The following is a 57,671-nucleotide window of genomic DNA, read 5'->3' on the forward strand; positions in this document are numbered from 1 at the left end:
CTGCAAATGCTAAACGCTATAAAAACCCAAAGGAAGTAAATGTTGATACTTGGAAGGCTCTATGTGAACTTTATGAGGGAGGGTCGGTAAAAGCAATAGGAGTGAGCAATTTTTTACCACATCACATAGAGGAATTAAAAGAAACAACGAAGATTCTGCCTATGGTCAATCAGATAGAACTGCATATAGGTTATATGCAGGAGGAAGTTGTGGAGTATAATAAGTCTAATGGAATAATAACAGAGGCTTACAGTCCTTTGGGGACAGGGGCATTGCTTGAAAATGAAGATTTGATAAGAATAGCCGATAAATATAAGATTACAGTGTCAAAACTTTGTCTTTCATTTTTAAGGCAGAAAGGCATAGTTGTACTTCCCAAAACAGTTTCTCCTGATAGAATGAGGGATAACCTAGGTTATATAAATATTGAAGAAGATGATGTTAAAATACTTTTTACAATGCCTTATATAGGTGGTCATGCACATAACCCTGATGAAGTTGAGTTTTAGTGAGAGCTATTATTGCAGAGGAGTATCAGATGCAAAAATAAGACAGTTCTGCCTTTCGGTTGCAGGAGTATCATTACGGCATTTGAAGAATTTAGTATATTTAAAATGCTGTTTTATATAAGCGAGTACAGAAAAGAGAGGATAGGCTGCATTACCGGAGATGGCTGTAATCACATTAACAACATAGATGCCGTTAGGATTAAGGCATTTTTTTATTAATGAAACAGCCTCAAAAGTCATAAGTCCTTCTGCAGGGGAGTCTGAAATATAGGCATCATTGAAGATGGCATCGTAGGTATTTGAGGTAGTGGAGATATATTCTCGTCCATCCATGATATAGATAGTGAGTCTTTTATTTTCGTACAGATTATAGTTGTCAAAAAGTTCATCTAAATAAAAGTATTTAAAAGCAAGCTCTACCATGGATCTATCTATTTCTACTACATCAAGAGTTTTTTCGGGAAAATGGCTGATAAAGTATTTTGGATAAGAAAAGCCGGCACCTCCTATGAGAAGGCATTTTTTAAGGCTGTTATTGATATGAAAGACATCATTGAAACCTATTGAATATCTGAACACAAGGTCATTACGATATTCTTTTTTATTATAAGTTGCAGATTCTCTAGCTCCATTTACAAGAAGAAGGCGGATAGATTCGCCTTCTTCTGTTTTATCTACAATTTCTAAATCATTATTTCCGTAACAGTTTGCAGAATATATTACTTTTCCATTATCAAATAAATGTTTGAAATTCATCATAATAACCACCGCCATAATTAGGAGAACCGGTTTTAATAGCTAAATAAAGTTCGGCATTAGTAGTATCTATGTATGGGAACACATAAAAAATACCTGCAATATTAAAGGTAAATATTGAAAGCAACCACCATGGTATGAAACTTAAATCCAGTATGAAAGTATTTAGTTTGTGTCCGTTCATCATTTCTCTGGATAGGGTTATGGCCTCGTCCGGCTGCATATTAGGATTATCTGCAAGTATATAAGGCACTAAGCGATATGAATACGACTTGATTATACCGGGGATGAACAAAAGCAATGACCAAAGGAAGAGGTAAATATCCTTTAAAAACATAGTTTTCATTATATTGGTATAGTTTGTCTTAAATGCATAAAGAAGAGGATTAAGTCCGGGTTTAGCATAATGGTTTTCTATAAAAAATCTTTGTACTCCAACTTTAATTGGATTTAAGACTAGTACAGAAATAATGATGCCTATAACTCCGGCAATTATAGAGAGCCCTACAACCATGTTGGCAAAGGAGAGGAGCTCTTTTGACAGATGGCCTGAGGTAAGCGAGGAACTGACTTCCTTACCGGCAGATGAAGAGCTGAAGGCTCCGGAGATAAAGGCAAAAATCAGTGATACAATTAGAACATTTACATAGTTCTTTTTAATAGCAGCCTTTGCATTGGTCTTAAGCATTGATCTTGTCCACATAGAATCCTCCTTAGAAAATTATAAGTACAATGATATAACAAATTGGTCAAATCTTCAAGAATTATTAGGATTATTTCTGAGATAATAAGGATTTTGAAGTATTTTTTTGTTTTGCGACAGAAATAATTATTGAGAAAAATTATCAATAAAGTAAATATGTAATAAAATGTATTAAAAGTACTGAAATTATACATAATTCACACGATTTTAATTGTTAATTATGAGAATAAAAATCATTAACGATATTGACTTTAACATAGTAAATTGATAGGATAAACAAGGTTATAATGAGAAAGAGAATCATTATATGTAATTAGATTAAATATGGCTATTAGGAGGAAAGATGAAAAAGTTCAAGAAAAATATAGCAACAGCTATGATAGCAGCAATGTCATTAAGTATATTACCTGCTCAGTGTTTTGGGGAAGTAACTCAGGCAGCAACTACAAAGAAGATAGTGGCAAAGAGGACTGAGGTTACGGTAAGCACTAATAAGGGGCTTAAGTCTGTATTGAAGAAGAAAAATGTATATAAGATAGTTTTAAATACAGTTTCAGCAAAGAATTTTAGAGTACCAAAAGGCAATTATAAGGATAAGATTCTTGTTATAAATTCATCAGATAAGTCAAAAGTATACATTCCAAAGGGAACAAAATTTAAGAAGATAATTTATTTAGGTGCAGTTAAAAATGCAAAACTCATAATAGATGAAACAGGAAATAAAATTGAGATAGTTTCAAAAACTACTCTCAGTATAAGTGGAAAAGCAGCTTATGCTGATCTCATATACAGACCGGGTTCAGAAACTGCGAAGGTTACATCTAAGATAGATTTGGTAGTTACTAATTCTACAAAGAAGACAGTAAAGCTAACTGTTATGGGAAAGAAGATAAGCGTAAAACCGGGTGAAACATATGCAAATTCTGATTTAGAAATTGAAGATGATGAGACAGCACAGGGTGCGGCTGTATTTAATAAGAATGATGGAGATACTTCTGAGAATGGTGAAAATGTAAAAAATAATGATACAGGAAATGTATCGTCAAATACAGAAAATACATCATCTAATAGTGGAAGTACATCCGGAGGTACAGGTTATGTAGGTGGTGGCTATTATGGTCTGCCTTATTCACCAAGTGGTTTATCTGAAGAAGAAAAGGCAGCAAAGAAAGCAGAGGAAGAGAGAAGAGCAGAAGAAGAGAGAAAGGCAGAAGAGGAAAGAAAAGCAGAGGAAGAGAGAAAGGCAGAAGAAGAAAGAGTGGCAAAGGCTGCAGCAGTTGAAGAGGCAGATAAAGCAACAGTTACTGCAGAAGATTATGCAGATGAGGCGGAAGATTACGCAGATGAGGCTGTTGAGACGGATAACATAACAGATATTGCAAAAATAAATGCAGAAAACGCTGAAAAAGCAGCAGAAAATGCAAGAAGAGCAGCTAATGAGGCGGCAGAGTTGGTTGAGGCAGCTAAAAATGCACTTGATTCATCTAAGGCAAAAGAGTTTTCAGAGCTTGCTAAGGCTAAGGCGGAAGTGGCAAAAGAGGAAATGAATAAGGCTAAGGCGGCTAGAGATGAGGCTAAAAAGGAAGAAAAAATTAAAAAAGAGGCTATAGCTAGGGCAAAAAAGGCAGCAGAATCAGCATCTTTACTTCTCTCGGCAGCAAAAGAGTACAAAGATAGTGCAAGAGAGATTGCAGATAAATATCCTACAGCTAAAGATTTAGCAGATAAAGCTGAAGAAGAATTTAATAAGGTTAATGAATTAGTAGAAAAAGCTAATGAGGCATTAAGTACAGCAACTAATGCAAGGAGTGTAGAGGCTGCTATTTTAGCTGCAGACCTTGCAAAAAGGAGTGAAGAGGCAGCTAGTGAGGCAACAAAATTAGTAGAGACATATATGGAAGATGCTTATTATATTGAGGCAGAAGAAATAGATGAAGAAGATGAGAAATATGTTAGAGAAAAAGAAGGAAAAAAAGTAGAAGAGGCAGTAGAAAAAGTAAAGAATGCATTAGAAACTGCAAAAGAATATGTAAACAAAGCAGAAGAGGCAGCTAAGGCAGCAGAAGAAGGCAAGGATGTGGCAGCAACAGAGGCAGCTGCAGCTAAAGAGGCTTATGAAACTGCAAAAGAGGCACTTAAGGAGATAGAATCTGCTTTTGAAGAAGTGAAAAAGGCATATGATACGGCACAAACTACTGAAAATGTATATGATTTATTCAAAGTTGTAAAAGATGTTGTGGCAGCAGCAAATAAGGCTGAAACAAAGGTTAAAGAAGTAAAAACTGCAATGGATACTGCATTAGCGAAGAAGGCTGAGGTAGATAAGCTAAGAAGAGCAGCAGCAAAAAAAGCAATTGGAGATGAGTTAGCTAAGCAGGAAAACGAAGTAAAAACTGTTATTAAAGATTTAGATAAGGCTGTAGCTAATGTGAAAAAGATAGCTGAAGTAATAACACAAGCAGAAGAATATGTAAAAGAAGTCGATACTGCAAAAAATAAGGTTGATGAGAAACAAAGAGAATTAGAAAATCTGCGTGATGAAATTATTAATAAGCTGTCAGACGAAAATCAGTTTGATGAAGAGGCATTGAAGACAGCAGCTAACGATTTTGCTAAGAAGGCAAATGAAGTTAAGGAGGCAGCAGAGGAGGTATTAGCTATAAGAGATAAGGCAAGGGCATTAGTTCCTGATGAATCAGGAAAGAAAATTCTTAACTTGCCAAACGATAATAAATATAGACCGACTGATAGTGGAAAGTATTTTGGCTTTGGATACTCTTTTTATGAAAATGGATATAGTGAATTAAATGATTGGATTTCAAGTATATCAGAAGTTTATGTTGATAATATACAGTATAAGAAAGCTAGTTTCAGTAAATTAAGTAAAGATCAGCTAGTATATTCTTTAATGTTTAATAAATTTAATGTAGCAAAGCCTATTGGTAAAAAGGATAAAATGAGATTAACTATTAAGTCAAATACATACAAAACCTATACCTTTATTTTTAATTGTACTCAAACTAGTACAGATATTTTAAGTGCAGAAGAAACATATAAGGGTTTGCTTGATTAACTTAATAAGTATGGTGAGTTACGGAGTCCCTGCCACGAGGGTGGCAGAGGCTCTGTTTTTATTATTATAGGTTTTATTCTGTTTAACGCATTAACTTTCTTACACAATGCTTTTTTAATTTAACCTAGACTATCCTCTAATGATATGCTATATTAGATTGTGCAAAATTAAATCTTATGGGAGCATATATGAAAAAATTATCAAAAAAAGAAAAAGAGAGGATAGATGAGATTATTCGCCGTCTTATAGAAAAATACGGAGGAGAGAGCCGTACCTATCTTGAGCATGAAAATGCATGGCAACTCTTGTTTGCAACCATTTTAAGCGCACAGTGTACAGATGCGAGAGTAAATATAGTAACTAGAGAGTTATTTAAAAAATATAAAACACTGGAAGATTTTGCCGGTGCAGACTTAAGGGAGATGGAGCAGGACATACACTCTACTGGCTTTTATCATAATAAGGCAAAAAATATAATAGCCTGTGCAAGAATGCTGCTTAGTGAGTATGGTGGAGAAGTACCTAAAGAACTTGAAAAGTTGATAGTACTTCCGGGAGTGGGTAGAAAGACGGCTAATGTGGTAAGAGGCAATATTTTCGATATACCGAGCATAGTAGTAGATACTCATGTTAAGCGAATATCTAAAAGACTTGGAATCACAACTACTGAAGACCCTGTAAAGGCAGAATTTGAGCTGATGGAAGTTTTACCTGAGAGTGCATGGATAATTTGGAATTTAGATGTAATAGCCCTTGGCAGGGAAATATGCACCTCACGCTCTCCAAAATGTGAGCGATGCTTTTTAGCAGATATATGTCCATCAAGCAAGTGATTTCCACAAATTTACTGTTCTGTATTGTAAAAAGCACATTAAATTCAGCAAAATCTACTATTGTATGTAGGTAAAGGTTGTTATAAAATTGTTAAACAGATGTGATTTGATTTATGATATTTTCCCTGCGAAGGTTATCAAAACAGCTGCAGGATTCAACCAAGTCGCTGATGCCTAATTCGTTGCCGTTATGACGGTATATTTTTGCAAGGTTTATAAAAATATCCTCTATATCACATTTACAGCTTACAGCATAAGAGAGAACCTGTTCAGCAGCGATAAGTTCGCCTACTTCAAAAAGCAGACTGCCCCATTTGGCAAGTAGCCTTGAGAGCTTGGAGAAGTTCTCATCATACTGTATTAGTATTTGAAGGTTGGCTGCACCGTATTGCATCTTGATATCAGTATTGCTAAGACCATTGAGATTTAAAATTTTTTTACTGCTTAAGGCTATAACACTCTTTTCACATGAGAGAATCTCGTTTTTTACAGAGCTGTCAATTATCTGCAAGGGATTGAAGGAAGAAATGCCTTGGTAAGTGCCGATAAAGGGAAGTTGGTCGATGTCTATAGTGATATAATCAAGGTTTGTAATATCGGCTTTTCTTGTAAAATTTGACTGTCTTTCTCTTTCAAAGAAGTCTGCATTTGCTTTGGATTCAATTTGTGTATTTTTGCTGGTTTCATATTTTATCCAAATGGCAAAGAGGATGACGAATATAAGAAAAATTGGCATGGTTACCTCCGTTTGTAAATATCTAATTTTTAATAAAAATTTTATATTTCATAATTTTGACACTTTATCATTATATCATATTATAATATAGTGGTCAAAATACTTTAATCAAATAATATCGGGAGAAGATTATGAATTTCAATAATAAGAAAAACCAAAAATTAGTTTCACGAATTATTATTATAATTGTTGTGGCATCAATGCTTATTCCTATGATTGCAAGTATGTTAGGAAATTGATAAGAGGTGGGAAATGAAGAGGAAGAAGTTATTAATAGCAGTCTATGTAACAGTTGCAGTTTTGATGATGGTTACTGTTGGACTGGGAATTACGGTTTCAGCACTTAGTGAAAAGCCTGATGGAGTAATCTGTGAGGGCATAAGTGTAAATGGTATTGATATGGGAGGCAAGACTAAGGAAGAGGCAAAAAATCTCCTGTCTGACTATATAAATAGGATTAAAGAAAAGGAATTTAGGGTGTCTGTAACTGAAAATGGAGAAATACAGGGTTCAGAGTCCTTATCTTTTGCCAATTTGGGATTGAAGGCTAAAAGTGAGAAGATTGTTGAAGAAATTTCGCTTATAGGTGAGACAGGAAACATAATCGAACGATACAAAGCTATTAAGACTGCTAAGACTAATAGACCGGAGTATAATCTTGAATTTAAATATGATAAAAAGAAATTGGATAAGTTTGTAAGCGATATTGCTCAAAAGTATGATATTGTAGCAGAAAATGCAAGCCTTACAAGGGAAAATGGAAAGTTTATAGTAAGTGGAGGGAAGACAGGAAGAAACCTTGATAAGAAGGCATCGTTAGCCCTTGCGAAAGAACGCTTTGAGGAATATATTAATTCACTTCCTGCATCGGTAGGAGATGAGATAGGAGTAGATTTCACACTTGTAAGCAAAAAGCCGAAGTATGACAAGGATGCTCTTTTAAAAGTAACTGATTTATTAGGAACTTATACAACAAGCTATGTGGCTAAAGGTGGCAGGGGACAGAATGTTGAAAATGGGTGCAGGCATATTAACGGCTCGGTAGTTATGCCGGGAGAAAGTCTTTCAGCAAACAAAAAGATGGAGCCTTATACTTACCAGAATGGATATGGGTTAGGTGGAGCCTATGTAAATGGTAAGGTAGTGGCAGACATAGGAGGTGGTATCTGTCAGGTATCATCAACACTTTATAATGCAATACTTTATTCTGAGCTTGATGTAGTAGAGCGCCAGAATCACTCTATGAGTGTAGGCTATGTTCCACTTGCAAGAGATGCTGCTATAGCAGGAACTTGGAAAGATTTTGTATTTAAGAATAATACAGAGTATCCTATTTATATAGAGGGGATTACAGGAAGTGGAAGAATTACATTCAATGTATATGGGCATGAGACAAGAGATGTGGCTCATAGGAAGGTGGATTTTAGTACTGTAGTGCTTTCAAGAGAAAATGGAAGTAGGGCACAGCTTTATAAGATGGTTTATGTAGATGGGGCTTTAAAAGAAAAGAGTGTAGTAAATACAAGTAACTATAAGCCACATGAAGGTGAAACTGCTGAGGCAAAGAAGAGAGCTGAGGAAGAGAAGAAAAAGAAGGAAGAGGAAGAAAAAAAGAAAAAAGAAGAAAAGAAAAATGCTAAAAACAAGAAGAAAAACAAGAAGAAAATAGAAAAGAAAAACAAAAAGGAGACTGGGACTCCTATACTAAGTGATGATGAAGATGAAGAAATAGATGATTCAGAAGAGGGAATAGAAGGATGATAGAAATTCCTGATTATATTTATTTAAGAAGTGTAATAAAGCAGTTATATTTAAAGGAGGAGAGTAGGCGTTTATTTCAAAAAAATGCCTACTCTGTCTCTATAACCGGAAAAGATGAGCCTGCCTATAGTGTAGAAGTAAGTGATTTTAAAAGCTATAAGGGAAAAGCAGTACTTAAAGAAACTGATTTTAACAGTATTTTAAGGAAATTACTCTGTGCAGGAGGAGGCCTTGATGAAATAAGGGCAGAGATAGTGTTTTCGGGTGGGTTTAATGAAACCTTGCTCAGAGAGTTTTCTGCATCCTTAAAGAAAACGGCAGATGCACTTGGTGCTGAAGTGAAGAGGGTTTCGGTGCATTTAAAAGAGGGCAGTGAGGAGGAAATGACAGTTCTCTTATCCGGAAAAGGGCTACTCAAAAAAATGTCTGATGCACCATGGCAGTGCCAAAAGATATTTGCAGGACAGGAGATAATCTTGACCGGAAGTCTTGGAAGGGCAGGAATGATAGAAATAGCAGACAAAAAAGGAGAACAGTTGAAGTCGTTTTTTCCTAAACATTATATGGAGAGAATAAAGAGTATGTCCGGTGACAGGCTACCATTTATAGAAATGGATGCTGTGCCATTTTATAGGGCAACTGCAATGCTTTCGCTTGAAGAGGGAGGTTTGCTTGCAGGGCTTTGGAATCTTGGAGAAAGAGATGGTGCAGGGCTTAGGGTGTATTCGGACAGGCTTTTCTTTGAGCAAGAAACGATAGAACTCTGTAATTATTTTGACATCAATCCTTTGGAACTAAATTCAAGAGGGGCATATCTTATTGCTACTGACAGAGGTGAAGAACTTACTTATGTATTAAGAAAGGCAGGGCTAAATGCTGTCTGCATAGGAAATGTTATAAAAGAAAAGAAGAGAGTTATAGTCTTTGAAGATGAGGAGAGATTTATAGAATCTCCAAAGTATAATTGTGCAAATAATTTGAATTAATTTGGATTAATTTGCACTTGTTGAAAAGAGGAACTTATAGTATTATAGTAGTATAATAGGCATTAAGAGGAAATGTATATGGAAAACAAAAAAATAAGACAAGATATACTAAAGGCTATTGAAAAGAATAGTAAATTGTCAGCAAGTGATTTGGGGGCTATGTTAGGTGTTTCTCCAGAGCAGGTAAGTGCTGAAATTAAGGCACTTGAGGCTGAAAGAATAATTTGTGGCTATCCTACATTTGTAGATTGGGATAAAATAGATGACACTGAAACAGTGACTGCTCTTATAGAGGTAAAGGTTGCACCTAAGAGGGATGAGGGCTTTGACTTTATGGCAAAGCGTATTTATAGATTTGAAGAGGTATCTTATGTTTATCTTATGTCGGCAGACTATGACCTTATGGTTATAGTTGAGGGAAAGAGCATGAGAGAGGTAGCTAAGTTTGTGCATAGCAAGCTATCTCCTCTTGAGTCGGTTATCAGTACAGAAACCCACTTTGTGTTAAAGAAGTACAAAGAGCATGGCATGAGCTATGTTGAAGAAGAAAAAGATGAAAGGGAGTTAATTACACCTTGAGGGAAATATTAAATAATGCGATACAGGAAATAAAGCCTTCCGGAATAAGAAAATTTTTTGATATAGTAAGTGAGATGAAAGATGCTATTTCCCTAGGAGTAGGTGAGCCTGATTTCCAAACGCCATGGCATATAAGGGAAGAGGGTATATATTCATTAGAAAGAGGTAAGACACATTATACCTCTAATACAGGACTTAAAGAACTGAAAGAAAGTATCGCAGAGTATGTAAAAAGAAAATATAATCTTGATTATGAGGCTAAAGACGAGATTATTGTGACTGTAGGAGGGAGTGAGGCGATAGACATAGCTCTAAGGACTATGCTTGATTCGGGAGATGAAGTACTTATACCGGAACCTTGTTATGTGTCGTATCTTCCTTGTACGCATCTTGCAGGAGGTAAGCCGGTTTCTATACCTCTTAAAGCTGAAAATGAGTTTAAGCTTACAAGGGAAGAACTCGAGGCTTATTATACGGATAAAACAAAGGTGTTGATAATGCCGTTTCCAAACAATCCGACCGGAGCTATTATGACTGAAGAAGAACTTCGTCCGATAGTGGATTTTGTTATAGAAAAAGATATATTTGTAATTTCTGATGAGATATATGCGGAGCTGACTTACAAAGGAAAACACGTGTCCATAGCTGCCTTTCCGGGAATGAAAGAGAGGACAGTTTATATAAACGGTTTTTCAAAGGCTTTTGCGATGACAGGTTGGCGTATGGGATATGCAGCAGGGTCTAAGAGAGTTATAAGCCAGATGTTAAAGATTCATCAGTTTGCGATTATGTGTGCACCTACCACAAGTCAGTATGCTGCCATTGAAGCCCTTAAAAATGGAGATGCTGATGTAGAAAATATGCGTGAGGCATATAACCAACGCAGAAGATTTCTTATGACGGAACTTAAGCGAATTGGTATTGACTGCTTTGAACCTTTTGGAGCATTTTATATCTTTCCTTGCATAAAAGGTTTTAACATGACAAGTGAGGAATTTGCTACAAAACTGTTAGAAGAAGAGAAGCTGGCGGTAGTTCCGGGAACAGCTTTTGGAGAATGTGGCGAGGGCTTTATCAGAATTTCGTATGCATACTCTATTGACAATTTAAGAGTTGCAATGTCAAGAATAGAAAGTTTTGCAAAGAGACATTTGAAAAAATAATATTGGAGGTAGTAATATGGCAGGACTCAGTGTTGAATACATCAATCCCTTTCTTGCGGCCGCTACGACTATACTTAAGCAGACTTGTATGATTGACACTGCTATTGGCAGGCCGGGGCTTAAGGATATGAAGTTTTCACATGATTCACTTATAATAATAATAGGCATTACAGGTGATGTAAGAGGACAGGTAATAATAGAATTTACCAACAATGTAGCCTGCGATATAGCAGGTAAGATGATGATGCAGGGGCCTCTGCCTGAGCTTGGAGAAATTGGACATAGTGCAATATGTGAGCTTGGAAATATGGTTCTTGGAAATGCGGCAACATTATTTTCAAGTCAGGGTATAGGGATAGATATTACCCCGCCTACGGTAGGAAGCGGAGATATGACTTTCAGCACTGCGTTTACTAAGAATTTATGCATACCACTCTCTTATGAAGAAAGTAAATGTATAAATTTTAACATAGCCATTACCAGTGATTGATTATGAATATAGTTTTACATGAGCCTGAGATACCTGCAAATACAGGCAATATAGGGCGTACTTGTGTGGCTACAGGAACTACACTTCATCTGATTAAGCCTCTTGGGTTTGATATATCGGATAAGCGGGTACGTAGGGCAGGAATGGACTACTGGAAAGACTTAGATTTATATGTATATGAAAATTTTAGTGAGTTTATAGCAAGAAATCCTAATGCAAGGATTTATATGGCTACTACCAAGGCTAAAAAAGCATATACAGAAGTGGAATATAATGAAGATGATTTCATAATGTTTGGTAAAGAGAGTGCAGGAATTCCGGAAGAGATTTTAATAAAATATGAAGATACTTCGGTAAGGATACCTATGATTGGAGAAATAAGGTCTTTAAATCTCTCTAATTCAGTTGCGATTATGCTATATGAGGCACTAAGGCAGCAGGATTTTGAGGGAATGAAACTGAAAGGAGATTTGCACAGGCTTAAGTGGAGTCATTAAGTTGGTTGTAAGACGATTGTCTTTCAATATAGTAACTATAGTTAATGTAATGATAGGAGGAAGTATGACTGCGAACAAAGATGTAAAGAATTTGGAAACTATGGGGATTGACCTTGAGACTTATTTTGAATTTAACGGCATACAGGTAAATTCGGATGAGATGATCAAGAGAACAAAGGAAGCCTACCTTGCAGGAGGTGGAAAGCTTGAAGATGTTAAGTCTGTAAAGGTTTACATCAATGCTAATGAACGCAGAGCTTATTATGTAATCAATGGGCAGGTAGAAAATAAGTTTATTGAGTTCTAGAGAGATTGTTTAACCTTAGGGAACTGCCTATTGGCAGTTCCCTTTTTTATGTTTAATGAGACTTTAGGTAGAGATTAGATATTTAAATGTGGCATATATTTGTTTGGGGAAATAATAATGTTAAAATAATTTAGTATAAAAAGGGAAATATATGAATAAAAAAGTATTACATACATTAGAGTTTGATAAGATTTTAACAAGGTTATCTGAACTTGCATCTTCTTATAAGGCAAAGGAGGCCATCCTTGGACTTACTCCTATGACTGATATAGAGGAGATAAATAAGGCACAGAAAGAAACAGCAGATGCACTTACAAGGGTGTATCAGTCGGGACATATTTCGTTTTCAGGACTTACCGAAATAGGAGATTCTTTGATAAGACTTGAAGTAGGCTCGACTCTTGGAATGGGGGAATTTATAAATATAAGCAAGACTCTTGATGTGGCTCTCAGGGTAAAAAATTTCGGGGCTAAAAGGGATAGTTCATTAGAGCCTGACAGCCTTTCTGAAAGACTGGACTTACTTGCTCCCCTTTCTCCATTTAATAATGAGTTAAAACGCTGTATTATTTCTGAAGAAGAGATGGCAGATGATGCAAGTCCAGGACTTAAGAGTGTAAGAAGAAAGATAGAGCTAACTAATGCTAAGATAAGGGAACAGTTAGATAGTCTTGTAAATAAAGCCTCAGAGCAGGGGCTTTTACAAAATAATAAGGTAACGATGAGGAATGGAAGGTACTGTTTGCCGGTGAAGAATGAGCATAGGAGCAAGATGGACGGACTAATCCATGATCAGTCTTCTACCGGTTCGACAGTATTTGTAGAGCCTGCAGTTGTAGTAAAGTATAATAATGAACTTAGTGAGCTTAGCATAGAAGAGGCAAAGGAGATAGAAAAGGTATTGTCTGCCCTTTCAAATGAGGCAGCAGGGCATTTGGAAGAGTTAAAATATAATATATTGGTACTTCCTGAACTTGACTTCATCTTTGCAAAAGCAGAGCTTGCTAAAGAAATGAGTGCAACTGAGCCTGTATTTAATCTTGACAGAAGAATAAATATAAAAAAGGGCAGACATCCTTTGATAGATAAGAAAAAGGTTGTACCAATAGATATTAATCTCGGTAAGGATTTTGAACTATTAGTAATTACAGGCCCAAATACAGGTGGTAAGACAGTTTCGCTAAAGACAGTAGGACTTATTACACTTATGGGACAGGCAGGACTTCATATACCGGCTTTCGATAAGTCTGAGCTTGGTATATTTGGTGAAATATATGCAGATATTGGAGATGAGCAGAGTATAGAGCAGAGTCTTTCTACATTTTCATCTCACATGGTAAATATTGTAAGTATTCTAAAAGAGGCCGACAGGGAGAGCCTTGTACTTTTTGATGAACTTGGAGCAGGTACAGACCCTACGGAAGGTGCTGCACTTGCAATGGCTATCCTTGCAAATCTTCAGGCAAGAGATGCAAGGGTTATGGCAACTACTCATTACAGTGAACTTAAGGTATATGCACTCACTACAAAGGGAGTTGTAAATGCAAGCCTTGAGTTTAATATAGAAACTCTTATGCCTACTTACAGAATTCTTATAGGAATACCGGGTAAGAGTAATGCCTTTGCTATTTCAAAAAAACTTGGACTATCGGATGAAATCATAGAAGATGCAACCAATAGAATAGATACAAATGATAAACGATTTGAAGATGTAATAGCAGAACTTAATAGAAGTAGGCAGTTTATAGAGGAAGAAGAGGAGAGGATAAAAAAGAGAAGAGCTGAGATAGAAAAAGAAAAGCAGTCTATTGAAACCGATGTAGAAAAACTTGCAGAAAAGAAAGAAAGCCTACTTGCAGATGCTAAGCGTGAGGCAAACAAGATACTCTCTGAGGCTAAGGAAATGGCTGATGCCTCCATTAAGAAGTATAACAAATGGGGGCTTGGCGGTGCTACGGCTAGGGAGATGGAGGAAGAGAGAACAAAACTTCGTGAAAAGATTAACGAAGTAACCAAGAGCAATGGCATAAGAGCAAAGGAAAGCCAGCGAAATAGGGTAGGCAATAAGCAGTTACATATAGGAGATATGGTGCTTGTACTTTCTATGGGAATAAAAGGAACTGTAAGTACATTGCCTGATGCAAAGGGCAATCTTACAGTCACAATGGGCATAATGAAGTCAAATGTAAATGTAAAAGATTTGGCTTTTGTAGAAGAGGATAATTCTGTAAAAATAATAAAAGATAAGTCTTCGTCCGGTAAGGGCAGTATAGGGATGAGCAAGAGTTTTAGTGTGAGTATAGAGAAGAATATTGTAGGACTTCGCTATGAAGATGCAAGGGCAGAACTCATAAAGTATATAGATGATGCCTACCTTGCACATCTTCCGCAGGTTAGGATAATTCATGGTAGAGGCACAGGGGCATTAAGGGGGCTTGTACATGACTACCTTAAGAAGTGTAGGTATGTAAAGAGTTTCAGAGATGGAGAGTATAATGAAGGTGGAACCGGAGCTACGGTGGTGATATTTAAATAGTAGGTAGATATCATACATTATTTACTTGACACTTTCCCGTATTATAGTAATATAGGTATAGTTAATTTTTTAACAAAATACTAAAACTAAAGAAGAGGATAGGAAAATGGGAGAAGTAAGTTTATTTAATACACCTGTACAGGTGGTAAAGAATTTAATTAAGGCAGGGGAAGATAAGGTGGCTATGCCATTTTATAAAATGTTAATACTCGGTATACTTGCAGGAATTTACATAGCCTGTGGAGCTGCGGCAAGTAGTGTGGCTATGCATAATATATCCAATGTAGGTATTGCAAGATTAGTAGCAGGCTGTGTGTTTCCAGTTGGCTTTATAACCATAGTTCTTATAGGTGGGGAGTTGTTCACAGGTGACTGCCTTATGGTTTTTGGAGCTATGCGTGGAAAATACAGGGTTTCTTCTATGATAAGGGTATTAGTTCTAGTTTTTGTATTTAACCTTATCGGTGGAATTTTAATGGCGATACTGGTTTATTTTAGTGGACAGTTTAATTTCACAGATGGACTTCTTGGGGCATTTACAATTAAAGTGGCTCTTAGCAAGGTAAGTCTTTCGTTTGAAACTGCTTTTGTATCAGGTATACTTTGTAATGTGTTCGTATGTATGGCTGTACTTATGGCTGGTTCAGCCAAGTCTACAGGATGTAAGGTATGGGCAAGTTTCTTTCCTATAATGGCTTTTGTAGTAAGCGGCTTTGAGCATTGTGTGGCAAATATGTATTATATACCGGCAGGAATCCTTGCAAGTGGAAATGAAAAATTTGTTGCTAAGGCAATTTCGGAGTATGGGATTACAGCAGAGCAGCTTTCAAAGCTTAATTGGGGCAGTTTTTTCACAGTGAATGAATTTCCTGTAACTCTTGGGAATATAGTTGGAGGCTCAATTATGATGGGAATTATGGTGTATTTGGCAAATAAGAAGGAGATAGGTTAAATGCACCTTAATAAGGGCTATAAGTATCTCTTATATATTGTACATAATTCTGACATAGTAATATACAAAAAGGAGAGAGATATGCCACAAATAAGACCAATTACAGATTTGAGAAATACTACAGAAATTTCAGAAATTTGTCATACAAAGAATGAACCACTTTTTATAACAAAGAATGGATATGGAGATTTAGTAGCTATGAGCATTGAAACATACGAAGAAATGTTGGAAACATCACAGATAGATAAGGCAATAAGTGAGGCTGAAAGAGAGTTTACTGAAGAGGGTGTTTTGATAGATGCAAGAGAAGTTTTCCGGTCATTAAGGAGAAAGGCAGTTTCTATGCCGAACTTTACAACAGACGGTTTAAGAATTAAAGAGCTTGAAATTGTGTAAGATTATATGGTAAAATTTAGTATTATCAGAAAAAAGGGGATGTATGGAAGAGATTATAAAGATAATAAACCTAAAAAAAACATTTAAACTATCAGCAAAACAAAAAAAGATTGAAAAGACTAAAGAAAATGTGAAGGTGGCAGTAAATGACATTTCCTTTGCTGTACAAAAAGGTGAGATATTTGGACTTTTAGGACCAAATGGTGCAGGTAAGACTACCACCCTTAGGATGCTTGCTACTCTTATTAAGCCGGACTCAGGAGATGCACTTTTAAATGGAGAAAGCATAGTTAAAAATCCTTTTGGAGTAAGGGAAAACATAGGATTTCTTACAAGTGAACTTAAGATAGAGGAATTTTTCACACCGAATTATTTGTTTGATTTTTTTTCAGACTTACATAAGGTTCCTGAAAATCTAAGGGAAGAGAGAAAGGCTAAACTTTTTAAAAGATTTGGCATAGATAAGTTTGCAGAGGTGAAGGTGGGAGACCTTTCAACCGGTATGAAACAGAAGATTTCACTGGTTATTTCAATAGCACATGACCCTGAAATAATAATTTTTGATGAGCCTACCAATGGACTCGATGTAATTACTGCAAAAACAGTAGTAGACTTCCTTGTAGAATTAAAGGATGAGGGAAAAACAATAATAATTTCATCACATATTTTCAGTTTAATAGAAAAAATCTGTGACAGGGCTGCAATAATAATCGGAGGACGGTTGGTAGCCTATGGCAGTGTAGAGGAAATAAAGGAAGGAAAGAGTTTAGAGGATAGATTTTTTGATATTTATTCGGAGGTGGCAGGAAGTGAAGAGTAATATTTATACAATCTTTAGAAAAGAGCTGGCAAGATTCTTCAAGGATAAGAGACTTGTTATAACAACCTTACTGCTACCGGGGCTTATGATATTTATAATGTATACCTTTATGGGAAATATGATTAGGCAGCAGTTTGGTGTGGCTGATAGTTATGTATCGGAAGTTTATATAAAAAATCTTCCAAGCTCTATAAATTCAAAGATAGATAAGGTAGGCATAAGCATAAAGACTGTTGATGGGGATTTGGAAATTGAAAAAAAATTGGTTTCAGAAAAAGAGATTGATTTGGTTATAGATTTTCCCAAAAACTTTGATAAGGAATTATCAGAGTACAAAACCGGTGAGGGAAGGGCACCACAGATAGCAATATTTTATAATTCTGCCAGACAGGAATCGGAATCTGCATATAGAATATTTAGGAGCATCTTAGATGAATATGAAACTGAACTTAGCAATAAATTTGATGTAAATACTGATGAGCAGATTAGCTATGACCTTGCAGCAAAAGAGGATATTACAGGAAAACTTTTCGGTAGTATGCTACCTATGCTGCTTATGATATTTATATGGTCAGGCTGTGTAGCAGTTGCGCCGGAATCCATAGCCGGAGAAAAAGAGAGGGGAACAATAGCAACACTCTTAGTAACACCAATGAGTAGACAGGCTCTCGCTCTTGGCAAAATATTTGCTCTTAGTATTATCGCCTTTCTTTCAGGAGTTTCAAGCTTTATAGGAACTTTTGCCTCCCTCCCTGCTATGTATGAAGGGATGAGTGAGGGAATAAATGCATCATTTTATAGTGCAAAGGATTTTGCATTTTTATTTATAATCATCATTTCAACAACCATACTCATGGTTGCATTTATATCAGTGCTTTCTGCATTTGCAAAAAGTGTAAAAGAAACAGCTACCATTATTTCTCCGTTTATGATAGTAATTATGGTAATGACATTTCTTCCTATGTTTGCAAAGGGAGAAGAGGTAACACCTATAACGATGTTTCTAATACCATTATACAACAGTGTACTTTGCATGAATGGAATATTTAAGTTTGCTTACTTGGGAGCTAATGTTGCTGTATCAGTAGCTGTAAATATTGTATTTACCGGAATTTTAGTTTTAGTACTTACAAAGATGTTTGATTCAGAAAAAATAATGTTTTCTAAGTAATATCTAATATATGAGAAGGAGATTAACTTTGTTGTCTATATGAAAGTTCACTTTCAATATAGGCAACATAAGCTAATCATTAAGTAAAGGTAATAGACGGAACAGGAAGTGGCAATTACGCTAAGGGACAGACAGTTAATATAACAGCAAATGAAAAGTCAGGCTATGCATTTACCGGCTGGACAGGTTCTGAAGGAGTTGTTTTTGCAAATGCTTTGGCAAAAGAAACAAGTTTTGTAATGCCTGCAAAGGTAGTTACAGTAAAAGCTAATTACAGAATGGATAGTAGTGGGAATTCTTCAGGGGGGAATTTTTATTTCCCTTTTCCAAGAAAGGTATTTTTAACATTTTGCATCCTAAAGTCAAGTTCGGCACTTTCGGTTGCACACTCGTTTAACTCACGAGAGAGCTCATCTAACATTTTAGGTGATATTCTTTTATTGTATCTTAGCTTATGTTCAAGGGAGGCCCAAAAGTCCATAGCTATGGTTCTAAACTGTACTTCTACCTTAACTAATTTTTTTTCATTTTCAAGAAAGATAGGTACTGCAACTATAAGGTGGAGGCTACGGTAGCCTGAGGGCTTAGGATTTTTAATATAGTCTTTCATTTTGATGAGGGTAATGTCATCTTGACGAAGGAAACAGTCTGCAAGTTTGTAAATATCATCAATAAAGGAGCAGATTACCCTTATACCTGCAATATCTTCAAGATGTTCTTCGATTGTATTTAAATCAAGTGGAAGGTCTTTTCTTATTATTTTACGGAGGATGCTTTCATTGCTCTTGATACGAGATTTTATGCTTTCTATGGGATTACCGTCATAAATAAGAGAAAATTCCTCGTTCAGTACTTTGAACTTAGTTTCTACTTCCATAATAGCGCAGCGGTAGTTTGCAAATAGACGTTCTATAGGGAGGGTATTTTTTTTGAAAAGTTCAATGATTTTTTCTTTGGTTTCAGCAGAAATGTCACTTAAATCAATGGTGCCGATACGATTTATAGCGTCTGCTATTTTTTCTTTTTCCCTATTACTAAAAATATTAATAATTTCATTATTTTCTTGTGAGTCGAAGTTATTATTCATACTAATCCCCCAAAATAAAGTAAATTCAGTTAACTATATAAGATATTATACATAAAAATAGTGAACAAATAATGAATAATAACCAACAAAATAATTAAAAAAATATTTTGAAATATGAAAGATGGTTGTTAAATTGAGGAAATTATTGTATTATACACATAAAAGAATTTTACGAGGATGATTTAATGATAAAGACTAGAGAGAAAATAAGGAATAGAGTTCAGAATGTTTTGTTATGTTTGCTCTTGCTTATTGTTCTGATAATGCTGTATGAGGTAGAAAAGTTCTCAAAAGCCGGAAGGCTTATAAGTTATACAGGTTTTGCCAGAGGTGGGGTTCAAAGATATGTGAAATTGGAGCTGTATGGAATCCATGATCAGGAGTTGGTTGATATGCAGAACAAAATCCTTGATGGACTTTGGAATGGAAGTGAAGAGCTTAATCTTCCTAAGATTACTGATAAGTCTTATAGGAAAAAGTTGAAAAAGCAGATTGAATATTGGGATAAGTTGTACGAAACAGTAGAAACAATGGAACATTCAGAGGGCAAAGAGAAAGAAAAATTAAGAGTAATAGCCCTTGCAAAAAGTGAGTATTATTTTAAAATAGCAAGCAATACAATAAACGCAGCTGAAAAATATGCTGAAAGTCTTGCAGATTATATGAGTATTTTTGAAATGGTGCTAGGGGCTATAGTTATATGTATTATAGCTTTAATGGTTACAGAATATGCAGATAAAAAAATCTTGGTAGAGCAGAATGTAAAACTAGGTAAAAAAGCTTATATAGACGCACATACAGGGTTACCGAATAAAAGTCGTTGTGAAGAGGTATTTAATAATAAGATTGTAACAGAAGAACTGTGTAGTGTGATGTTTGACCTAAATGGACTTAAGGCTACCAATGACAGACTTGGCCATATTGCCGGAGATGAGATTATAAAGGGATTTGCTGATATTTTAAAAAATTCTATGAGGGAACATGACTTTGTAGGAAGATATGGTGGAGATGAGTTTGTAGGAGTTATATATAATCCCGGAAGTGATGGTCTTAAAATGATATTTGAGAGAATAGAAGAAAATGTGAAAATATTTAATGAAGAGCATCCGAACCTCACTCTCAGTTATGCATATGGATACTCTTGTTCAAAGGGTAGGACAGACTGTACTATGAAGATGTTGCTCTCAGAGGCAGATGAAAATATGTATAAGAATAAGGCTGATATGAAAAAGAATAAGGGTGATTATGATATTATGATTTAGTAATGGGAGGAGAGGAGATGGCCGGATATATTTCGTTAAAAGATGTAGTAAAGACTTTTAAATCGGGAAGTAATGCAATAAATGCCTGTGATGGTGTAACTTTAGATATAGATAAGGGACAATTCGTAATCATAGTAGGTCCTTCAGGAGCAGGAAAGACAACAGTATTAAACATCCTTGGAGGAATGGATACACTTACTTCAGGCTCAGTAATGGTAGATGGTACTGAGATAAGCAAGCTTAAGCCAAAAGAACTTATTTCTTACAGGCGTGAAGATGTAGGTTTTGTATTCCAGTTTTATAATCTTATGGCTAACCTTACAGCACTTGAAAATGTAGAACTGGCACTGCAAATCTGCAAAGAGCCTATGGACGCTAAGTTGGTACTTGAAGAAGTAGGACTTTCACATAGAATGAACAATTTTCCTGCGGAACTTTCAGGGGGTGAGCAGCAGAGAGTGGCAATAGCAAGAGCATTAGCAAAAAATCCTAAGTTATTGCTCTGTGATGAACCGACAGGAGCACTTGATTATGTAACAGGAAAAGAAATACTTAAGCTCTTGCAAGACACCTGTAAAGAAAAGGGGATGACAGTTGTAGTAATTACTCACAATACGGCACTTACGCCTATGGCTGATAAGGTAATTCATATTAAAAATGGAAAGGCTTGCTCGGTAGAAATAAATGAAAATCCTATATCGGTTAGTGAGATAGAGTGGTAAGACAGCGAGGGTATGATGAAAAATAAACTAATAGTAGATTTTTTTAGGGAAATAGTGCGTAATTTTGGACGCTTTATTTCCATTTTCTTTATCGTGATGCTTGGAACAGCATTTTTTGCAGGACTTCGTTCCTCAGGAAGTGATATGAGGATATCAGCAGACAAGTTTTATGATGATACTAAGCTTATGGACTTTAAGATATTAAGCACCCTTGGTCTTACTGATGAAGATTTGGCTGATATAAAAATGATAAATGGCGTAGAAAGTGTAGAGGGAGGTCATACAAAAGAGGTAATCCTAAGTGCCGAAAAAAGAGAGGTAGTAATTAAACTTATAGGAATTACAAAGGGTATAAATGAGCCATATATTACAGCAGGAAGAATGCCTGAAAAAAGTGATGAATGTCTTGTAGATGAGGAAATATTATGGTTTACTGATTACAGGCTGGGAGACAAGATAATTCTTTCTACAGATGATGACTCTAACCTTTCCTCAGACCTTAAAAATGGGACTTATACGATAACCGGTTTTTGTAATCTGCCTTATTATCCGGAGAGAGGCAGCAGGGGGACAAGCTCAGTCGGAGACGGCTCTATTGATATATTTATAATGATACCTAAGGAGAATTTTAAGTCTGATATCTATACAGAAGTCTATGTGGCAGCAAGTAATATGAAAGCCTTAATGACTTATTCAAAGACTTATGAAGATAAGATTAAAGTTATTAAAGAGGATATTAAAGGGCTTGAAACTAAGATAAATGGTAGAAGATATGAAGAAGTAAAAACTGAGGCAGAGAATAAGCTTAAAGATGCAGAAAAGAAACTTAAAGATGGAGAGAAAAAGCTAAGTGATACTAAAAAGAAGATAGATAACTCAAAGAAAAAAATAAAAAAAGGTGAAAATAAGCTTACTAAAGAAGAGAAAAAAATAGTAGATGCAGAGAATGAGCTTGCTGATGGGAAAAATAAATTATTAGAGGCAAAAATAGAATTAAAAGATGGTGAAGAAAAGCTTGATTCTTCTGAAAAGCTCTTAGAAGATAAAGAAAAAGAGTTTAAAGAGGGAGAAGAAGAATATAACTTAGGACTTGCAAATCTAAATAAAGCAAGAGAAAAGCTGTATAAGGGAGAAAAAAAGTATAAAGAGGGACTGAATAAATATAAGGCAGGAAAGGCTGAATATGAAAAAAACTTTAAAGCTTATGAAGAAGGGTTAAACAGTTATGTAGAGGCTAAGGCAAAGCTTGATATGGCAGAACAGGCAGGAATGGCTCTACCAGAGGCTAAAGCTAAGCTTGAGGGAGAAAAAGCTGTGCTGGATGAGGCTAAGCTAAAACTTGATGAAACAAAACTTACCCTTGATGAGAATAAAGAAACTCTGGCTGCAAGCAAAACAAAGCTTGAAGAAGGAAAGGCAGAGCTTGAGGAAAATGAAAAAGCGCTTGAAGTTGCAAACAAAAAGCTTGAAAGTGGTAAAAAGGAAATTGAAGAGGGCAAGTCTACACTTGTAGAAAAAAAGGCTGAGCTTGAAGATGCCGGAAGAAAAATATGGGAGAATGAAGAGAAATTAACAGAGGCTTGGCAAGAGCTTTCAGATGGCAAGAAAGAGCTTGATAAAGCAAAGGAAAAGCTTGCAAAGAGCAAAGAAAAGCTAGAAAAAGCTGAGAAAAAATACAATAAAGAACTTCCAAAAGCAAATAAGAAACTTGAAAAAGGCAGAAAGAAACTAGCTAAAGCAAAAAGAGATGTGGCAGATATTAAAGAGCCGGACTTTTATGTGATTGATAGAAATATGATGGAAGGTTATGTAAGCTTTAAGCAGAATACTGAGAGGATGGATAGTCTTGGCAATGTATTCCCTGTTATATTCTTTTTGGTGGCAGCCCTTGTGAGCCTTACAGCAATGACGAGGATGGTTGACGAGAGTAGGATGAGTATGGGTATACTTAAGGCATTAGGTTACAGCAGCTTATCTATTTCTATGAAATATATATTCTATGCATTGTTGGCTACATTAGGTGGTGGAATTATTGGAGTCCTACTAGGAGAGAGGTTTCTTCCACTTTTAATAATAAAATCTTACGGAACTCTATTTACGGGAATGCCTTATTGTTTAACTCCGATTAATTATGAGCAGGCCTTATTTGGCTTGCTTGCAGCAGTATTAAGCACCGTTGTTGCTACATTATTTTCAGTTCTATCTCAATTACTGGAGAATCCGGCATCTCTTATGCGTCCTCTTCCACCAAGCTCCGGCAGAAGGGTGATTTTAGAGCATATAGATTTTATATGGAAGAGGCTTAACTTTACTAGAAAAGCGACAATAAGAAATCTTGCAAGGTACAAAAAAAGGCTGATTATGACAGTAGTAGGCATAGGAGGCTGTATGGGGCTTTTGCTTGTAGGCTTTGGACTTAAGGACTCAATTAATGAGATAGCAAAAAAACAGTATATTAAGATATTTACCTATGATGCCAATATTGCACTTAACTCAAAAGCGAAGACAGAGGAGAAGGAAGAACTTATAAATATAATTAATCAATACAATGGTATTGATAAGACTATTAAGATAAAATTTCAGGCAGTTGACCTTGTAAATGGAGATAAGATAAGGAATACCAACCTTTTTGTGCCTGAAGATGTACTGAAAATAAAAGACTTTTTGAATTTAAAAAATAGAACTACAGGAGTTGAGTTTGATTTTCCCTCAGGAGATGGAGCATGTATATCCGAAAAAACAGCAGTAATGCTGGGAGTTAATGAAGGCGATGTTATAAAAGTGCAGCAGGAAGGGAAAAAACAAGTATCAATAAAAATAGAGAAAATAGCAGAAAATTATGTGTTTCATTATCTTTTCCTTTCACCAAAACTTTATACAAAGCTATATGGAGAAGAGCCGGAATACAACACTATTAATCTGAAATATGATAGGACTGGGATTAATCAGCAAGAACTTGGAGCAAAACTGCTGTCATATTCAGGATGCTCAGGAGTTTATTTTGTGGATGAACTTGAAGAGAACATAGATAGAATGTTGAGAGTGCTGGATTTGGTTGTGTTGGTACTTATTGTGGCAGCAGGTCTACTGGCATTTGTAGTGCTTTATAATTTGAATAGTATTAATATACTTGAAAGAAAAAGGGAACTTGCCACTCTTAAGGTGCTTGGGTTTTATGATAATGAGGTTTCACAGTATGTGTATAGGGAAAACATTTTACTTACTTTTTTTGGAATAATGGTGGGGCTGATATTTGGCACAATACTTCACCGATATGTTATTGTGACAGTAGAGGTAGATATGATGATGTTTGGAAGGAATATAAGTATTTTCAGTTATATTATGAGCAGCCTTATTACAATTGGTTTCTCTGTATTGGTTAATTTAGCTATGTATTTTATTATTAAGAAAATAGACATGACAACTTCTCTTAAAAGTGTTGAGTAAAAAAGGGCTGCAAATCAGAGTTTATCTGATTATGCAGCCTTTTCACTTTACGTATCACTCCTTAAAATAAAGTTGCATATTGCGCTCCCATTTTATCATATTAATATGACTTAGGAAAGATAGAAAAAAATTTAACATTAGTCAACAATGCTTGACATAGTGATTAAAACCCATTATTCTTATAGTGATTATGAAAATAGAAATTATCGTAACCATAATGCCTTCACAGGAGGGAAATATGAACCGTAGTACAATTGACATGGAAGATGGTGGTATCTACAAAGTCATGCTTGAAAATATGGATGTAGGTGTTTATTTTGTAGATAAATCCAGACAGATTACATTTTGGAATAAAGGTGCAGAAACAATTAGCGGTTTTTCAAAAGAAGAGGTAGTAGGTAAATTTTGCCATCATGATATCTTAAGTCATGTTGATGAAAAAGGAAATAAAGTATGTGTAGTCGGCTGTCCGTTAAAGGATACAACTGAGGATGGAATCCCCAGGGAAACGGTAGTGTATCTTCATCATAAAGAAGGACACAGGGTAAGGGTAAAAGTAAAGTCCTTTCCTCTATATATAGATAATAAGCTTGTTGGGGCAGGAGAAGTCTTTGAGAAACTTATCGGTAATGAGATAAATAAAGAGTTTAGGGATAGCTGCACAGATATAAGCTGCTCTATAGAGGAATTAAAAATACTTGCTTTATATGATAAGCTTACGGAACTTCCTAACAGAAGATATTTAGAGTCAATCCTCGAATCAAGGTTTATGGAGTATAAACATTTACACCTTACCTTTGGAATACTTTTTATGGATATAGATAATTTTAGGAATTTTAATAATACTTATGGTCATGACATGGGTGATAAGGTATTGAAAGTGGTGGCAAATACTTTCATAAGTGCAATAAGAAAGACAGATTTTGTGGGAAGATGGGGAGGCGAGGAATTTATAGGAATTTTCCCTATGGTAAGTAAAATTGAACTGGAGGCTATAGCAGAAAAAATAAGAGTGCTTACAGAAAATTCAGCTCTTAGAGAGGATGATGGTGGTAGATATAGTATTACAGTTTCAATTGGTGGAACTATAATAAATGAGAAGGATGACATAGAGTCTCTTATAAAAAGGTCTGATGATAAGATGTACATAAGTAAGAAAATGGGCAAAAACAGGGTAACAATAGAATAATATGAAGTCCCATAGGCATATATATTGCTATGGGACTTCATATTATTTTGTTATCATACTTTCCTCGCTATACTTATATTTTTTTACAAATTTTCCTATAGCAAAAAAACGGTTGTTTGTCCAAGTTCCCTTATCACAGGTCATAAGAGATATGATAGGTTTTCCAATCTTATCAGCTGCAGTATTATCTAAAAGCTCAAGAGAAGTATTAGGTACAATTTTAGTTTCAATTACTTTGTATTCATAAATTTTATTTTTATCTGTAATTTTTATAATTGCGCCCTTTTTTATATCCATAAGAGAGCCGAAAAGAAGACTTTTATCACCATTGTTATGGCCGGCGAGAGTGTAGTTTCCTTTGCCCATTTTGTCATCAGGTTTCATTGTGCCTACACCTCTTAAGAGATTATAGTTGGTAGTACCCTTAAAAATACAGAGGTTCATGTCCAGAGAAGGTATTACAAGTTGGCCTATAAGAAGATTTTTGTCGATTGGGGCATGGTCAAGTAATGTACCTGTAGGAGATATTTCCTCTACCTGTTCAAAATCAAATATTTCTTCCGGTTGTTCCTTTTCTTCATTTTCTTTAAGTATTTCAGGAGGTATTTCCTCTATAATTTTTACAGCAGTTCTGACTTCATCTTTAATTTTAAACTTACTATAAGTAGGTAGGAGCATTAAGGTAATGCCGGAGAGTATAAGCAGGAGAAAAATAAATTTTTTTAAAATTTTCATACTAAAATCATCCTTTAACATGTTATAATTAAGAAAAAGGAATTAACCTTTTTATAAGTATAGCATAATTTTGTGATTTTGTCAGTTGTTTAATAAATGAAAGGATTTTTATGAAAAATAGGGCTATTACGTTGAAGGAAACAGTAGAAGAGCTTATGAGGCTTTCTCCAATTAAAATAATAATAAGTAATAATGTATCAAAAAGCTTAGTTGTGAAACGGATTCAGATAGAGAAGAAGGAGAGATATTATCAGGCGGCAAGCTATACTGCAACGCAGGTATTTCATAAAAATCTGGATGAAGAAGGGGTTAAAAGGCTTTGTCTTGATGAGCTTGGTGAGAACTTCTTACAGTTAAATGCTTGGACATTGTCAGAAGAAGTATCAATTAAGCTTACAAAGAAACGGAAGGTATTTTTTGATATAAAAAGAGCAGATAATAAGGCTTTGGCTGAAGAAGTAAGAAGTAATAACAGGAAGAAGAATTATATACTTGAAGAAGGAAGGGCTATTGAACCTTTGGTAGATATGGGAATTTTTACTGCTGAGGGCAAGGTGGTTAATGCTATGTATGATAAATACAAGCAGATAAACAGATTTATCGAAATTATAGATGATGAACTTAAAAAGAAAATAATTACGCATTTAAATATCATAGATTTTGGATGTGGAAAATCTTACCTTACTTTTATAGTTTATTATTATCTCACTCAGATTAAGAAAATAAAGGTCAATATGATAGGGCTTGACCTCAAAGAGGAGGTAATTAAAAAATGTAATGAGGCGGCAGAAAAATACGGATATGACACGCTTTCATTTGAATTAGGAGACATAAATGGATATTATGCTCCGTTTAAGGTTGACATGGTAATTACTTTGCATGCCTGTGATAGGGCTACGGACTTTGCGATACACAACGCAATTAATTGGGGAGCAACTTATATTTTTTCTGTACCCTGCTGTCAGCATGAGCTGAATAATCAAATAAGAAGTGATGAGTTTTCACTGATGACTAAGTATGGTATAATAAAAGAAAGGTTTTCTGCCCTAATAACGGATGCGGTGCGTGGTAATATGTTGGAATATATGGGATATAATGTCAATCTGTTAGAGTTTGTAGACCTTAGCCATACACCTAAGAATATACTTATAAGGGCGGTAAAAAATCCTAATAAGCAAAAATTTGTGAAAGAGAGAGCCGTAGAAGAGGTAAAGAGAATGATGGGGGAATATGGACTAAGTCCTACACTTTACAGGCTTATAGTAGAAAAACATTGACATATTATTCTGTTAGATATATAGTTTTGATATGAATTTTATGCTGGGAGAAGGAGGTTATTGTATGGGGACATTAACTTTTATTGGGGCAGATGATACGTGGGCTCTATGGACAATTTTAGCTGTGTGTGCAGCCCTTGCTATTTACTTAGAGCAGAGATATGCTTGGGCAGGTAAAGTCACAGGCTGTATTTTGGCATCTGTATTCACAATGGTTCTTTCGAACTTTGGGATAATACCTACAGATGCACAGGTTTATGATAATGTATTGGGTTATGCGGTACCACTTGCAATACCATTATTGCTTTTTAATGCCGATATTAAGAAAATCAAAAAAGAGTCGGGACGTGCCTTGGCAATGTATCTGATAAGTAGTATAGGTACTATAGCCGGAGGATTTATAGCATATTTTGTATTAAAAAATGTAATTCCTGACCTTGGCAGAATAATACCTATGTTTGTAGGTACTTATACAGGTGGTTCAGTAAATCTTATAGCATTGTCGCAGTATTATGAGGTATCGTGTCAGATAGTATCTGCAGCTATCGTGGCGGATAATGTTGTTATGATAATTTATATTTTGGTACTTATCTCAATACCGGGAATGGCAATTATTAAAAAAATATATAGGTATACATATGAAGAAGGGGTTAAAAGCTGTGCTGAAGAAAGTGAAAATAAAAATATGGTTGCCAATTATTGGGCGGTAAGAGGAATTTCACTTAAAGATATGGCGGTTGCAATAGCAATAGCTTTTACAATTGTTACGATAGCTACAAAAATCTCTCTGCGTATTAAAAGTACTTTCCCGGGAGGCGGTATAACCAGTAAGTTTGTATCCGGATTTCTTGGTAACAAATATCTTATTATGGTGTTGTTAATTGTGACTATAGCATCTATATTTCCCAATAAGATGTCAAAGATAAAAGGTGCTCAGGAAATAGGAACTTTTCTTATCTATATGTTTTTTGCGATTATAGGTGCTCCGGCATCACTTATTACTGTTATAAAAGAGGCACCCTTACTTCTTGTAGTGGCAGTAATTATAGTTGCAGTCAATATGGTTTTATCATTTACTTTGGGTAGATTATTTAATTTTACTGTGGAAGAGATAATGATTGCCTCAAATGCAAACATAGGAGGCCCTACTACAGCGGCAGCTATGGCAGTATCAAAGGGATGGGTGGAATTTATAATACCTAGTATTCTAATAGGAACACTGGGTTATGTTTTGGGGCATTATTTTGGAATTTTTTCCGGTATGATGTTGATTTAGAGGGGAAAATAATTTTATATAACAAGGAGAATGGTTATGATTTACAATGCTATTGACAGGCTTATTGCTTTTGGCCTTGCAAAAGGATTATTAGAAGAAAATGATGTTTTGTATACAAGAAATAAACTTCTTTATACTCTTGGACTTTCAGATTATCAGGGAAGTGGAGAAGTGGCAGAGTGTAAGGAGGAGCTTGCTGAGATTTTAAAAGATATTTTGAAATATGCAATGGAAGAAGGGATTGTAAGCGATTCAGTTACAGAGCAGGATTTGTTTGATACCAAGATTATGGATTGTCTGCTTGGCAGGCCATCAGAGGTAGTGGCTAAGTTTAAGGCTCTATTTAAGAAAAGTCCTAAGGAGGCTACTGATTGGTATTATGGTTTCAGCAAGGCTACTAATTATATTAGAGAAGATAGGATTGTAAAAGATGTAAAGTGGCAGGCAGATTCTCCTTATGGCAAGCTCGATATAACTATCAATCTTTCTAAGCCTGAGAAAGACCCTAAGGCCATAGCTGCAGCTAAAAAAATGGTACAGACAGGCTATCCTAAATGTCTTCTTTGTAGAGAAAATGAGGGGTTTGCAGGAGATATGAATAAGCCTGCAAGGGAAAATCATAGGATTATACCACTCACTCTTAGTGGAGAAAATTATTTTTTACAGTATTCCCCTTATGTTTATTATAATGAACACTGCATAATCTTGAATGAGGGGCATGTACCGATGAAGATTGATAAGGCAGTTTTTCTTAAGCTACTTGAGTTTACAGAAAAATTTCCACATTATATGGCAGGCTCTAATGCAGATTTGCCTATAGTTGGAGGGTCTATTCTTACACATGACCATTTTCAAGGTGGTAACTATGAATTTCCTATGGCTAGGGCAGGACTTCGTACAGAAGTAAAATTCAAGGGATATGAGGATATAAGTGCAGGAATTGTAAATTGGCCTATGTCTGTAATCCGTCTTACAGGTGCTGATTACAGAAAGATTGCAGAACTTGCAGATAAGATACTTTTGCTTTGGAGAGGATATTCTGATGAAGAAGTAGGTGTGTATGCCGAAAGTAATGGAGAACCTCACAATACTATAACTCCAATAGCAAGACGCAGGGGAGAAGATTTTGAAATAGACTTGGTACTTAGAAATAATAGGACAACTGAAGAGTTTCCTTTAGGTATCTTCCATCCACATGATAAGTTGCACCATATAAAGAAAGAAAACATAGGGCTTATAGAAGTGATGGGACTGGCTGTACTTCCAGGCAGATTGAAAGGTGAGATGGATAGCCTTAGATTAGCTTTGCTTAAGGGAGAAGATATTAGAAAAGACGAAGTTTTAGCTAAACACGCAGACTGGGTAGACGAGTTTATGGCTCGCCATAAAGATTTTAATGAAGAAAATGCAGAAGAAATAATTAGGCAGGAAGTAGGGCTTGTATTTTCAGAGGTTCTTACAGATGCAGGTGTGTATAAAGATGATGAAAATGGAAGAAAGGGAATACTTAGGTTTATAGAAAGGGTAAATGCACTGTAAAATCTAAGTATCAGGTGATGGATGGTAGAAAGTTTAATTAGTTTAGATAATAATATATTGCTTTATTTGCAGGAAAATATAAGGAATCCGGTGCTTGATGCACTGCTTATACCTTTTACTTTATCAAATAATTCGGGTATAGTCTGTTTTATAATAATAGCTTTATTTTTGTATTTTAAAAAACTTAGAAAAGTAGGGATTTTAATGGGTGTATCCCTTGCGATTGAATTTGTAATAACTAATGTTGTTATGAAAAATTGGGTGGCGAGAATAAGGCCTTATGAGCTGATAGATGGCCTTACTCTTTCGGTCAGTAAGGCTACAGACTATTCGTTTCCGTCAGGCCATACAGGAAGTGCCTTTGCACTGGCAGTTGTGGTCTTTATGCTAATGCCTAGGAAATACGGAATAATAGCACTGTTACTTGCATTTTTGATGGGATTTTCAAGACTGTATGTAGGCATACATTATCCAAGCGATGTGCTTGGTGGGATGGTATTGGGAGCTATAACCTCGATAATTGCAGTTAAGTGCTTTGGAGAGAAAACAGAAAATATATGTAACAAATGTAGTAAGGAGAGTTTTTAGAATGAGAAACATAAGAAAGTTATTATTTACATTGATATTTATGATGTCTGTAACAGCTGTATACTCATATAATTTAGTAAAGGCTGATACAATAAATATTACAGTTTCATCTGATTCATCTGAGTATGGAAAAATAACCGGAGTTGATATTCAAAATGCTTTGGACAGGGCGATGGAGGATTCTAATAATGAATATATTATTACTGTTCCAAAAGGAACCTATATGTTAAGTAGAGGTCTTCACATATATAGCAACACTACGCTTAATCTACAGGGAGTTGTAATAAAGCATCCGGGAACCGGAATAGGAGCAATGATACAGGTAGGATATCCGAGAAGAGAGACTGGAAAGTCTACAAGTAAAGGTGGAGGATACACTGCAGGAAAATATTCCAGAGGTAAAAATATCAATATTAATGGAGGGACTTTTGATGCAGGGAGCAATTCCGTCGAGGATGTAAGCACTCTCTTTACATTTTCACATGTAGAAAAGCTTAAGATAACAGGTACTAAGTTTGTATATAAACCTAATGAATGGGATAATGCTCATATGATAGAGTTTGGAGCTGCTAAGGATGTATTAATAAAAAAATGTGAATTTATTGCCAATGGTAAGGTGGATGAGGCAATTCAGATAGAGTCTGCAAGAAAAGGTGTGTCACATTCTGACCTCATGGGGAAAGAAGATGGTACTCCTACTATAAATGTGAAAATAGAAGGCTGTAGATTTGTGAATTTTATTTATGGACTTGGTACTAACCATGGAATTGATAAAGATGTTTATAAAGGAATGGTAATAAAGAATAATGAATTTGAAAAGATAGAAAAATATGCCATCTGTGTATACAATTTTGATGCTGTAATATCAGGTAATAAGATTAAAGGAAAAAAAAGGAGCTTTGAAAGCTATATATTAAAGCTAGGCAAAAGAAATAATCTTAAATTGACTAATAATTTTTTAAAATAGATAGAGCTTTATAAAATGTATTAATTATAAAATAAATGGCAGTGTAGGCTGTTCACTTGTAGAGCCTTATGCTGCCTTTTAATTTTGACTCACATAATTTAATAATGATTATAGAGTTATTGACAAAATATACGGAGTAATATACATGAATTTATCAAATAAACAGAAGGGAATTCTATGTATCCTTTTAGCAGGCTTAGGCTTTGCCTTGATGGGCTTGTTTGTGAAGTTTGCAGGCGATGTTCCGACAATGCAGAAGGCATTTTTTAGGAATGTTGTTCCTGTTTTTATAGCAGGAGCAGGGCTTAGAGGACTGGGAGAAGAAATAAAGCTAAGTAAAGGGGATTTGAAGTTTCTTATACTAAGAGCCTCTTTCGGTACGGCAGGAATAATTTGTAATTTTTATGCCTTAGACCATCTGAAATTATCAGATGCTAATATGTTAAATAAGCTATCACCTTTTTTTGCAATTATATTTTCATTTATAATTTTGAAAGAAAAGATAAGTATATTTCAAGGGATAGCAGTTTTGGGGGCTTTTGTAGGGGCTTTATTTATAATAAAGCCGACAGGTGATGTAACTATGTTTCCTGCACTTATCGGAGCATTAGGCGGAGTAGGGGCAGGAGCAGCATATACTATGGTAAGGATACTTGGCAAAAGACGGGTGAACGGTAAACTGGTTGTATTTTTCTTCTCAGTTTTCTCCTGTTTGGTCAGCTTTCCTTTTTTAGTTATGCAGTTTGAACCAATGAGCTTAAATCAGACATTTTTACTATTACTTAGTGGAATTGCAGCTGCAGTAGGTCAGCTTGCGATAACGAAGGCTTATTTCTATGCTCCTGCAAAGGAAATTTCAATTTACGATTACAATCAGATAATATTATCTGCGGTTTTAGGATTTGTTTTCTTAAATCAACTCCCTGATTTATACAGCTTTTTTGGTTATGCTATTATATTTGGAATGGGGATTTGGATGTATTTTTATAATCAAAATAGATAGTATTTCCTAGAATGTAATATGGATTTTGAATTATAATTTATTTGAAATATACATTTAATAATGCTATAATTCAAGATAAGCTAACCATTAAGATAATATGCTGATAAAGTAAATATTAACAAAGATTAAGGAGAAAGTGCCAATGAAAGGAACTGTTGTAGCATCTTGGCTGACATCATGTAGAAGACTTTTTGGAGATGATTCGGTGAATAAGGCTCTTGAAAAATATAATTTGAAACCGGGACATATTTTTTCACCACTTGAAGATGTAGATGATAAGATAGCTGTAGGGATGGTTGAGTTTATAGGTCAGAAAGCAGGAAAAAATAGTGAGCAGATTTGGGAGATAATGGGTCAGGAGAATATAAGGACATTTGTTCAGTTTTATCCGGGCTTTTTTAGGCATGAAAATGCATATCATTTTCTTAAATCAATGAATGATGTACATGCTATAGTTATGAAGAGGTTTAAGGGAGCTGTCCCACCGGTACTTGACCTTACAGCAGTTGACTCCAATAAGGCAGAGCTTGTATACAGGTCGAAAAGGCAGATGGGTGGCTATCTTAAAGGTCTTTTAAAAGGAGTGTTTGAGCATTTTAAAGAAAAAGTAGATGTTAAGATTGTAAGCCAGAGTAGTACGGAAATTAGAATTGAACTTACTTTTGAAAAACAGATATCCTATACTAAGACATATAGACTTAATAAACTTCTTTCTTTAGGCTTTATTAAAAATTCTGTATACAAAACATCTTTATTTACTATGATTGGAGTAGGAATAACAAGTTTTGTTTCTTTTGGACTAAGCTGGGAGCCGGCAGTAGTTACCTTGGTTTCAGGCATTATTCCATTGTTATTGGGTATGCTTTTTAATAGTCCTGTTAGAGATGTACAGGCAGAACTTGAAGATTTGAAACAGAGAAGATTTATTACTAATATGATACTTGATAGTGGAGATGAGTATCAGGCTCTTGCAGAGGATATTGCAAAAGTTAAGGAAGTAGTACAGAAAGATTTTATTGATTTTAATGCTGTAGTAGATGAAATGCATGGCTTTAACATGTCTTTAGGAGATATTTCCGGAAATATGAGAAATACTTCTGATAATATAAAGAGCGTGATGGGTAAGGTTACTGATGATACAAGTAGACAGGCTAGTGAGACAGAAAGGCTTGTCAATGTGTTAAATGGAAGTGTGAATAATATAACAGAAATTTCTGAAGAAAGCCAAGAAAATAAGACAAAGATTGAAGAGGCAATGAAGGGCATAAGAGAAAGTTTCTCAGGAGTAAAGAAGACTGCATCAGAGATAAATGGAGTTCTTGACGGACTTGGAACAATTAGAGAAAGTGGAGCTGCTCTTCAGGAAGATGCAGATAAAATGGTTCAGATTGTTTCAATAGTTTCAGGAATTGCAAATCAGATAAATCTTTTAGCACTTAATGCCTCTATTGAGGCTGCAAGAGCAGGTGAGGCAGGTAAGGGTTTTGCAGTTGTAGCAGAGGAAGTAAGAAAGCTTTCTGTAGAAACGGATAATGCTGTAGAAGAAATAAATCAGAACCTTACAGGTTTTGTAGCTAATATGAGAGAAGTTGTATCAGGCATAGATAATCAGTATCAGGTGTTGGCATCGGAAAATGAATCTCTTGATAAGGCAGTTGACACTTCCGAAGTATCTAATAATAATCTTCAGGCTGTATCGGTGCTTATGATTGATAATTCTCAGAAACTGAAAGGTGAGGCAGAGTCTATTTCTGAATTGTTTGAAAATATTAAGACTCTTACAGCTATAGCTGAAGAAAATTCGGGAGCTGTAAGTGAGGTAAATGAAAGTGTAGGTTCTTATATTGAGCAGATACAGGAACTTTCACATCAGATTGGTGTATTTAACACTATGATAGAAGACTTTAAGAAGAGCCTTTCTAAATATCATACCTAATTATAAAGATAACAGATTATCCCTTTAAGGAAATTTATTTCCTTAGAGGGATAATTTTTTGTTGTGTAGAAGTATATATTGGAACATTAATTTATAAAGCTTAATGAGATATTTTCCTATTTTAAAATGCAAGATAGTATTGAAGAGAATAATTACCTGTGTTAAGATATGATGGTTAGTCAAAACTAAAAGGTAGAAAGAGATTAGAATTATGTGGTTATTTTTTACATTGGCGACAACCCTGCTTTGGGGTCTTGCAGAGCTTTTCTATAAGAAAGGGGCACATGCAGAGGAGAAATTCTCTCATCTTAAAATAGTAGTATGTGTCGGTATAATTATGGGTTTACATGGAGCATTTATTCTATGTACTCAAGATGTAGGTTACAATCCGATTAATATGATACAATATTTACCGGTATCACTTTGTTACATTATTTCAATGGCACTTTCTTTTTTTGGAATGCGTTTTATAGAGGAGTCTATTTCAGACCCTATTGAAAATACTTCCGGAGCAATAGTGGCTGTGCTTTCAGTTGCTATTTTAGGCAAAGTAATTTCGGGAGTTTCTGTTGTAGCGATTATAATTATTGTAATTGGTATATTGGGAATAGGTTTTCTTGAGGGGCATGGAGATACGGACAGGAAGAAAAAACTTGGTAAGAAGATGGCGATAGTTGCCTTTGCGATGCCGTTTTGTTATGCGATTATTGATGCTATCGGTTCCTTTCTTGATATTTATTATTTGGATATAGAACTTTCTCCGTTGGTGGGAGTAACTGAGGATACTATTGAAACAGTGGCAAATACATCTTATGAATTTACCTTTGCAATTTGTGCAGTTATAATTATTATTTTTATGAAATTAAAGGGAGTGAAATTTGGACTTTTAGGGCAGAGAGATAAGGTACTAGCAGGTGTATGTGAGACAGCAGGACAGTTTACCTATGTGTATGCGATGAGTGGAAATGGAGCTATTGCAGCCCCTATCATTTCAGCAGTTTGTGTAGTGTCCCTTGTACTTTCTAGGATATTCTTAAAAGAAAAACTTACAAAAATGCAGTATTTATTCCTGTTCTTAGTAATACTGGGAGTGATTACTCTAGCAGTTATTGAAGGGGATTGATGGGAGAATAAAAATGAACCATATACTGAATAGCAGTGTATGGTTCATTTTTTACTAATTTGCCTTGATAAGTTGGCGAATTGATTTAGTATAAACATGATTAAAAAATAAAAATGAAGTTACAAGAGATACAACTTCTGCAATCATAAATGCCCACCATACATTACTTACATTACCTGTTTGTGATAGCAACCAAGCAGCAGGAACTAAAACTACCAGCTGTCTCATTATAGAGACTATAAGTGAATATATACTTTGTGCAAAGGCTTGGAAGATAGAACTTAAAACTATGCCAATAGCAGCAAGAGGAAAGTGGATTGCTATGGTTCTCAGTGCAATTACCCCCATATTCATCATATCGTCAGACGCATTGAACATATTAAGCAGGATTGTAGGTATGAGTTCAAAGGTGATTGTGCCTATTAACATTATACCAAAGGCAAGGCTTAAAGCAAACTTTAATGATTCATCTATTCGTTTTTTATTTTTTGCACCATAATTAAAGGAAAGTACAGGTATGAGTCCGTTGCTAAGTCCAAATACAGGCATAAAGAAAAAGGACTGTAGTTTAAAATATACTCCGAATACAGCTGCGGCAGTAGTTGAAAATGCAATGAGGATGAGGTTCATAGCATAGGTCATAATAGAGCCGATGGATATCATTAAGATGCTAGGAATTGCAATAAGGTAAATTGATTTTATAGTATCGAGGCTAGGTTTAAATATTTGTTTTATGGATATGGTAATTTCAGTGTTGTACTTAAGATTAAGGAAGATACCCATAAATGCACCACAAAACTGCCCTATTACAGTAGCTATTGCAGCTCCTGCAACCCCCATTCTTGGCAAACCTAATAGACCGAATATCATAATAGGGTCTAAGATTATGTTTATTATTGCCCCTGTTAGTTGACTAATCATACTGAGCATAGTTCTGCCTGTGGATTGAAGTAAGCGTTCCATTGTAATCTGTGTAAATACTCCTATGGCTAAGAAACTTATTATTTGTAGATAGATTATTCCGTCTGCCTGTATAGAGGTATTCACTGTCTGACTGGTTATAAATGGTACTGTGACAAAAGCACCTAATAATATGAAGACAATGGTATTTACTAAGACAAGAAAGATGCCGTTATTTGCAGCAGCATTTGATTTGTCAAAGTTCTTCTCGCCAAGCCCATGGGAGAGAAGTACATTAAAACCTACTCCTGTTCCTGTTGCAAGAGCTATCATAAAGTTTTGCATAGGAAAGGCCAAGGTAACTGCAGTAAGTGCATCTTCAGAAAGTTTAGCCACAAAGATACTATCCACAACATTGTATAATGCTTGAACTAACATTGATACTATCATAGGCAGCGACATATTTATTATGAGTTGTTTAACAGGCATTGTACCCATTTTATTTTCTTTTATATTCATTAAACCTCCTAAATTAAAAAAAGTGTGTAATCACACACATATCGCTTGAAATTATATCATATTGAACATATAAATGTAATAGATAAATTTACACAAATTATGAAAAAAACAGACAAATTTAATGTGTAATATTCAAAAAATAAGTCTTCCATTTCGACAATATATGAAATGGAAGATTTGTAGTATATTTAGTCAATGTTATTAAGAGGGTAATCTTTTGGGGCAGCAGGATATTTGCCACTCTTCCAGCTATGATGTCCTTTTTTCATAGAAACATCGCCTTTTAAATAGTAATCTCGAATCATTATATATTGGTATTCATTCATTCCGACCTCGCTGCTGCGATTCCAAGTATTGTCAACATGGTACCAATTACCATCAACCTTAACCATGTTCCAAGCATGCAAGGTAGTTTTATTAACATAACCTGTTACATAGAGGACTTCAAGCCCTGCCTTTTTTGCCAGTCTGTAAAACAGCTTAGCTTTAGCATCACAGACACCTCCCTTACAATAGATAAGAGAGAAGGTGGTGTATACGGAATATTTTCCAAGCTTTTCTTCTGTACAGTTTTTGTTTTTGCAAGGGCCTTTATCTCCAAAAGTATAGCGATATTCTCCTACCATAAAGTCATTTATGGCTCTTACTTTCTCTTCGTCAGTCATATCTGAACTAATGTTTTCTTCTGTCCAGTCGGCTACAAATTTATTTAGTCGTCTAAGTTCTTTTTTAGTAATATCATAATTAGTTTTTATTGTCCACTCATAATAATTTTGGTACTCTGTCTGAAATGCATTAAAATTCTTAAAATATCGGCATACATCATTGAATTCAGGTATTTCATAGAGATAATTCCAAAAAGCATCATATTGTTTTTTGTTGTTTACATTCAGTACTTTCTTATCTATGTTTAAAGAAAAGTTTTTATCTAACCTTTCTACATGAAGTCTCATGGCTTTGATAAGTTCTTTTTTTGATTTAATTATATGTTTTTTTGTGCTGTCAGTAGTTGCTGTTAAGATATTAGGTTTAAAAACTGTTGACGGCAATAAAAAGGAAGATATAATCAATATCAGTAAGAAATAGATTAGTTTGTGGTATATTCTTTTCATTTTTTACCTCTTTAATTTTTTACCTCTTTAATTTTTTTACATTGTAACATAAAATATAATGCTTGTAAAATTTATAAATTTAAGCTAAAATGAAATACAAGACATAAATATAGATGGAGAATTTATATGATAGGTATGAGGAGAAAACGAAACAGTAGAGCAAAAAAGTTGCTCTATACTATAGTTTTGTTTGTAGTTTTAGTAATTGTAAGTATAAGTAAATTTATGCTGGATGATAAGCTTATTCAAGTAAAAGCCAAGAATGAGTCTGTCAAATGTGATTTAGAGGCTGAGAAGAACAGGGCTGAGGAGCTTGCAAATTTAAAGCTTGAGATAAAGACTAAGAAATTTATTGAAGAAACTGCAAGGGAGAAGTTTGGCCTTACATACCAGAATGAAATAGTGTTTGAACCGGAAAAATAATAGGGTCTGACAACCATTAGGGAGTCAGACCTTTGACTATAATTATAGAGGATGAAATGGAAAGTGTAGAAAAAATAAAGTTATTTATCCGAAACAATAAATTACTATCAGAGGAAGACCGAGTTGTTGCAGGCATTTCAGGAGGTGCAGATTCGGTCTGCCTTTTGCTTTTATTAAAGGATATTTTAAGTTCAGAGAATATCATTGCCGTCCACATAAATCATGGAATACGAGGAGAAGAGGCAGCAAGGGATGAGGAGTTTGTAAAGAAACTTTGTGAAAAATATAACATACATCTTGAAGTTAGATGGCTAAATGTACCAGCTTATGCAAAAGAAAATAAAATTTCGGAAGAAGAGGCAGGGCGGATACTTAGATATGAGATTTTTGAAGAGATTAGAAAGGAAAAGAGGGCAGATAAGATAGCTGTTGCACATAATATGAATGATGTCGCAGAAACCTTTCTTATCAATCTTTCAAGGGGGAGTGGTATAACAGGACTTACAGGAATAAGAACTAAAAATGGTAATATAATAAGGCCTTTAATAAAAACCGATAGGAAAGAGATTGAAGAGATTGTAGCAGGGTACGGAGAGAGATATGTTACAGATAGTACCAATAAATCTCTGATTTATATTAGAAATAGGGTTAGGAATAAGGTCTTGCCTGAACTTTCAGAGGTAAATGAGGGAGTGATAAGGCATATTAGCGAGGCAGCAAACAGGCTTTGCAAAATAGAACGCTATGTATTAAAAGAGGCAGAGAAGGCTTATAGACGATATGTTGATGAAACTAAGGACATTTTTGTAAGGAAAGATATATTAGAACTTGATGAGGTTTTAGTGGATGAAGTCTTGCATATGGTACTGGTAAGAAGGGCAGGAAGAGCGAGAGATATAGGTGCAGTACATATAGCGTATGTGAGAGAGTTGTTTTTTAAACAGGTGGGCAGGGAGATAAATCTACCCTATGCTGTTAGAGCTGTAAGAGATTATGAGGGAATAAGATTTTTAAAAGAAGGCAAAATTACTTCCGGTTCTTTCGATGAATTGAAAATACCGGAATTAAAGCTTGATTTAGTTGAAATTGATGAGGTTTTGGATGTTTTAGTAGAAGAAAATAATATTAAACTTACTTTATATAATGGAAGTACAAAAAATCTTACTCAAAACAGTTGTATCAAATGGTTTGATTATGATAAAATATCAGATGATGTTCTTTTGCGATATAGACAAGATGGAGATTATATTATTATTTCTGAAGATGGTGCTAAGAAAAAACTGAAAAAATATTTTACAGACAGCAAAGTCCCCTCAGAAAAAAGAAATTTAATTCCTGTTGTAGCCTCCGGCAGTGATGTCCTTTGGATAATAGGATATAGGACAGGGGAAGGAGCGAAGATTACAAGAACAACAAGAAAATTATTAAAAGTTGAAATAATATTTAAATGATGGAGGAAAAAATGGAAACTAAGATTACTACATTGCTCAGCGAAGAAGAGGTAGCAGCTCGTATAAAGGAAATGGCTGAGGAAATCAACAGAGATTATGCAGGAAAAGAAGTGCATTTAATCTGTATTCTTAAAGGAAGTGTATTTTTTACTACAGAGCTTGCTAAGTACATAAAAGTTCCACTTACAATGGATTTTATGTCTGTATCAAGCTATGGCAACGGTACAGAGAGCAGTGGCAGGGTAAGAATAGTTAAGGATCTTGATGAGGGGATTGACGGTAAAGATGTACTTTTAATAGAAGATATTATAGATTCGGGCAATACACTTAGTTTTCTGAAGGATATGCTTTGGACAAAGAAACCTAATTCGCTGAAACTTTGTACCTTACTTGATAAACCTGACCGTAGGGTAGTTGAAGGTATTACAGTGGATTATGTAGGTTTTGTCATTCCTGATGAATTTGTAGTAGGTTATGGACTTGACTATATGCAGAGATATAGGAATCTTCCATATATTGGAGTCGTGCATTTAGACTAAAGAATACCATCATAAATTGAACAGGAGAATAAAGTGAGAAAACAGACAAGGGGATTTGGAACCTATTTTATAATACTTGCAATAATTGTAGTAGTAATGTTTTTATCAGAAAATCTTTATAAGATGAGCCATAGCAATTATAACTATGAAAAATTCAAGTCGGATTTTGATAAAAAAACTGTAACAGGAGTGGAGATATATCAAAATCAGACAGTACCTACCGGTGAAGTAGAAGTAACTATAGGCCGGAATGATAATAGAACAACGGAAAGTTTTTATACATCTGATGTAAATGAGGTAGTTGCACTTCTAAGAGAAAAAGGCTTTGAAAATTATAACATGCATGATGTGGCAAAGCAGAGTTGGTTAATTACGCTTATGCCTTATATGCTTATCTTTGTAATGTTCTTTATTATGATGATGGTTATGACAGCAGGAACCGGAGTTTCAGGCGGAGGCGGTGGAGCAGCAGGCTCGAAAATGATGAATTTTGGAAAGAGCAGAGCCAGAATGTCCTCTGATAAAGATAAAAAGGTGATGTTTAAGGATGTTGCAGGACTGAAAGAAGAGAAAGATGAATTAGAAGAAATAGTAGATTTTCTTAAAAATCCTGCAAAGTACAACGGTATAGGTGCAAGAATACCTAAAGGAGTCATACTTACAGGACCTCCGGGAACAGGTAAGACCTTGCTTGCAAAGGCAGTTGCAGGAGAGGCAGGAGTACCGTTTTTCTCTATTTCAGGTTCTGACTTTGTAGAAATGTTTGTAGGAGTAGGAGCATCGAGAGTCCGAGATTTATTTGAAGAGGCGAAGAAAAATGCACCTTGTATAGTGTTTATAGATGAGATAGATGCGGTAGCAAGGAGGAGAGGAACAGGCCTTGGAGGTGGACATGACGAAAGGGAGCAGACTCTTAATCAGATGCTTGTGGAAATGGACGGTTTTGGTGTGAATGAAGGTATCATAGTGATGGCAGCTACCAATAGAGTAGACATACTTGATCCGGCCATTCTCCGTCCGGGAAGATTTGACCGTAAGGTACAGGTGGGCTACCCTGATGTAAGAGGTAGAGAGGAAATCTTAAAAGTACATTCAGCAGGCAAGCCTCTTGGTGATGATGTAAACCTTGAACAGATAGCTCGTACTACCGCAGGATTTACAGGTGCGGATCTTGAAAATCTTTTAAATGAGGCGGCAATAAAGGCAGCAGCAGAGAACAGACAGTTCATAGTTGAAGAAGATATCAAGAAGTCCTTTATCAAAGTGGGAATAGGTACTGAGAAAAAGAGTCATATTATTTCTGAGCGTGAAAAAAGGATTACGGCTTATCATGAGTCAGGTCATGCTATTCTTTTTCATGTACTTCCTGATGTAGGGCCGGTGTATACAGTATCTATTATTCCTACCGGTAATGGGGCAGCAGGCTATACCATGCCTCTTCCTGAAAAGGATGAGATGTTTAACACAAAGGGTAAAATGAAACAGGAGATTATAGTGACTCTTGGTGGGCGTGTTGCTGAGGAACTTATTTTGGATGACATTACTACAGGTGCATCAGGCGACATTAAACACGCAACAAAGGTTGCAAGAGCAATGGTAACTCGTTTTGGCTTTACTAATGAAATAGGACTTATTAACTATGACAGTGACGATGATGAGGTATTTATTGGTAGAGATTTGGCGCATACAAGAGCATATAGTGAAGAAACAGCAAGCAGGATAGATGAAGAAGTTAAGAAGATAATAGATGAATGCTATGCAGAGGCTAAACGCCTTATTTCAGAAAATATGAATGTACTCCATGCGAGTGCGAAACTGCTTATGGAAAAGGAAAGAATTACAAGAGAAGAGTTTGAGGCTTTATTTAATTAAAAAAGAGCAGGACGTTTTATAATTGTCACTTATTAATGATTACCAATAAAAATTAAAGTTTATAGTTTAAAATTACAGTGTAAAAATACAGTAATGTGATATCAAAGGTAATTATTAATAGAAAAAGGGTTGTAAAAAAATTAAAGTTTGTGCAGACTTATTGGCGTTTATCTGCTATAATAATACTCGTAAACCCCAATACATTATATAGTTTTTGCTACACCCCATAAGTAACAAAAATACCTTCTCCGAAGAGTCCGGCTCCCCCAAGCTGGGCTCTTTACTCTATTAATAAAAAAATTACTACTAATAATAAAAAGAAATTATCTGAGGGGTATGCAGCATATATTTTTTTATTTTAAATGTTAGGTGAAATAAATTTTGGAGTGATTATGGAAATATTATTTTTTGTTATATGTTTTTTTGCGTCTGTAATAGGAGCTATCTGTGGCATTGGTGGTGGGGTGATTATTAAACCTCTTTTAGATGCATTTAAAATTTTGGATGTGAGTCAGATAAGTTTTTTGTCGGGGTGCACTGTATTATCTATGTCAGCCTATTCCGTAATTAGGTCGAAAATAAGTAAAGATAGAGAGTTAAAATTTGCTAAAATATTTCCTGTTGCAGTAGGGAGTGCTATAGGTGGAGTGGCAGGAAAATGGCTGTTTTCTTTTGTCAAGAGTATAAGTAGTAATCCTAATAAGGTAGGTGCTGTACAGGCAAGCTGTCTTTTGGTTGTGACCTTGTTTACATTATTATTCACTTTGTTTAAAAATAGGATAGCAACCAAAAAGATAAAAAACTGTGGAATATCCTTTACAGTAGGCTTATTTTTGGGTTTGATGTCTTCGTTTTTAGGTATTGGTGGAGGCCCTATCAACCTCGTTGTATTATTCTACTTATTTTCGATGAGTACAAAGGAGGCGGTAATAACTTCGCTCTATATTATTTTTATTTCACAGCTTGCAAGCCTTGGAGCTTTGGCATTTACTAATGAGATACCAGATTTTAGTTTAGGTCTGCTTATGATTATGTCAGCTGGAGGTATTCTGGGGGGTGTTGTCGGAAGGATTGTAAATAAGAAGATAGAAGAAAAAATGGTTGAAAAGCTTTTTATTGGGCTTATGGTTGTGATTATGGGGATAAATTTGTATAATATCTTTAGCCTGTGGTAGGAAGAGGGAGGTACTGATATAGGAAAGTGCAGTATTTAGAGCTATAATAAAAGCAGGCGGTTCTCGTTCTATTGCAGCTAACATAGCAAACGTTATCAGAGAAATTTTAGAATGGACATTATTTTAATGATTAAAGAAAGCGATTATAACTTAACACTTAAAAAACTGTATGAAGAGCATAAATTATTGATTTCTTCCTTATTTGAAATATTTGGAGATGAAATTAAATCAGCTAGTCTCTTTTGTCTTGAAAACGGCATAAGTATTAGGGAAAGAGATAAAATAATTTTATTACTTCATAAATTTTCTGCTAATCACAGTATATACGAATTGGATTTTTGGAAGAATATATTAATAACGAAAATCCCGATATTATCTGAATTGGATGACAAAGAATTTCAAAAAATGCTTATCCTTTTTAGTGATTATTATCTAGCTTAACAAAATGGCCGGTATTTCTGCTGGCACTTTTTCTATCAGAAAAATACTATAATCAGACTGAATTTAATCAAATTTGGTTTGATTTTATTGCTTTTGGCAAAAAAGATTAATTACCCTATTGCATTTTTATTTAATATATGCTATAATACATTTCGTTCGGTTGAACAAGTAAAAATTGAAAAATGAAGTGTATGCGGAAGTGTTGAAATTGGTAGACAAGCAAGACTAAGGATCTTGTGGCTATTGCAGTCGTGTGGGTTCAAGTCCCATCTTCCGCACTATTTTTTTGTCCGGATGTTATTGATTTAGCGGATGTGGCGGAACGGCAGACGCGCTAGATTCAGGTTCTAGTGAGAGCAATCTTGTGTGAGTTCAAATCTCATCATCCGCACTGATTAAAATGCTGTTGCAATAAGGCGTAACTTAGGTTATCTTTATTGTAACAGTTTTTTTGATTAATGGAGGTAATTATGGTAAAGGCAGTCTATCCGGGGAGTTTTGACCCCGTAACTAATGGACATATTGATGTAATAAAAAGAGCTGCTGCAATAGTAGATGAAGTTATTATCGGAGTTCTTGTAAATAAGAAAAAATCACCTTTTTTTACTATGGAAGAAAGGTTTGAAATGTTAAAGAAAGCTGTTGCAGACATACCGAATGTTAGAGTGAAAACTTTTGAGGGTACTACAGTAGATTTTGCTAAAGAAAATGGTGCAAAAATCATAGTAAGAGGGCTGAGAGCTGTTACTGACTATGAAAATGAAATGCAGATAGCCCAGACTAATAGGCAGATTTGTGAAGAGATAGAAACTTTATTTTTGATAACTTCGCTGGAGTATGCATTTTTAAGTTCTACAATAGTGAAGGAAATAGCATCTTTTGGAAAGGATGTTTCAAGCTGGGTTCCAGAGGCGGTTGAAGAGAAATTAAAGGAAAAGTTTGGGGGTTAGCTTATTGTAAAAAACACCTATAAGAAGTATAATTATACATAAGAAAGTGTTTGTGTAGAAAGGAGGAGAGTTATGAATAAAATAGTTACTATTAGTAGACAGTATGCAAGTGGGGGGCGTGAGGTTGCAGAAAAACTGGCTATGAAATATGGGATTCCTTTTTATGATAGAGAACTTATAGCAAGGGCAGCTAAGGAGAGTGGTTTTGCAGAAGCTGCATTTGATAATATTGAGATGAAAGCTACCAATAGCTTACTTTATTCTATAGCAATGGGAATGAATGCGTATGGAAGTCCTGATATTGGATATACCCATCTCTCTCTTGATGATAGAATTTATATTGCCCAGTCCAATGCAATAAAAAAGATTGCAGAAGAGGGTCCTTGTGTTATAGTGGGACGCTGTGCAGACTATATACTGAGGGAGAGAGCGGATTTAATAAATATTTTTATTTGGTCTTCTATGCCTTATAGGATTAAACGTGCTATAGAGCGAGATGGAGTTGAAGAAGAGAATGTAGAAGAAACTATATTGAAGATGGATAAACGCAGAGCTAATTATTATAATTATCATTCTATAGAGAAATGGGGTGTGTTGACTAACTATCATTTAGCAATTCAAAATGATTTTAGGGGAGTCGATAAGACTGTTGAAGTTATTAAGCAGTTTGTGGATAGTATGGAATAGGAAAATAAATTTAATTTTGGTATGCATAGCTTGGCCGTAAGGTATTTAACTTACGGCATAGTTTGTGTGTGAAGTGATGAATTTGGAAGAATATAATTCTTAAGGATAATTTAATAAAAAAGATATACCTGAGTTAAAAAATGAGTGCTATATTTGATATGTAAATAGTTATTTATAAAGAAAATAAAGAAAATTTGGTAAAGATATGGAAAAAATCATCGAATTGAAAAGTGTGAAAAAAATATATCACATGGGAAATGAGAGGATTAAGGCAGTGAATGGAGTCAGTTTTGAGATAAACAAGGGGGAGTTTTGTTGTCTTTTAGGTACTTCAGGCTCCGGAAAGTCTACACTGCTTAATCTGATGGCAGGAATTGAGAAAGCCTCATCAGGAGAAATTCTCCTAAAAGGTTATGACATAAGGAATATGAGCGAGAAAAATCTTGCAGATTTTAGACAGCGTTATTTGGGTTTTGTGTTTCAAGCATATAACCTCATAGGCTCGATGAATGCTATTGAAAATGTTGAAATGCCGCTTGTCTTTAAAAGAGTGGATTCTAAAACAAGAAGAAGGCTTGCAGAGCAGATGTTAAAGCAGGTAGGCTTAGGTAGCAGACTTACACATAAGCCTAAGGAAATGAGTGGTGGTCAGCAACAGAGAGTAGGTATAGCAAGAGCCTTTGTGGCAAAGCCTGAAATAGTTTTTGCAGACGAACCGACAGGAAACCTTGATACCAAGACTACAATGGAAGTAATGGAACTAATCCATGCTATGGCTAGGAGAAATAAGCAGACTATAGTTATGGTAACACATGACCCTAGGCTTGCAAGCTATGGAGATAAGATTATACATATACTTGATGGAAATATTCAAAAGGTTGAAGTAATTAAAACTGCTGAGCAGATAGAAGAAGAAAGTAGAATTGAGATAGAAAAATTCAACAAACTTCAGAAAGAAAAGAAAAAGGCAAGGGAAGAAAAACTTGCAAAATTAATGGGTAAACATACGGAGGATATAAAAGATGAAGTTAAAGAAACTAATTAAAACAGGAGCTGCTGTTTTTATATCAACAACCATAGTTTTTAATGCAGCTTTAGGTTTTATGGGTGGGACTCTTGAAGTAAAAGCATCAAATGTTGATTCAAATCTTTATAAGGCAACATTGCCTAAAGCAGTTTTAGGTAAGTTGTTAAAACCTTATAATGTAGCACCAGGCGATACTGTTGAAGTAGTAATACCGGTTAAGGCGTCTAATTATCCAATAAGAGAGCCACTAGTTGACGTAGATCTGAGTAAAACAGCAGGTTTTACACTTGTTTCAACTCCTACGGTTGTTAATGATAAAGGAAATAAAGTAAGTAATATCTCGGTAAGGGAGGTAGCTTATGTTAAATTTTCGGTAAATATACCACTTAATGCAAAAAAAGGAAAGTATGATGATATTCCTGTTAAATTTATAACACAGGATAGCTTTAATGAATATTATGAGGCAGTACTGGAACAGGTAAGCAGGCTGACATTTATTATCTCAGAACAGAAGAAAAATGCTAAGTTTTCACTTTTAGATACTGAATACCCTAGACGAATAAAGGAAAATCAGGAAGTAGGGGTTAAGCTTGTTTTTAATAATGATGGAGAAATTGCTGCAAATAATGTTACGGTGAGCATAGAAGGCTATGAAAATACTCTTATACCGGATACCCAGCCTACAGAAACTATAGGTAGGGTAGAGGGTGGAGCTACGGGAGAAGTAGAGTTTAACTTTACTTCGATTAAGAATTTGCAGGCCGGTGTTACTAAGTTAGATGCTGTAGTAAAGTACGAATATTCCGATGGAAGTGTTGCAGAGCCTCAGAAATTTACTATTTCGATGGAAAACATAGCTAAGAAAACTGATACAGAAAAAACTGTAAAAAAACCTATAATACAGGTGTCAAGTGTAAGCTATCCTCATTATACAATCAATGTGGGAGATGAATTTGATGTAATATATGAATTAAAAAATATAGGTGAAGTAGATGCTAAAAACATATCTATAGATACTACAGGCTATTCGGAGGCAGGACTGAAACCAAAAAAAGCTTATGATAAATATCGTAAAGCATTGGTGAAGGCAGGTGAGTCATTTAAATTAAAGAGAAGTTTTATTGCTACAGAAACTATTCAAGATGGAATGAAACCTATTACTTTAAATTTTAATTTTTATTCAGTTAAAGATAAGGCTATGGCAAACCTAATCCAAGACACCATGAGCATTTATATTGATACTAAGGGAAAAGAAAGCTCCGGTGATGTAGACAACAGTATGCCTAGGCTTACAATAGCTAAGTATGATACAGGAAAGAAGAAAATAAAGGCAGGAAAAACATTTAAATTTACTTTCGATATAATGAACCCACATTCCAGTGTATCAGCAGATAATATAGTTGTTACAATCTCCTCAGCAGATAATAATTTTGCAATAGTAGAGGGAAGTGCAAGTATGTTCATAAATTCCTTAGCACCGGGTCAGGTTGAACGTCGTAGTATACCTCTTAAGGCAAAAGGTGACATAGCAACCAATGGTTATGACCTTGGAATTACCTTTGACTATGAATATAAAGCTAAGGATGTTGCAAATAAAAATGCCCTTATCAAGAAACAGAATAAAATAGAAGAGAAACTTAAGCTACAGGTATATTCGGATGACAGACCGATGCTTGCCAATATTTCTGTAGGTGGAGGTGAGACACCTGTTCTTAATGAAACTACAGCACTTTCTTTTGATTTTAACAACATGGGCAAGTCGGTTCTTTACAATGTAACTGCTAAGGTTAAGGGAGATTTTAAATCTACCAATGAAATTCTTATTATAGGAAATGTAAATGCAGGTGAGGGCAGGTCTTGGTCTATGGATGTAAGTCCTCAAAAGTTCGGAATGGGCAAGGGAGTGCTTACTATTTCTTATGAAGATAGTAATGGTAATATATCTTCTTATGATACTGATTTTGAGAGCATGGTTAGTGAAACAAGTCCGGATGCAATGCCTGAAATACCTACAGATAACATGACGGTACCTGAGGGACCTAAGGAAGTGGTTCCTATGTGGATGTTTGTATGTGGAAATATTCTTATCTTCATTATTGGAACTGTTGTAACAAAGAATATATTGATTAAAAAATATAAAAAGAAAAAGCTTGCAGAGGCTATGCGTGAAGATGAAGAATTATAATATAAAGGAATGAGGTGATAGTTTTGAGTAAAAATTTATTTATAATGGATGGAGTGCTTTCAACCTTGGCAGCAAATGCAGGTGAGGCAGTACCTGCAACATCCTCAGGTGAAGTAATTACAGATGGGGCAACAGCACAGACAGGAGATGCTGCTACGGCAGATACTGCCAGCTTTACAGGAGACCCTGCAGGTATGAATGGCATGAATACTGAAATGGGAGCTGCTAAGTCTATTACTCAGAGTGTACCGGCTGCAATAGGTATAACTGCAGGAGTTCTCGTGTTTTCAATTTTAGCAGGCATAGTACTTGCTAAGTTAAAGATTAAAAAGGGTATAAATTTATATGAAGATTAGTGATCTTATGAAAATGGGTCTGAGGAATCTTGGCAGAAGAAAGGCCAGAACTGCCCTTACTGTAGTAGGAATAGTAATTGGAACTATATCAATAGTTGTAATGATATCCATTGGAATTGGGATGAACCAAAGCTTTAGGGAAAATCTTATGCAATATGGAAGTTTTACAGTTATAAATATGGAAAAAAACCAGATAAGCTTTGATGAAAATGGAAACTACTCAGGTGAAAAGAAACAGAAACTGGATGATAAGCTCATAGAAAAGCTGAAACAGATTCCTCACGTAAAGACTGTCTCTCCTGTAGTAAATTTATCAGTAAAATTAAAAACCGGTAATTATGAGAGCAATACACAAGTGAATGTAATGGATGCTGATTCTTTTGAGGATTTAGAATTTCCAAAACTAAAAAATGGCAAGACTTATCAGAAGAGCCACAGTAGAACAAAAATTAAACTTTGGGTAGGAACTGAGGGATTTTTTGGATTTACTAATCCGAATTCTGCAAATTATCAGCGAAAAAAAGTGAATCCTGAAAAGGACAGAATAACTCTTTCGGTGTATGATGAAGAGTCTCTGCCACGTGATGAAAAGGGCAATATAAAAATAAATCTAAAAGACTATTCTACTGAAATGGCTGTGTTTAATACTGAAACTTTTAATGAATATTCTTATGGTTTTTACATGGATAAGGATCAGTTTATTAATATCTTTCATGACTATGTAAAACAGCTGCCTATAGACAAAAGGAAAAAAGCTGAAAAGAAACTAAAGGAATATGAGGCAATTAAGTTAAATGCTGACAGTGTAGAAGATGTTCAGAATATACAGGAGGCCATTCAAAAATTAGGCTATAAGTCAAGCAGTATGTCGGACTTTACTAAACCGATAGAAAATTTCTCCAAGACTATCCAGATGGTACTTGGTGGAGTAGGAGCTATATCCATGCTTGTTGCAGCTATATCCATAGCGAACACAATGATAATGTCCATCTATGAGCGTACCAAAGAAATAGGCGTAATGAAGGTGCTTGGCTGCCATATAGGGGATGTAAAAAAATTATTTCTCTTTGAGGCGGCTATGATGGGACTTATAGGAGGTATTATAGGAATAACAATGAGCTATATAGCCTCGTATGCCTTAAATACTTTCGGTGGGGCTTTAGGCAGTGCCCTCAATATGTTTGGTGGAGCAGGGGGAGGAAGCAAACTTTCAATAATTCCTCTGTGGCTACCTTTTGTAGCTGCCGGTTTTGCGATTATAATAGGTATAGTTTCGGGTTATTACCCTGCAAGCCGAGCAACTAAGATTTCTGCTATTGAGGCTATGAAGAATGAGTAAAATTGTGTATTTAAATTTTACATCTATATTGGGTTAATTAAAGTTCCTTTAGAAATTAAAAGTCTAAAGGAACTTTTTTGTTGACAAATAATATTATACAATATATAATATGCGATAATAAGTAATATGGTTGATTGTATTAGCTTCAAGAGAAAAGAAAGGAGAAAAATTATGACTTATCAGGTAACAGCACCACTTTTAGATGCCTGTGTGCTAGGAATTTTGGAAATGGAAGATTATTATGGGTACACTCTCACGCAAAAGGTACAGGAGGTAATAGATATTTCAGAATCTACACTTTACCCTGTGCTTAGAAGACTTCAGAAAGAGGGTGAACTTACAACCTATGATAGTCCTGTACAGGGGCGTAACCGAAGATATTATAGGATTACGGCAGAGGGTAAGGATAAACTGAAGTTTTATAAAAAGGAATGGAAGACCCATAAAGAAAGAATAGATAGATTGCTTAGTGGAAAATTGAATGTTGAGTTTTCATTTGAGGTGAATATAAATAAAAATAAGGGGGATAATGATAATGAATAAAAATGAATTTATGGAAGAATTAAAGGCAAGGTTGTCGAAGTTAAGTAATGAGGATAGAGAAGATGCAATAAATTATTACTGGGAGTATTTTGAGGAGGCAGGATTCGGGGAAGAAGGGGATGTAACAAAAAGTGTAGGAAATCCTGAGGATATTGCGGATAAAATTATGGAGGGATATGTACAAGAGTCTGAAAGTGTACAAGAATCCGAGAGTGTAAAGTTTGAGGAAGATAAGACTGAAAGAACTGTTGAAGATAATAGTAGGAATACAGCTTTAGTTGCACTTGATACTGAAGATTTAAGTTTGTTTGATAGTATTGACATAGATCTTGCTTCTTTAGATGTAATAATAAGAACCGGTGACGAATTTGGAATTAATCTGAATTGCAAAGATAATGAGCCTGTCATAGAAAGAAAAGGAAACTGTCTTGTGATAAGGGATAGGCACAAGGGAAGTTTTGCCAAGGTAAAATTTAATTTTAATATTTTCAATAAAGAAAAGGGTTTTGTAGAAATAACAATACCTAGAAATAAGGTTCTTACTGAAATAATTAGTGAAATGGATATGGGCAAGCTCTCCTTGTTTGCGGTGTCAGCAAATGTGTTAAAACTCGGTGCAGGGATGGGAGCAATATCACTTGTGGGAGTTAGCGCTTCAACGGCTATGATAGATGCAGATACAGGGCATATATCGGTTAAAGAAGGGAGTTTTAAAAGGCTTAATGTAGATAATGATACAGGAGCAGTCAATATTTCAGGTTTAGAATCAGGTGATGTAAAAGTAGATACTGATACAGGCTATATTTCACTGGAAAGAGCCAAGATAGACAATGCTAAACTTGATTCGGATACAGGTTACATCAAAGTATCTGATGCAAAGATAAGCAGGTTGAAAGCAAATACCGATACAGGTCTTATCAAACTTAACAGAGTGGATGCGGATTATGTAGAAGCCATGAGTGACACAGGCAGTATAAATGCAAAATTTATCGGAAATAAGGATGATTACAGCCTCGAACTTGACAATGATTTGGGAGTAATTCTTGTAGATGGTAAAAATAATGGCAAGTCAATATTTAACAATAGTTATAGACAGCGTATAGGAGATAGAGAGGTAAAGATTCAGGTGGATACAGGAACAATAGGGGTTTCTTTTTTGGGAAGATAAAAGTTATCAAAAAGTTTACAAAAATTCTTTAAATTTCCTTTGACAATTACTTCAGTCTATGGTATATTGTATATTATAATATTGTACGCAATCAAATTACAAAGAAGTATTCGTACATAAATAATATATTTTTGAAAGGAGATTTTAACAATGTCATTAATTAACAAGGAAGTATCAGATTTTACAGTACAGGCTTTTGAAAACAATAATTTTAAAGAGGTAAGCAAGAAGGATATTTTAGGTAAGTGGAGTGTATTCTTCTTCTATCCTGCAGATTTTACATTTGTTTGCCCAACAGAGCTTGAGGATCTTCAGAACCTCTATCCAAAGTTCAAGGAAGTTGGATGTGATATTTACAGTGTGTCTACAGATACCCACTTTGTACATAAGGCTTGGCATGATAGCTCAGAGAGAATTTCAAAGCTTACATATACCATGCTTGCAGATCCTACACATGTACTTTCAAAAGATTTTGAAGTATATATTGAGGAGAACGGTCTTGCTGAGAGAGGAACTTTCGTAGTAAATCCTGAAGGAAAGATTGTTGCTTATGAAGTAAATGCAGGTAATGTAGGCCGTAATGCTGAGGAACTTTTCAGAAAGGTTCAGGCTCTTCAGTTCGTACATGAGCATGGTGATGAAGTTTGCCCTGCAAAGTGGACTCCTGGTGCTGAGACATTAAAGCCAAGTCTTGACCTCGTAGGACAGCTTTAATTAGTCATTTAATTTAAGTAGTTTCTAAGCATATTTTATGAAATTCTCATAATCAATGTAAAGGGATAGTGCTGTCACATTAAGAAAATATATTGGATAAGCTATTGTCTGATATACTTATATGTGGCAGCACATTTTTATTGTTTAAATAGGATACAGGTATTACATACTTTTGACACTTGCATATTAATAGGAAACCTCTTCGAAATTCTTCATAAAAATATGTCTTGTGATTTATGTGTAAAAGGGTTAAAATGAATGTGGTTGGTGCATACGAACCTAATATACTTGGGAGGAGAAATAATGGACAATAAAAATTTATATGATGTAGCAATAATTGGTGGAGGGCCGGCAGGACTTACAGCAGCTATCTACCTTGCAAGAGCTTGTTATAGGGTTATAGTGCTAGAAAAAGAAAAATTTGGTGGACAGATTACCATTACTTCTGAGGTAGTGAACTATCCTGGAATTGAGCTTACAGATGGACATACACTCACTGAGAAGATGAGAATTCAGGCTCAGAACTTTGGAGCTGAATTTAAACTGGCAGAAGTTACTTCTATTAATATGGATAACGATATTAAAGAAATAGAAACTACCAAGGGTAAGATACAGTGTCTTGGTGTACTCCTTGCTACCGGAGCACATCCTAGAATGATAGGTTTTGAAGGTGAATCGGAATATAAAGGACATGGTGTGGCTTATTGTGCTACCTGTGACGGAGAATTTTTTACAGGAAAAGATATTTTTGTAATAGGTGGTGGTTTTGCAGCTGCTGAAGAGAGTGTATTCCTTACAAAATATGGAAAGCATGTAACAATACTTGTAAGGGAAGAGGACTTTACCTGTGCGAAGGCTACGGCTGATGAAACAAAGGCTAACAAGAATATTACCGTATATTACAATAAAGAGGTTGTAAGAGTCACAGGTGACGGAGTGCTTAGAAGTATTACTTGGAAGGATAGAATTACCGGTGAAGAAACCACACATACAGTAGAGGATGATACATTTGGAGTGTTCGTATTTGCAGGATATGCTCCTGAAACAAGCCTTGTTGAAGGAATTGCAGACTTAGATGAAAGAGGTTATATTATTACAGATAAGTCGCAGATGACTACTAAGGAGGGACTTTTTGCAGCAGGAGATGTGTGTATCAAGCCTTTAAGACAGGTAGTTACGGCAGTAGGTGATGGTGCACTTGCAGCTACAGAACTTGAGAAATATGTAGTTAAAATGCATAAGAAGACAGGCGTTGTACCTGAAAGACCGGTTAGAGAGGGGAATGCAAATAACTATGAGAAACCTCCTGTAAAGAAGGAGTCAGCTGATAAAGACGGTGGAAATGCTCTTTTTACAAGTGATATGCTTGCACAGTTAAATACAGTATTTGGCAGGATGGAGAATAAGCTGGTATTAAGCCTTGGGCTTGACAGCAGGGACTCTTCAAATGAGCTTAAACATTATATAGAAGAGCTTGTTAAACTTACAGATAAATTAAGTATTAAGTATGAAGAAGATGTAGCACAGGCTGAACTGCCTTATGTAAAAGTGTGCAAGGAAGATGGCAGTTATTCAGGTCTTGCTTTCCATGGAATACCGGGAGGTCATGAGTTTACTTCATTTATATTAGGACTTTATAATGTGGCAGGGCCGGGGCAGCAGATAGAGGATGATATTAAAAATAGAGTGCTTGCAGTAGACAAGGAAACCAAGATAAAGATTATGGTTTCCCTTACTTGTACAATGTGTCCTGACCTTGTAGTTGCAGCTCAGAGGATAGCATCCTTAAATCCAAAGGTAACTGCTGAGGTGTATGACTTAAATCACTTCCCTGCTCTTCGTGATAAATATCAGATTATGAGTGTACCATGTATGGTAATTGATGATGGTAAGCCTAATTTTGGCAAAAAGGATATAAGTCAGGTACTGGACTTGATTTAAAAATATTATTTTTTCTTATTATTCTTATTATTATTCATAGCATAAGCATTTAATATGAGTATGCCTCCTATTCCTATGAAAGCGGCATACTCATTATTTTTATCAGAATAATGCATATAGCCTGCAAATAAAAGCACTATAATTCCTGCAATGATTTTTATGGTGAAAGGAGAAATTTTTTTATGTTTCATAATAGCCTCCTGAAGTTTTTAGATATATTATAAAGGATTTGCATAAGAAGTAAAGAGCGTGAAGTTTTATATATAAATTAATTATTCTGGTATAATTGTAGCTAAGAATTACTTGATAGCTTGTCAATCAGCTTAAAAAAGTGAATGAATTAAAAGGGAGTAGAATAAAATGAAAAAGGGTTTTAAGATTTCGATTAATTCACCTGTTGTACTTGGATTTTCGGCTATTTGCCTAATTGCACTTTTATTAAGTATATTTACAAAGGGGATGACCAATAAACTGTTGTTTATGACATATCATTCTTCGCTTACCAACCCTCTAACTTATCTCAGATTTTTCACACATATTTTTGGGCATAGTGGACTAGACCACTTTATGGGGAATATAACCTACATATTGCTTTTAGGTCCATTACTTGAAGAGAAATATGGAAGTAAGTTACTTATTCATTCTTTAATTATTACTGCCCTCATAACAGGAATTGTAAATTATGTGTTTTTTCCTCAGGTTGCCCTGTGTGGAGCAAGTGGAGTTGTGTTTACCTTTATTTTACTTAGTTCCTTTACAGGTTTTAGGGATAAAGAAATCCCCCTTACCTTTATCTTGGTCGCTATCATTTTCATAGGACAGCAGGTATATGAGGGAATTATGGTTCAGGATAATATTTCCAATCTCTCCCATGTACTTGGTGGTGTTGTAGGTTCGGTTATGGGATATTTATTAAATAAAAATGGGATTAAAAGAGGATGAAATCTAGTTTTTTCCTGTCACAGTATGGGTAGAGCTTGGCTCTACCTTTTTTTCTACAGATGGAGTAGTTACAATAATATCAGTATCGGTATTATTGGTTATGGTGATAGGAGTTTTGTAGTTAAGGGTTGTAATTTTAGATTTCTTTGCCCCTTCATTTACTACAAGGGTAGTTCTGGCGTCTGTAAAAAGTTCAATGTTCTTATAAGCGATTATGTTGGTTTCCTCTGCATTTGTATCAATTGAGATTTTGTCTGTCTTATTATTTTTTCCACTTATCTTAATATCAGATTTTGCAAGTACAAAGATATCACAATGTGCCTTGTTGCTGTTAGATTCGAAATCAAGTGAAACTGAATTAGTTAAATGTATTGCATTTACAAGGGCATTTTTTCCTGATGATTTAAGAGTGATTTTAGCGCCGTCCATTTTTGTGTATAGATAGGAAAGCTGTCCTAAAATTTTAATTTTGGAATTTTGCGTATTTGACAGTGTAATTGAATTAAGTGAACTTCCAGCTCTTATTGTGAGGGATAAGTCTTTTCCATTTGCCTCAATGTTTTTGCCGAAACTACCCTTAACAACAGTGAAATTAGTTTTTCCATTTACAATAATATCATTTATCTTTGTATTTTTAAGCAGTCTTGAAAATTCGGCTTGATTGGTAGCATAACCCTTATTGTCTACTGCTATATTTACTTTGAGGGTATATTTAAGTTTGTTTTTGTTGTAAATTTTTGCATATCCTATTGTTTTACCTGCTGCCTGTCCTTTAATTGTACCGTTGTCCGATATTGAGGCGATTTTAACATTTTTAACAGACCATTTAGCAGTTAAATTTTTATTAAGTCCTTTAATATTTAACTTATAGTTTTGTTCAATATGTAATGTTACAGCAGTTTTATTAAGCTTAGGGGTAGCTGCCAAAACAGGACTTATATAAAATATAAGCATTATTAAAAATACAG

Annotated in this window: 53 protein-coding genes, 2 tRNA genes and 1 pseudogene (1 of these 56 running past the window's edge); 47 read left to right on the plus strand and 9 right to left on the minus strand. The window is 35.1% G+C overall.

Going from position 1 to position 57,671, the window contains the following annotated elements:
• Positions 1-509: aldo/keto reductase (locus tag ACTTG8_RS03015; protein WP_442560646.1), on the plus strand; the 509-nt coding region annotated here is incomplete at its 5' end.
• A 9-nt stretch (positions 510-518) separates the two neighbouring features.
• On the opposite strand, the gene ACTTG8_RS03020 is transcribed toward ACTTG8_RS03015, so the two are convergent.
• Both ACTTG8_RS03020 and ACTTG8_RS03025 read right to left on the minus strand, forming a co-directional pair.
• On the minus strand, positions 519-1,268 hold the full coding sequence (locus ACTTG8_RS03020) for a spermidine synthase (protein WP_442560647.1): 750 nt from the start codon (positions 1,266-1,268) through the stop codon (positions 519-521).
• Positions 1,243-1,968 (minus strand): DUF975 family protein, encoded by a 726-nt coding sequence (locus ACTTG8_RS03025; protein WP_442560648.1) that lies wholly within the window; start codon positions 1,966-1,968, stop codon positions 1,243-1,245. Before ACTTG8_RS03025 ends, ACTTG8_RS03020 begins: the two co-directional genes overlap by 26 nt.
• A 343-nt stretch (positions 1,969-2,311) precedes the next feature.
• On the opposite strand from ACTTG8_RS03025, the gene ACTTG8_RS03030 reads away from it, so the two are divergent.
• Positions 2,312-5,041 (plus strand): hypothetical protein, encoded by a 2,730-nt coding sequence (locus tag ACTTG8_RS03030; RefSeq protein ID WP_442560649.1) that lies wholly within the window; start codon positions 2,312-2,314, stop codon positions 5,039-5,041.
• A gap of 188 nt (positions 5,042-5,229) precedes the next feature.
• Entirely contained in the window at positions 5,230-5,874 is a 645-nt protein-coding gene (gene nth / locus ACTTG8_RS03035) for an endonuclease III (RefSeq protein ID WP_442560650.1), read from the plus strand.
• Positions 5,875-5,965: 91 nt separating this feature from the next.
• Here nth and ACTTG8_RS03040 read toward each other — a convergent pair whose 3' ends face one another.
• Complete coding sequence (locus ACTTG8_RS03040) at positions 5,966-6,610, minus strand: hypothetical protein (protein WP_442560651.1); 645 nt, start codon at positions 6,608-6,610, stop codon at positions 5,966-5,968.
• A gap of 252 nt (positions 6,611-6,862) precedes the next feature.
• On the opposite strand from ACTTG8_RS03040, the gene ACTTG8_RS03045 reads away from it, so the two are divergent.
• The 13 genes and pseudogenes from ACTTG8_RS03045 to ACTTG8_RS03105 form a co-directional block, all read left to right on the plus strand.
• Positions 6,863-8,371, plus strand: coding sequence for a VanW family protein (locus ACTTG8_RS03045; protein WP_442560652.1), 1,509 nt, complete (start codon positions 6,863-6,865; stop codon positions 8,369-8,371).
• Complete coding sequence (locus tag ACTTG8_RS03050; RefSeq protein WP_442560653.1) at positions 8,368-9,357, plus strand: AIR synthase-related protein; 990 nt, start codon at positions 8,368-8,370, stop codon at positions 9,355-9,357. Before ACTTG8_RS03045 ends, ACTTG8_RS03050 begins: the two co-directional genes overlap by 4 nt.
• A 78-nt stretch (positions 9,358-9,435) precedes the next feature.
• Positions 9,436-9,936, plus strand: a complete 501-nt coding sequence (locus ACTTG8_RS03055) for an Lrp/AsnC family transcriptional regulator (RefSeq protein ID WP_442560654.1) — start codon at positions 9,436-9,438, stop codon at positions 9,934-9,936.
• Positions 9,933-11,099, plus strand: coding sequence for a pyridoxal phosphate-dependent aminotransferase (locus tag ACTTG8_RS03060; protein ID WP_442560655.1), 1,167 nt, complete (start codon positions 9,933-9,935; stop codon positions 11,097-11,099). The genes ACTTG8_RS03055 and ACTTG8_RS03060 overlap by 4 nt, the downstream gene beginning before the upstream one ends.
• Positions 11,100-11,115: 16 nt before the next feature.
• Complete coding sequence (locus tag ACTTG8_RS03065) at positions 11,116-11,589, plus strand: chemotaxis protein CheX (protein ID WP_442560656.1); 474 nt, start codon at positions 11,116-11,118, stop codon at positions 11,587-11,589.
• Positions 11,589-12,086 (plus strand): tRNA (cytidine(34)-2'-O)-methyltransferase, encoded by a 498-nt coding sequence (locus tag ACTTG8_RS03070; RefSeq protein WP_442560711.1) that lies wholly within the window; start codon positions 11,589-11,591, stop codon positions 12,084-12,086. Before ACTTG8_RS03065 ends, ACTTG8_RS03070 begins: the two co-directional genes overlap by 1 nt.
• A gap of 64 nt (positions 12,087-12,150) precedes the next feature.
• A complete protein-coding gene (locus ACTTG8_RS03075; RefSeq protein WP_442560657.1) occupies positions 12,151-12,393 on the plus strand; it encodes a DUF6465 family protein in 243 nt (80 codons plus the stop codon).
• Positions 12,394-12,544: 151 nt separating this feature from the next.
• Positions 12,545-14,929: an endonuclease MutS2 gene (locus ACTTG8_RS03080; protein ID WP_442560658.1), complete on the plus strand. Its 2,385-nt coding sequence runs from the start codon at positions 12,545-12,547 to the stop codon at positions 14,927-14,929.
• A 106-nt stretch (positions 14,930-15,035) separates the two neighbouring features.
• A complete protein-coding gene (locus ACTTG8_RS03085) occupies positions 15,036-15,881 on the plus strand; it encodes a formate/nitrite transporter family protein (protein ID WP_442560659.1) in 846 nt (281 codons plus the stop codon).
• Between the two features lie 81 nt (positions 15,882-15,962).
• Positions 15,963-16,277 (plus strand): type II toxin-antitoxin system Phd/YefM family antitoxin, encoded by a 315-nt coding sequence (locus ACTTG8_RS03090; protein ID WP_442560660.1) that lies wholly within the window; start codon positions 15,963-15,965, stop codon positions 16,275-16,277.
• Between the two features lie 43 nt (positions 16,278-16,320).
• Positions 16,321-17,097 (plus strand): ABC transporter ATP-binding protein, encoded by a 777-nt coding sequence (locus ACTTG8_RS03095; protein ID WP_442560661.1) that lies wholly within the window; start codon positions 16,321-16,323, stop codon positions 17,095-17,097.
• Positions 17,087-18,268: an ABC transporter permease gene (locus ACTTG8_RS03100; protein WP_442560662.1), complete on the plus strand. Its 1,182-nt coding sequence runs from the start codon at positions 17,087-17,089 to the stop codon at positions 18,266-18,268. Before ACTTG8_RS03095 ends, ACTTG8_RS03100 begins: the two co-directional genes overlap by 11 nt.
• Positions 18,269-18,360: 92 nt before the next feature.
• Positions 18,361-18,534: pseudogene (locus ACTTG8_RS03105) on the plus strand (InlB B-repeat-containing protein); the annotation flags it as partial.
• Positions 18,535-18,581: 47 nt separating this feature from the next.
• On the opposite strand, the gene ACTTG8_RS03110 reads toward ACTTG8_RS03105, so the two are convergent.
• The gene (locus ACTTG8_RS03110; RefSeq protein WP_442560663.1) at positions 18,582-19,355 is read right to left on the minus strand and encodes a GTP pyrophosphokinase; all 774 of its coding nucleotides are present in this window, start codon (positions 19,353-19,355) and stop codon (positions 18,582-18,584) included.
• Positions 19,356-19,540: 185 nt separating this feature from the next.
• On the opposite strand from ACTTG8_RS03110, the gene ACTTG8_RS03115 reads away from it, so the two are divergent.
• The 4 genes from ACTTG8_RS03115 (at position 19,541) to ACTTG8_RS03130 (ending at position 25,975) form a co-directional block, all read left to right on the plus strand.
• Positions 19,541-20,617, plus strand: coding sequence for a GGDEF domain-containing protein (locus ACTTG8_RS03115; RefSeq protein WP_442560664.1), 1,077 nt, complete (start codon positions 19,541-19,543; stop codon positions 20,615-20,617).
• 17 nt (positions 20,618-20,634) lie between these two features.
• Positions 20,635-21,339: an ABC transporter ATP-binding protein gene (locus tag ACTTG8_RS03120; RefSeq protein WP_442560665.1), complete on the plus strand. Its 705-nt coding sequence runs from the start codon at positions 20,635-20,637 to the stop codon at positions 21,337-21,339.
• A gap of 12 nt (positions 21,340-21,351) precedes the next feature.
• Positions 21,352-24,786 carry an FtsX-like permease family protein gene (locus ACTTG8_RS03125; RefSeq protein ID WP_442560666.1) on the plus strand — a complete coding sequence of 1,145 codons (3,435 nt, stop codon included), beginning with the start codon at positions 21,352-21,354 and terminating at the stop codon, positions 24,784-24,786.
• 238 nt (positions 24,787-25,024) lie between these two features.
• The gene (locus ACTTG8_RS03130) at positions 25,025-25,975 is read left to right on the plus strand and encodes a diguanylate cyclase (RefSeq protein WP_442560667.1); all 951 of its coding nucleotides are present in this window, start codon (positions 25,025-25,027) and stop codon (positions 25,973-25,975) included.
• 42 nt (positions 25,976-26,017) lie between these two features.
• Here ACTTG8_RS03130 and ACTTG8_RS03135 read toward each other — a convergent pair whose 3' ends face one another.
• Positions 26,018-26,710, minus strand: coding sequence for a class A sortase (locus tag ACTTG8_RS03135; protein WP_442560668.1), 693 nt, complete (start codon positions 26,708-26,710; stop codon positions 26,018-26,020).
• A 110-nt stretch (positions 26,711-26,820) separates the two neighbouring features.
• Here ACTTG8_RS03135 and ACTTG8_RS03140 point away from each other — a divergent pair, with 110 nt between their 5' ends.
• From ACTTG8_RS03140 to ACTTG8_RS03175, 8 genes are all read left to right on the plus strand, one after another.
• Positions 26,821-27,987, plus strand: a complete 1,167-nt coding sequence (locus ACTTG8_RS03140; RefSeq protein WP_442560669.1) for a class I SAM-dependent methyltransferase — start codon at positions 26,821-26,823, stop codon at positions 27,985-27,987.
• Positions 27,988-28,051: 64 nt separating this feature from the next.
• Positions 28,052-29,263 carry a DUF819 family protein gene (locus ACTTG8_RS03145; RefSeq protein WP_442560670.1) on the plus strand — a complete coding sequence of 404 codons (1,212 nt, stop codon included), beginning with the start codon at positions 28,052-28,054 and terminating at the stop codon, positions 29,261-29,263.
• A gap of 36 nt (positions 29,264-29,299) precedes the next feature.
• A complete protein-coding gene (gene galT, locus ACTTG8_RS03150) occupies positions 29,300-30,802 on the plus strand; it encodes a UDP-glucose--hexose-1-phosphate uridylyltransferase (protein ID WP_442560671.1) in 1,503 nt (500 codons plus the stop codon).
• A 21-nt stretch (positions 30,803-30,823) separates the two neighbouring features.
• Entirely contained in the window at positions 30,824-31,390 is a 567-nt protein-coding gene (locus ACTTG8_RS03155; protein WP_442560672.1) for a phosphatase PAP2 family protein, read from the plus strand.
• A gap of 1 nt (position 31,391) precedes the next feature.
• A complete protein-coding gene (locus ACTTG8_RS03160) occupies positions 31,392-32,357 on the plus strand; it encodes a hypothetical protein (RefSeq protein WP_442560673.1) in 966 nt (321 codons plus the stop codon).
• A 145-nt stretch (positions 32,358-32,502) separates the two neighbouring features.
• A complete protein-coding gene (locus tag ACTTG8_RS03165) occupies positions 32,503-33,360 on the plus strand; it encodes a DMT family transporter (protein ID WP_442560674.1) in 858 nt (285 codons plus the stop codon).
• 142 nt (positions 33,361-33,502) lie between these two features.
• Positions 33,503-35,296 (plus strand): heme NO-binding domain-containing protein, encoded by a 1,794-nt coding sequence (locus ACTTG8_RS03170; RefSeq protein WP_442560675.1) that lies wholly within the window; start codon positions 33,503-33,505, stop codon positions 35,294-35,296.
• Positions 35,297-35,507: 211 nt separating this feature from the next.
• The gene (locus tag ACTTG8_RS03175) at positions 35,508-36,419 is read left to right on the plus strand and encodes an EamA family transporter (RefSeq protein WP_442560676.1); all 912 of its coding nucleotides are present in this window, start codon (positions 35,508-35,510) and stop codon (positions 36,417-36,419) included.
• 54 nt (positions 36,420-36,473) lie between these two features.
• On the opposite strand, the gene ACTTG8_RS03180 is transcribed toward ACTTG8_RS03175, so the two are convergent.
• Positions 36,474-37,838, minus strand: coding sequence for an MATE family efflux transporter (locus tag ACTTG8_RS03180; protein ID WP_442560677.1), 1,365 nt, complete (start codon positions 37,836-37,838; stop codon positions 36,474-36,476).
• Between the two features lie 188 nt (positions 37,839-38,026).
• Complete coding sequence (locus tag ACTTG8_RS03185) at positions 38,027-38,950, minus strand: transglutaminase domain-containing protein (protein ID WP_442560678.1); 924 nt, start codon at positions 38,948-38,950, stop codon at positions 38,027-38,029.
• Between the two features lie 126 nt (positions 38,951-39,076).
• Here ACTTG8_RS03185 and ACTTG8_RS03190 point away from each other — a divergent pair, with 126 nt between their 5' ends.
• The 18 genes from ACTTG8_RS03190 (at position 39,077) to ACTTG8_RS03275 (ending at position 55,761) form a co-directional block, all read left to right on the plus strand.
• Positions 39,077-39,373 (plus strand): septum formation initiator family protein, encoded by a 297-nt coding sequence (locus tag ACTTG8_RS03190; protein WP_442560679.1) that lies wholly within the window; start codon positions 39,077-39,079, stop codon positions 39,371-39,373.
• Positions 39,374-39,405: 32 nt separating this feature from the next.
• Positions 39,406-40,824 (plus strand): tRNA lysidine(34) synthetase TilS, encoded by a 1,419-nt coding sequence (gene tilS, locus ACTTG8_RS03195; RefSeq protein WP_442560680.1) that lies wholly within the window; start codon positions 39,406-39,408, stop codon positions 40,822-40,824.
• 11 nt (positions 40,825-40,835) lie between these two features.
• Positions 40,836-41,363: a hypoxanthine phosphoribosyltransferase gene (gene hpt, locus ACTTG8_RS03200; RefSeq protein ID WP_442560681.1), complete on the plus strand. Its 528-nt coding sequence runs from the start codon at positions 40,836-40,838 to the stop codon at positions 41,361-41,363.
• Between the two features lie 33 nt (positions 41,364-41,396).
• Positions 41,397-43,235 carry an ATP-dependent zinc metalloprotease FtsH gene (gene ftsH / locus ACTTG8_RS03205; RefSeq protein WP_442560682.1) on the plus strand — a complete coding sequence of 613 codons (1,839 nt, stop codon included), beginning with the start codon at positions 41,397-41,399 and terminating at the stop codon, positions 43,233-43,235.
• Between the two features lie 392 nt (positions 43,236-43,627).
• Positions 43,628-44,410 (plus strand): sulfite exporter TauE/SafE family protein, encoded by a 783-nt coding sequence (locus ACTTG8_RS03210; RefSeq protein ID WP_442560683.1) that lies wholly within the window; start codon positions 43,628-43,630, stop codon positions 44,408-44,410.
• A gap of 111 nt (positions 44,411-44,521) precedes the next feature.
• Positions 44,522-44,851 (plus strand): hypothetical protein, encoded by a 330-nt coding sequence (locus ACTTG8_RS03215; RefSeq protein WP_442560684.1) that lies wholly within the window; start codon positions 44,522-44,524, stop codon positions 44,849-44,851.
• A gap of 193 nt (positions 44,852-45,044) precedes the next feature.
• Positions 45,045-45,129: transfer RNA gene (locus ACTTG8_RS03220), tRNA-Leu, on the plus strand.
• A gap of 30 nt (positions 45,130-45,159) precedes the next feature.
• Positions 45,160-45,242: transfer RNA gene (locus ACTTG8_RS03225), tRNA-Leu, on the plus strand.
• Between the two features lie 79 nt (positions 45,243-45,321).
• Positions 45,322-45,801, plus strand: coding sequence for a pantetheine-phosphate adenylyltransferase (coaD, locus tag ACTTG8_RS03230; RefSeq protein ID WP_442560685.1), 480 nt, complete (start codon positions 45,322-45,324; stop codon positions 45,799-45,801).
• Positions 45,802-45,873: 72 nt separating this feature from the next.
• Positions 45,874-46,488: an AAA family ATPase gene (locus tag ACTTG8_RS03235; protein ID WP_442560686.1), complete on the plus strand. Its 615-nt coding sequence runs from the start codon at positions 45,874-45,876 to the stop codon at positions 46,486-46,488.
• Between the two features lie 250 nt (positions 46,489-46,738).
• Complete coding sequence (locus ACTTG8_RS03240; RefSeq protein ID WP_442560687.1) at positions 46,739-47,533, plus strand: ABC transporter ATP-binding protein; 795 nt, start codon at positions 46,739-46,741, stop codon at positions 47,531-47,533.
• A complete protein-coding gene (locus tag ACTTG8_RS03245) occupies positions 47,511-49,700 on the plus strand; it encodes a hypothetical protein (RefSeq protein WP_442560688.1) in 2,190 nt (729 codons plus the stop codon). The genes ACTTG8_RS03240 and ACTTG8_RS03245 overlap by 23 nt, the downstream gene beginning before the upstream one ends.
• Before the next feature lie 23 nt (positions 49,701-49,723).
• The gene (locus ACTTG8_RS03250) at positions 49,724-50,056 is read left to right on the plus strand and encodes a hypothetical protein (RefSeq protein WP_442560689.1); all 333 of its coding nucleotides are present in this window, start codon (positions 49,724-49,726) and stop codon (positions 50,054-50,056) included.
• Entirely contained in the window at positions 50,046-51,395 is a 1,350-nt protein-coding gene (locus ACTTG8_RS03255) for an ABC transporter permease (RefSeq protein ID WP_442560690.1), read from the plus strand. The genes ACTTG8_RS03250 and ACTTG8_RS03255 overlap by 11 nt, the downstream gene beginning before the upstream one ends.
• 171 nt (positions 51,396-51,566) lie before the next feature.
• On the plus strand, positions 51,567-51,938 hold the full coding sequence (locus ACTTG8_RS03260) for a PadR family transcriptional regulator (RefSeq protein WP_442560691.1): 372 nt from the start codon (positions 51,567-51,569) through the stop codon (positions 51,936-51,938).
• The gene (locus tag ACTTG8_RS03265) at positions 51,931-53,106 is read left to right on the plus strand and encodes a DUF4097 family beta strand repeat-containing protein (protein ID WP_442560692.1); all 1,176 of its coding nucleotides are present in this window, start codon (positions 51,931-51,933) and stop codon (positions 53,104-53,106) included. The genes ACTTG8_RS03260 and ACTTG8_RS03265 overlap by 8 nt, the downstream gene beginning before the upstream one ends.
• 150 nt (positions 53,107-53,256) lie before the next feature.
• Complete coding sequence (gene ahpC / locus ACTTG8_RS03270) at positions 53,257-53,820, plus strand: alkyl hydroperoxide reductase subunit C (RefSeq protein ID WP_208427819.1); 564 nt, start codon at positions 53,257-53,259, stop codon at positions 53,818-53,820.
• Positions 53,821-54,123: 303 nt separating this feature from the next.
• Entirely contained in the window at positions 54,124-55,761 is a 1,638-nt protein-coding gene (locus tag ACTTG8_RS03275) for an FAD-dependent oxidoreductase (protein ID WP_442560693.1), read from the plus strand.
• Between the two features lie 5 nt (positions 55,762-55,766).
• On the opposite strand, the gene ACTTG8_RS03280 is transcribed toward ACTTG8_RS03275, so the two are convergent.
• Entirely contained in the window at positions 55,767-55,952 is a 186-nt protein-coding gene (locus tag ACTTG8_RS03280; protein WP_442560694.1) for a hypothetical protein, read from the minus strand.
• A gap of 169 nt (positions 55,953-56,121) precedes the next feature.
• On the opposite strand from ACTTG8_RS03280, the gene ACTTG8_RS03285 reads away from it, so the two are divergent.
• Entirely contained in the window at positions 56,122-56,703 is a 582-nt protein-coding gene (locus ACTTG8_RS03285; protein WP_442560695.1) for a rhomboid family intramembrane serine protease, read from the plus strand.
• Positions 56,704-56,706: 3 nt separating this feature from the next.
• Here the strand turns inward: ACTTG8_RS03285 and ACTTG8_RS03290 are convergent, their stop codons facing one another.
• A protein-coding gene (locus ACTTG8_RS03290) for a hypothetical protein (RefSeq protein ID WP_442560696.1) crosses the window boundary here: on the minus strand, positions 56,707-57,671 show its 3' portion. The gene runs 31 nt beyond the window's last position; 965 of the gene's 996 nt are visible here — the last part of the coding sequence; the start codon falls outside the window, past its right edge; its stop codon occupies positions 56,707-56,709.

This window comes from Catonella sp., assembly GCF_052173895.1.
Lineage (GTDB): Bacteria > Bacillota > Clostridia > Lachnospirales > Lachnospiraceae > Catonella.

Bases quoted from the DNA above. Each gene is read 5' to 3' on its own strand.
- ACTTG8_RS03020 (WP_442560647.1), bottom strand. From the start codon at position 1,268: ATGATGAATTTCAAACATTTATTTGATAATGGAAAAGTAATATATTCT.
- ACTTG8_RS03025 (WP_442560648.1), bottom strand. From the start codon at position 1,968: ATGTGGACAAGATCAATGCTTAAGACCAATGCAAAGGCTGCTATTAAA.
- ACTTG8_RS03030 (WP_442560649.1), top strand. From the start codon at position 2,312: ATGAAAAAGTTCAAGAAAAATATAGCAACAGCTATGATAGCAGCAATG.
- nth (WP_442560650.1), top strand. From the start codon at position 5,230: ATGAAAAAATTATCAAAAAAAGAAAAAGAGAGGATAGATGAGATTATT.
- ACTTG8_RS03040 (WP_442560651.1), bottom strand. From the start codon at position 6,610: ATGCCAATTTTTCTTATATTCGTCATCCTCTTTGCCATTTGGATAAAA.
- ACTTG8_RS03045 (WP_442560652.1), top strand. From the start codon at position 6,863: ATGAAGAGGAAGAAGTTATTAATAGCAGTCTATGTAACAGTTGCAGTT.
- ACTTG8_RS03050 (WP_442560653.1), top strand. From the start codon at position 8,368: ATGATAGAAATTCCTGATTATATTTATTTAAGAAGTGTAATAAAGCAG.
- ACTTG8_RS03055 (WP_442560654.1), top strand. From the start codon at position 9,436: ATGGAAAACAAAAAAATAAGACAAGATATACTAAAGGCTATTGAAAAG.
- ACTTG8_RS03065 (WP_442560656.1), top strand. From the start codon at position 11,116: ATGGCAGGACTCAGTGTTGAATACATCAATCCCTTTCTTGCGGCCGCT.
- ACTTG8_RS03075 (WP_442560657.1), top strand. From the start codon at position 12,151: ATGACTGCGAACAAAGATGTAAAGAATTTGGAAACTATGGGGATTGAC.
- ACTTG8_RS03080 (WP_442560658.1), top strand. From the start codon at position 12,545: ATGAATAAAAAAGTATTACATACATTAGAGTTTGATAAGATTTTAACA.
- ACTTG8_RS03085 (WP_442560659.1), top strand. From the start codon at position 15,036: ATGGGAGAAGTAAGTTTATTTAATACACCTGTACAGGTGGTAAAGAAT.
- ACTTG8_RS03090 (WP_442560660.1), top strand. From the start codon at position 15,963: ATGCCACAAATAAGACCAATTACAGATTTGAGAAATACTACAGAAATT.
- ACTTG8_RS03095 (WP_442560661.1), top strand. From the start codon at position 16,321: ATGGAAGAGATTATAAAGATAATAAACCTAAAAAAAACATTTAAACTA.
- ACTTG8_RS03110 (WP_442560663.1), bottom strand. From the start codon at position 19,355: ATGAATAATAACTTCGACTCACAAGAAAATAATGAAATTATTAATATT.
- ACTTG8_RS03115 (WP_442560664.1), top strand. From the start codon at position 19,541: ATGATAAAGACTAGAGAGAAAATAAGGAATAGAGTTCAGAATGTTTTG.
- ACTTG8_RS03120 (WP_442560665.1), top strand. From the start codon at position 20,635: ATGGCCGGATATATTTCGTTAAAAGATGTAGTAAAGACTTTTAAATCG.
- ACTTG8_RS03125 (WP_442560666.1), top strand. From the start codon at position 21,352: ATGATGAAAAATAAACTAATAGTAGATTTTTTTAGGGAAATAGTGCGT.
- ACTTG8_RS03130 (WP_442560667.1), top strand. From the start codon at position 25,025: ATGAACCGTAGTACAATTGACATGGAAGATGGTGGTATCTACAAAGTC.
- ACTTG8_RS03135 (WP_442560668.1), bottom strand. From the start codon at position 26,710: ATGAAAATTTTAAAAAAATTTATTTTTCTCCTGCTTATACTCTCCGGC.
- ACTTG8_RS03140 (WP_442560669.1), top strand. From the start codon at position 26,821: ATGAAAAATAGGGCTATTACGTTGAAGGAAACAGTAGAAGAGCTTATG.
- ACTTG8_RS03145 (WP_442560670.1), top strand. From the start codon at position 28,052: ATGGGGACATTAACTTTTATTGGGGCAGATGATACGTGGGCTCTATGG.
- galT (WP_442560671.1), top strand. From the start codon at position 29,300: ATGATTTACAATGCTATTGACAGGCTTATTGCTTTTGGCCTTGCAAAA.
- ACTTG8_RS03155 (WP_442560672.1), top strand. From the start codon at position 30,824: ATGGTAGAAAGTTTAATTAGTTTAGATAATAATATATTGCTTTATTTG.
- ACTTG8_RS03160 (WP_442560673.1), top strand. From the start codon at position 31,392: ATGAGAAACATAAGAAAGTTATTATTTACATTGATATTTATGATGTCT.
- ACTTG8_RS03165 (WP_442560674.1), top strand. From the start codon at position 32,503: ATGAATTTATCAAATAAACAGAAGGGAATTCTATGTATCCTTTTAGCA.
- ACTTG8_RS03170 (WP_442560675.1), top strand. From the start codon at position 33,503: ATGAAAGGAACTGTTGTAGCATCTTGGCTGACATCATGTAGAAGACTT.
- ACTTG8_RS03175 (WP_442560676.1), top strand. From the start codon at position 35,508: ATGTGGTTATTTTTTACATTGGCGACAACCCTGCTTTGGGGTCTTGCA.
- ACTTG8_RS03180 (WP_442560677.1), bottom strand. From the start codon at position 37,838: ATGAATATAAAAGAAAATAAAATGGGTACAATGCCTGTTAAACAACTC.
- ACTTG8_RS03185 (WP_442560678.1), bottom strand. From the start codon at position 38,950: ATGAAAAGAATATACCACAAACTAATCTATTTCTTACTGATATTGATT.
- ACTTG8_RS03190 (WP_442560679.1), top strand. From the start codon at position 39,077: ATGATAGGTATGAGGAGAAAACGAAACAGTAGAGCAAAAAAGTTGCTC.
- hpt (WP_442560681.1), top strand. From the start codon at position 40,836: ATGGAAACTAAGATTACTACATTGCTCAGCGAAGAAGAGGTAGCAGCT.
- ACTTG8_RS03210 (WP_442560683.1), top strand. From the start codon at position 43,628: ATGGAAATATTATTTTTTGTTATATGTTTTTTTGCGTCTGTAATAGGA.
- ACTTG8_RS03215 (WP_442560684.1), top strand. From the start codon at position 44,522: ATGGACATTATTTTAATGATTAAAGAAAGCGATTATAACTTAACACTT.
- coaD (WP_442560685.1), top strand. From the start codon at position 45,322: ATGGTAAAGGCAGTCTATCCGGGGAGTTTTGACCCCGTAACTAATGGA.
- ACTTG8_RS03235 (WP_442560686.1), top strand. From the start codon at position 45,874: ATGAATAAAATAGTTACTATTAGTAGACAGTATGCAAGTGGGGGGCGT.
- ACTTG8_RS03240 (WP_442560687.1), top strand. From the start codon at position 46,739: ATGGGAAATGAGAGGATTAAGGCAGTGAATGGAGTCAGTTTTGAGATA.
- ACTTG8_RS03245 (WP_442560688.1), top strand. From the start codon at position 47,511: ATGAAGTTAAAGAAACTAATTAAAACAGGAGCTGCTGTTTTTATATCA.
- ACTTG8_RS03255 (WP_442560690.1), top strand. From the start codon at position 50,046: ATGAAGATTAGTGATCTTATGAAAATGGGTCTGAGGAATCTTGGCAGA.
- ACTTG8_RS03260 (WP_442560691.1), top strand. From the start codon at position 51,567: ATGACTTATCAGGTAACAGCACCACTTTTAGATGCCTGTGTGCTAGGA.
- ACTTG8_RS03265 (WP_442560692.1), top strand. From the start codon at position 51,931: ATGAATAAAAATGAATTTATGGAAGAATTAAAGGCAAGGTTGTCGAAG.
- ahpC (WP_208427819.1), top strand. From the start codon at position 53,257: ATGTCATTAATTAACAAGGAAGTATCAGATTTTACAGTACAGGCTTTT.
- ACTTG8_RS03275 (WP_442560693.1), top strand. From the start codon at position 54,124: ATGGACAATAAAAATTTATATGATGTAGCAATAATTGGTGGAGGGCCG.
- ACTTG8_RS03280 (WP_442560694.1), bottom strand. From the start codon at position 55,952: ATGAAACATAAAAAAATTTCTCCTTTCACCATAAAAATCATTGCAGGA.
- ACTTG8_RS03285 (WP_442560695.1), top strand. From the start codon at position 56,122: ATGAAAAAGGGTTTTAAGATTTCGATTAATTCACCTGTTGTACTTGGA.